The organism is Paraburkholderia sp. J41 (assembly GCF_905220235.1).
Lineage (GTDB): Bacteria > Pseudomonadota > Gammaproteobacteria > Burkholderiales > Burkholderiaceae > Paraburkholderia.
This window is the reverse complement of the sequence record NZ_CAJMZE010000044.1, coordinates 1-41,421: the sequence shown is the minus strand read 5'-3', so window position 1 is coordinate 41,421 and position 41,421 is coordinate 1. Positions and strand designations below refer to the sequence as shown.

44 protein-coding genes are annotated in these 41,421 nt (G+C 66.2%); 13 read left to right on the top strand and 31 right to left on the bottom strand.

Features of this window, described 5'->3' with window-relative positions; translation table 11 throughout:
* The 7 genes from U5805_RS28560 to U5805_RS28530 all read right to left on the bottom strand — a co-directional run.
* On the bottom strand, positions 1-114 hold a 114-nt coding region (locus U5805_RS28560), incomplete at its 3' end, for an FAD-binding protein (RefSeq protein WP_322106870.1).
* A gap of 54 nt (positions 115-168) precedes the next feature.
* On the bottom strand, positions 169-1,959 hold the full coding sequence (locus tag U5805_RS28555; RefSeq protein ID WP_322106866.1) for an acyl-CoA dehydrogenase: 1,791 nt from the start codon (positions 1,957-1,959) through the stop codon (positions 169-171).
* A 171-nt stretch (positions 1,960-2,130) separates the two neighbouring features.
* Entirely contained in the window at positions 2,131-3,135 is a 1,005-nt protein-coding gene (locus U5805_RS28550) for an AraC family transcriptional regulator (protein ID WP_322106865.1), read from the bottom strand.
* Between the two features lie 130 nt (positions 3,136-3,265).
* The gene (locus tag U5805_RS28545) at positions 3,266-5,278 is read right to left on the bottom strand and encodes an acetoacetate--CoA ligase (RefSeq protein WP_322106864.1); all 2,013 of its coding nucleotides are present in this window, start codon (positions 5,276-5,278) and stop codon (positions 3,266-3,268) included.
* Between the two features lie 277 nt (positions 5,279-5,555).
* A complete protein-coding gene (locus U5805_RS28540; protein WP_322106863.1) occupies positions 5,556-5,981 on the bottom strand; it encodes a PRC-barrel domain-containing protein in 426 nt (141 codons plus the stop codon).
* A 142-nt stretch (positions 5,982-6,123) separates the two neighbouring features.
* Complete coding sequence (locus U5805_RS28535; RefSeq protein ID WP_322106862.1) at positions 6,124-6,609, bottom strand: cupin domain-containing protein; 486 nt, start codon at positions 6,607-6,609, stop codon at positions 6,124-6,126.
* Positions 6,610-6,703: 94 nt separating this feature from the next.
* Positions 6,704-7,279, bottom strand: coding sequence for a hypothetical protein (locus tag U5805_RS28530; RefSeq protein ID WP_322106861.1), 576 nt, complete (start codon positions 7,277-7,279; stop codon positions 6,704-6,706).
* Between the two features lie 59 nt (positions 7,280-7,338).
* On the opposite strand from U5805_RS28530, the gene U5805_RS28525 reads away from it, so the two are divergent.
* Positions 7,339-7,497, top strand: coding sequence for a hypothetical protein (locus U5805_RS28525; RefSeq protein WP_322106860.1), 159 nt, complete (start codon positions 7,339-7,341; stop codon positions 7,495-7,497).
* A 43-nt stretch (positions 7,498-7,540) separates the two neighbouring features.
* Here U5805_RS28525 and U5805_RS28520 read toward each other — a convergent pair whose 3' ends face one another.
* Entirely contained in the window at positions 7,541-7,912 is a 372-nt protein-coding gene (locus U5805_RS28520) for a chemotaxis protein (RefSeq protein WP_322106859.1), read from the bottom strand.
* Positions 7,913-8,203: 291 nt separating this feature from the next.
* On the opposite strand from U5805_RS28520, the gene U5805_RS28515 reads away from it, so the two are divergent.
* Positions 8,204-8,650, top strand: coding sequence for a thioesterase family protein (locus U5805_RS28515; RefSeq protein WP_322106858.1), 447 nt, complete (start codon positions 8,204-8,206; stop codon positions 8,648-8,650).
* 21 nt (positions 8,651-8,671) lie between these two features.
* Here U5805_RS28515 and U5805_RS28510 read toward each other — a convergent pair whose 3' ends face one another.
* Both U5805_RS28510 and U5805_RS28505 read right to left on the bottom strand, forming a co-directional pair.
* Positions 8,672-8,989 (bottom strand): YnfA family protein, encoded by a 318-nt coding sequence (locus tag U5805_RS28510; RefSeq protein WP_322106857.1) that lies wholly within the window; start codon positions 8,987-8,989, stop codon positions 8,672-8,674.
* 565 nt (positions 8,990-9,554) lie between these two features.
* A complete protein-coding gene (locus U5805_RS28505; RefSeq protein ID WP_322106869.1) occupies positions 9,555-9,776 on the bottom strand; it encodes a hypothetical protein in 222 nt (73 codons plus the stop codon).
* 216 nt (positions 9,777-9,992) lie between these two features.
* On the opposite strand from U5805_RS28505, the gene U5805_RS28500 reads away from it, so the two are divergent.
* Positions 9,993-10,697 carry a phosphoribosyltransferase gene (locus U5805_RS28500; protein WP_322106856.1) on the top strand — a complete coding sequence of 235 codons (705 nt, stop codon included), beginning with the start codon at positions 9,993-9,995 and terminating at the stop codon, positions 10,695-10,697.
* Here the strand turns inward: U5805_RS28500 and U5805_RS28495 are convergent.
* Positions 10,694-10,990, bottom strand: a complete 297-nt coding sequence (locus U5805_RS28495; protein WP_322106855.1) for a YciI-like protein — start codon at positions 10,988-10,990, stop codon at positions 10,694-10,696. The two genes, U5805_RS28500 and U5805_RS28495, sit on opposite strands and share 4 nt — an antisense overlap.
* Before the next feature lie 261 nt (positions 10,991-11,251).
* On the opposite strand from U5805_RS28495, the gene U5805_RS28490 reads away from it, so the two are divergent.
* The 3 genes from U5805_RS28490 (at position 11,252) to U5805_RS28480 (ending at position 12,981) form a co-directional block, all read left to right on the top strand.
* Positions 11,252-11,569 carry a PsiF family protein gene (locus tag U5805_RS28490; RefSeq protein ID WP_322106868.1) on the top strand — a complete coding sequence of 106 codons (318 nt, stop codon included), beginning with the start codon at positions 11,252-11,254 and terminating at the stop codon, positions 11,567-11,569.
* 251 nt (positions 11,570-11,820) lie between these two features.
* Positions 11,821-12,276 (top strand): hypothetical protein, encoded by a 456-nt coding sequence (locus tag U5805_RS28485; RefSeq protein ID WP_322106854.1) that lies wholly within the window; start codon positions 11,821-11,823, stop codon positions 12,274-12,276.
* A 117-nt stretch (positions 12,277-12,393) separates the two neighbouring features.
* Positions 12,394-12,981 (top strand): YSC84-related protein, encoded by a 588-nt coding sequence (locus U5805_RS28480; protein ID WP_322106853.1) that lies wholly within the window; start codon positions 12,394-12,396, stop codon positions 12,979-12,981.
* A 25-nt stretch (positions 12,982-13,006) separates the two neighbouring features.
* Here U5805_RS28480 and U5805_RS28475 read toward each other — a convergent pair whose 3' ends face one another.
* The 11 genes from U5805_RS28475 to mltG form a co-directional block, all read right to left on the bottom strand.
* Positions 13,007-14,074, bottom strand: coding sequence for a glycosyltransferase family 4 protein (locus tag U5805_RS28475; RefSeq protein WP_322106852.1), 1,068 nt, complete (start codon positions 14,072-14,074; stop codon positions 13,007-13,009).
* Between the two features lie 258 nt (positions 14,075-14,332).
* Positions 14,333-15,565 (bottom strand): AAA family ATPase, encoded by a 1,233-nt coding sequence (locus U5805_RS28470; protein WP_322106851.1) that lies wholly within the window; start codon positions 15,563-15,565, stop codon positions 14,333-14,335.
* 233 nt (positions 15,566-15,798) lie between these two features.
* Positions 15,799-17,205 carry an alpha,alpha-trehalose-phosphate synthase (UDP-forming) gene (gene otsA / locus U5805_RS28465; RefSeq protein WP_322106850.1) on the bottom strand — a complete coding sequence of 469 codons (1,407 nt, stop codon included), beginning with the start codon at positions 17,203-17,205 and terminating at the stop codon, positions 15,799-15,801.
* 121 nt (positions 17,206-17,326) lie between these two features.
* Positions 17,327-18,649, bottom strand: coding sequence for a mechanosensitive ion channel family protein (locus U5805_RS28460; protein WP_322106849.1), 1,323 nt, complete (start codon positions 18,647-18,649; stop codon positions 17,327-17,329).
* Positions 18,650-19,011: 362 nt separating this feature from the next.
* Complete coding sequence (locus tag U5805_RS28455) at positions 19,012-19,368, bottom strand: Rap1a/Tai family immunity protein (RefSeq protein ID WP_158950038.1); 357 nt, start codon at positions 19,366-19,368, stop codon at positions 19,012-19,014.
* 110 nt (positions 19,369-19,478) lie between these two features.
* Positions 19,479-20,207, bottom strand: a complete 729-nt coding sequence (locus tag U5805_RS28450; RefSeq protein ID WP_322106848.1) for an ankyrin repeat domain-containing protein — start codon at positions 20,205-20,207, stop codon at positions 19,479-19,481.
* A 66-nt stretch (positions 20,208-20,273) separates the two neighbouring features.
* A complete protein-coding gene (locus U5805_RS28445; RefSeq protein ID WP_322106847.1) occupies positions 20,274-21,059 on the bottom strand; it encodes a TatD family hydrolase in 786 nt (261 codons plus the stop codon).
* Positions 21,060-21,093: 34 nt separating this feature from the next.
* Positions 21,094-21,597, bottom strand: coding sequence for an N-acetyltransferase family protein (locus U5805_RS28440; protein WP_322106846.1), 504 nt, complete (start codon positions 21,595-21,597; stop codon positions 21,094-21,096).
* 83 nt (positions 21,598-21,680) lie between these two features.
* Positions 21,681-22,760: a DNA polymerase III subunit delta' gene (locus U5805_RS28435; protein ID WP_322106845.1), complete on the bottom strand. Its 1,080-nt coding sequence runs from the start codon at positions 22,758-22,760 to the stop codon at positions 21,681-21,683.
* A gap of 42 nt (positions 22,761-22,802) precedes the next feature.
* Positions 22,803-23,423: a dTMP kinase gene (tmk, locus tag U5805_RS28430; RefSeq protein WP_322106844.1), complete on the bottom strand. Its 621-nt coding sequence runs from the start codon at positions 23,421-23,423 to the stop codon at positions 22,803-22,805.
* The gene (gene mltG / locus U5805_RS28425) at positions 23,424-24,434 is read right to left on the bottom strand and encodes an endolytic transglycosylase MltG (protein ID WP_322106843.1); all 1,011 of its coding nucleotides are present in this window, start codon (positions 24,432-24,434) and stop codon (positions 23,424-23,426) included.
* Between the two features lie 77 nt (positions 24,435-24,511).
* Here mltG and U5805_RS28420 point away from each other — a divergent pair, with 77 nt between their 5' ends.
* Complete coding sequence (locus tag U5805_RS28420) at positions 24,512-25,528, top strand: folate-binding protein (protein ID WP_322106842.1); 1,017 nt, start codon at positions 24,512-24,514, stop codon at positions 25,526-25,528.
* Positions 25,529-26,111: 583 nt separating this feature from the next.
* Positions 26,112-26,966 (top strand): NRDE family protein, encoded by an 855-nt coding sequence (locus tag U5805_RS28415; protein WP_322106841.1) that lies wholly within the window; start codon positions 26,112-26,114, stop codon positions 26,964-26,966.
* A 96-nt stretch (positions 26,967-27,062) separates the two neighbouring features.
* On the opposite strand, the gene U5805_RS28410 is transcribed toward U5805_RS28415, so the two are convergent.
* The 8 genes from U5805_RS28410 to U5805_RS28375 form a co-directional block, all read right to left on the bottom strand.
* Positions 27,063-27,941, bottom strand: a complete 879-nt coding sequence (locus U5805_RS28410) for an SDR family oxidoreductase (RefSeq protein WP_322106840.1) — start codon at positions 27,939-27,941, stop codon at positions 27,063-27,065.
* A gap of 16 nt (positions 27,942-27,957) precedes the next feature.
* A complete protein-coding gene (locus U5805_RS28405) occupies positions 27,958-28,956 on the bottom strand; it encodes an NADP-dependent oxidoreductase (protein ID WP_322106839.1) in 999 nt (332 codons plus the stop codon).
* 69 nt (positions 28,957-29,025) lie between these two features.
* On the bottom strand, positions 29,026-29,541 hold the full coding sequence (locus U5805_RS28400) for a PaaI family thioesterase (protein ID WP_322106838.1): 516 nt from the start codon (positions 29,539-29,541) through the stop codon (positions 29,026-29,028).
* A gap of 8 nt (positions 29,542-29,549) precedes the next feature.
* Entirely contained in the window at positions 29,550-29,852 is a 303-nt protein-coding gene (locus tag U5805_RS28395) for a Dabb family protein (RefSeq protein ID WP_322106837.1), read from the bottom strand.
* Between the two features lie 142 nt (positions 29,853-29,994).
* Positions 29,995-31,173: an acetyl-CoA C-acyltransferase gene (locus tag U5805_RS28390; RefSeq protein ID WP_322106836.1), complete on the bottom strand. Its 1,179-nt coding sequence runs from the start codon at positions 31,171-31,173 to the stop codon at positions 29,995-29,997.
* 112 nt (positions 31,174-31,285) lie between these two features.
* Positions 31,286-31,921: a bifunctional nicotinamidase/pyrazinamidase gene (gene pncA / locus U5805_RS28385; RefSeq protein WP_322106835.1), complete on the bottom strand. Its 636-nt coding sequence runs from the start codon at positions 31,919-31,921 to the stop codon at positions 31,286-31,288.
* 24 nt (positions 31,922-31,945) lie between these two features.
* Positions 31,946-34,048, bottom strand: coding sequence for a 3-hydroxyacyl-CoA dehydrogenase NAD-binding domain-containing protein (locus tag U5805_RS28380; protein WP_322106867.1), 2,103 nt, complete (start codon positions 34,046-34,048; stop codon positions 31,946-31,948).
* 273 nt (positions 34,049-34,321) lie between these two features.
* A complete protein-coding gene (locus U5805_RS28375; protein ID WP_322106834.1) occupies positions 34,322-36,037 on the bottom strand; it encodes a 3-(methylthio)propionyl-CoA ligase in 1,716 nt (571 codons plus the stop codon).
* A 134-nt stretch (positions 36,038-36,171) separates the two neighbouring features.
* Between U5805_RS28375 and U5805_RS28370 the strand changes: the two genes are divergently transcribed.
* From U5805_RS28370 to U5805_RS28350, 5 genes are all read left to right on the top strand, one after another.
* A complete protein-coding gene (locus U5805_RS28370) occupies positions 36,172-37,794 on the top strand; it encodes a protein adenylyltransferase SelO (RefSeq protein ID WP_322106833.1) in 1,623 nt (540 codons plus the stop codon).
* Between the two features lie 53 nt (positions 37,795-37,847).
* Positions 37,848-38,267 carry a peptide-methionine (R)-S-oxide reductase MsrB gene (msrB, locus tag U5805_RS28365; RefSeq protein ID WP_322106832.1) on the top strand — a complete coding sequence of 140 codons (420 nt, stop codon included), beginning with the start codon at positions 37,848-37,850 and terminating at the stop codon, positions 38,265-38,267.
* Positions 38,268-38,385: 118 nt separating this feature from the next.
* Entirely contained in the window at positions 38,386-38,919 is a 534-nt protein-coding gene (locus U5805_RS28360) for a septation protein A (protein ID WP_322106831.1), read from the top strand.
* On the top strand, positions 38,916-39,224 hold the full coding sequence (locus tag U5805_RS28355) for a BolA family protein (protein ID WP_322106830.1): 309 nt from the start codon (positions 38,916-38,918) through the stop codon (positions 39,222-39,224). Before U5805_RS28360 ends, U5805_RS28355 begins: the two co-directional genes overlap by 4 nt.
* Positions 39,225-39,335: 111 nt before the next feature.
* Positions 39,336-40,115, top strand: coding sequence for a peptidylprolyl isomerase (locus U5805_RS28350; protein ID WP_322106829.1), 780 nt, complete (start codon positions 39,336-39,338; stop codon positions 40,113-40,115).
* Between the two features lie 60 nt (positions 40,116-40,175).
* Here the strand turns inward: U5805_RS28350 and U5805_RS28345 are convergent, their stop codons facing one another.
* The gene (locus U5805_RS28345; RefSeq protein ID WP_322106828.1) at positions 40,176-41,306 is read right to left on the bottom strand and encodes a Fic family protein; all 1,131 of its coding nucleotides are present in this window, start codon (positions 41,304-41,306) and stop codon (positions 40,176-40,178) included.
* Between the last annotated feature and the right edge of the window lie 115 nt (positions 41,307-41,421).

Genomic DNA, 41,421 nt, shown 5'->3' with positions numbered 1-41,421 from the left:
CTTCAGGCGTATCGCCGCGGACAGCCCGGCCGGGCCGCCGCCGACGATCACCACGTCGTATTCCATCGACTCGCGGGGACCGTATTGCGCAATCAGTGCTTCATTCGGGGACATTTCGTATTCCTTGTTATTTCGGGCTGCGTCGCGAAGGCGCCGCGCACGGAGCGATCAAAACTGCACTTCGTTGAGCGCGAGCACGCTCGCATCGCCCTTCGCGCTCAGGATGGCGGTTTCGAGCCCGCTTGCCTGCGCGAGAATATGCTCGCCATAGAACTGCGCAATGGCGATTTTCGCGCCGTGAAATTCGAGGTCGCGCTCTGGTTCGCGCCGCGAAACCAGCAGCGCGCGCGCCATTTGCCAGCCGCACAGCACGATGCCCGCGAGCTTCAGATACGGCACGCTGCCCGCGAACACGGCGTTCGGGTCGCGCTTCACGTTGGCCAGCACGAAATCGACCGCGCGCGCGAGCGACTGCGCGCCCTTCTCCAGTTGCGTGCGCAGCGAAAGCGCCGCGGCGCCGCCGTCTTGACCCAGCGCCTCGCAGGTTTGCGCGATGTCGCCGAGCAGCGCTTTCGCGACCGCGCCGCCGTCGCGCACCGTCTTGCGGCCGATCAGGTCGTTCGCCTGGATCGCCGTGGTGCCTTCGTAAATGGCGAGAATGCGCGCGTCGCGATAATACTGCGCGGCGCCCGTTTCCTCGATGAAGCCCATGCCGCCGTGGACCTGCACGCCAAGGCTCGCGACCTCGTTGACCATTTCCGTGCTCCAGCCCTTCACGATCGGCACGAGGAATTCGTAGATGGCCTGATGACGCGCGCGCTCGCCCGCATCGGCATGACGATGCGCGTGATCGCTATGCGCCGCCGCCACGTAGGCGAGCGCGCGCGCGCCTTCGGTCAGCGCGCGCATCGTGCCGAGCATGCGGCGCACGTCGGGATGATGAATGATGGTCGCCGACTGCTTGAGCGAGCCGTCCACGGGCCGGCTTTGCACGCGTTCCTTCGCATACGCCACGGCCTTTTGATACGCGCGATCGGCCACGCCCACGCCCTGCATGCCCACGCCGAAGCGCGCGGCGTTCATCATGATGAACATGTATTCGAGGCCGCGATTTTCCTCGCCGATGAGATACCCCGTCGCGCCGCCGCGATCGCCGTATTGCAGCACGGCCGTCGGGCTCGCCTTGATGCCGAGCTTGTGCTCGATCGACACGCAATGCACGTCGTTGCGCGCACCGGGCGCGCCGTTCTCGTCGATCAGGAACTTCGGCACGATAAAGAGCGAGATGCCCTTCACGCCTTCGGGCGCGTTGGGCGTGCGCGCGAGCACGAGATGGACGATGTTCTCCGCCATGTCGTGTTCGCCCCACGTGATGAAGATTTTCGTGCCGAACACGCGGTACGAACCGTCGGCCTGCGGTTCGGCGCGCGCGCGCACGAGTGCGAGGTCGGAACCGGCTTGCGGCTCCGTGAGGTTCATCGTGCCGGTCCATTCGCCCGAAATCAGCTTCGGCACATAGCGCGATTTTTGCGCGTCGCTGCCCGCCGTGAGCAGCGCTTCGATCGCGCCGTCGGTGAGCAGCGGGCACAGCGCGAACGACAGATTCGCGGCGTTGAGCATTTCGATGCACGGCGTGGCGATCAATTTGGGAAGCGCCTGGCCGCCATACTCCACCGGGTGTTGCAGGCCTTGCCAGCCGCCCTCCACGAACTGCCGGAACGCCGCCGCGAAGCCCGCCGTGGCCGTCACTTCGCCGTCGCGCCACGCGCTGGGCGCGCGGTCGCCTTCCGCGTTCAGCGGCGCGACGACTTCGCCCGATAGTTTCGCGCATTCGTCGAGCACGGCCTGGGCGGTGTCGAACCCGGCGTCCTCGAAGCCCGGCAAGGCCGCGACGGCCTCGATGCCGGCCAGTTCCTTCAGCACGAACAGCATGTCCTTGACAGGGGCGATATAGCTCATGGTCGATGTTCCAGTCGAATGCGCGAGTGAAGACGCCGCCGCGCGATGCGCGAATGCGGCTTTGCAGCACGAATCCTAGCGTCAAACGCCCGCGCAACGAGTGTCGAAACCGGACCACATAGTGACAAATCTGGCCACGTCGCCGGCGTCATACCCACCCGTTGCGGGTGGTTAGCCGTCCCGGCGATAGGTGCCAGGCGTGCTGCCGGTCCAGTGGCGAAACGCGCGGTGGAACGCGCTGGGGTCGTCGAACCCCAGATCGCTGCCGATGGCGGCCACGGTGTCCCGCGTGTCCGTGAGGCGCTGGATCGCCACGTCGCGGCGCAGTTCGTCCTTAAGCGCCTGAAATGTGGTTTCCTCGGCGGCCAGGCGGCGGCAGAGCGTGCGCACCGAGCAATGCAGATGTTGCGCGGCGGCTTCGATGGTCGGCAGTCCGGGCAATTGCGCGGCGAGGTATTGGCGCACGTTGTGGCTTACGAGTTGCTCGCTGAACGTTTCGAAGATCCAGTCGCCCGGCGAGCGCGCGAGAAACGCGCGCAGGTTGCGCTTGCTCTGGCGGATCGGCATGTCGAGGTAGGCGGCGCTGAATCGCATCAGCGTGGCCTCGCAGCCGAAGCGCACCGGCCCGGAAAAAAAGTAGCGGTGATCGAGCGCATGCGGCGGCTGCTGGCACGCGAAATCGACCTGCAACAAGGGAATGCGCTGCCCGATGAGCCAGGACGAAACGCCGTGCGCGAGCTTGAGCATTAATTCCTGGCCGAGCGGCCCGAGCGCGCCGAACTCGGGATTCGCGCGCAACGCCACTTGCGCGACGAGACCGTGGCGCCGCGAATCGAGACGAAAATCGTCTAGAACGATATGGAAGAACTGATCGAAGCGGTGCAGCGCCGTTTCCAGATTGCGCGCGTCGAGCAGACTCAGGCAGAGAAATTTCAGCGTGCCGCTGCGAAACGGGCGGCTGAAAATGCCGGGCATTTCGTCGTCGAGTTCGATGGCGAGCGTTTGATACAGCGTCGAGAACTGTTCCTCGGTCACGCGGCCGCCCGGCTGCGCGAGCAGTTCGAGCGCGATGCCCGCTTCCTTGAGGTAGCGCCGGATCACGGCCGGCTGCGCGCCCGCGCCGGCAAGAAAGCCGTTGACGAGCGAAATGGGAACGGTGGCGCTGGGCGATGGCATGCGTGAACGATGGAGCGTGTTGAACGGCGCGGCAACCGATACGGGACGATGGGCCGCGCGCCATTCTAAAGCGTTCGCGGCGAAGCGGACCCGATGCGGCGTATCCGCGGCGGCGCCCGGCACGGCGTTTTCATGCAGTGCCCGAGCCCGCTGCGCCCTTTCCTTCGCGCCGCCGCGCGAACGCCGCGAACCACGCGAGACTTTCGGGGTTCGCCATCGTGTCGGGGTTTGCCACTTTGTCGATGGCTTGGCCGAGCAGCAGCCGCTTGATCGGAATCTCCATCTTCTTGCCCGAGAGCGTGCGCGGCACCGCCTCCACGCGATGCACTTCGTCGGGCACGTGGCGCGCGGAAAGCGCCTCGCGCACGCGCGTGTTGATGCGCGCCACCAGCGCTTCGTCGAGTTCGACGCCTTCGCGCAGCACCACGAAAAGCGGCATCGACGAAGCGCGGCCGAGATACTCCAGATCGACCACGAGACTGTCGAGCACCTCCGGCAGCGACTCCACCGCGCGATATAGCTCGCTCGTGCCCATGCGTATGCCGTGGCGGTTGATGGTGGCGTCCGACCGGCCATAGATGATCGCGCCGCCGCTGCGCGTGATGCGCAGCCAGTCGCCGTGACGCCAGACGCCGGGATACGTGTCGAAATAGCTTTCGCGATAACGCTGCTTCGCTTCGTCGCGCCAGAAGTACAGCGGCATCGACGGCATCGGCACGGTGCAAACGAGTTCGCCCACTTCGTCGACGAGCGAGCGCCCCGCTTCGTCGAACGCTTCCACGCGCGCGCCCAGGCACCGGCATTGCATTTCGCCGAGCCGCACCGGCAGGATCGGCACGCCGGCGAGAAAGCAGCCCGCGAAGTCGGTGCCTCCCGAGATCGCGTCGATCCACACGGAGCCGACCTGCTCCAGAATCCACGCATAGCATTCGGGCGGCAGCGGCGAGCCGGTCGCGCCCACGGCGCGCAGGCGCGCAAGATCGGCGGCGGCGCGCGGGCGCACGCCGGCCTTCATGCAGCCCTGGAAATACGCGGAGCCCGCGCCGAAAAAGGTCACGCCCGCTTGCGCGACGAAACGCCAGAGCGAATCCGCTTGCGGATACGAGGGGTTGCCGTCGTAAAGGCAAAGCGTGGCGCCCACCAGCAGGCCGCCCACCTGGCAGTTCCACATGATCCAGCTCGTGCTCGCGTACCAGAGAAAGCGGTCGCCCGCGTGCAGGTCGAGATGCAGCGCCATCATCTTCACGTGCTCGAGCACCACGCCGCCGTGCGAATGCACGATTGCCTTGGGCAAGCCCGTGGTGCCCGACGAATAGACGATCCAGAGCGGATGATCGAAGGGCACGGTTTCGATTTCGAGCGGCACGTCGCCCGCGATCGCGTCCTGCCAGCGCATGGCGCGACTCGCTTCGGCGAAGTCGGTTGCGCGCGCATCGACATCGAGCTGCGGCACCAGCAACAAACGTTCGACGCTCGGCAATTCCCGCAGCAGTTGCTCGATCAGTTCGCGGCGTTCGTGCGCCTTGCCGCCGTAGCGATAACCGTCCACGGCGATCAGCACCTTCGGCTCGATCTGGCGGAAACGGTCGAGAACGGCGAGTGGCCCCATGTCGGGCGAGCATACGGACCAGATCGCGCCCACGCATGCGGTGGCCAGAAATGCCACCACGGTGTCGGCGGTATTCGGCAGATACGCGGCCACGCGGTCGCCGCGTCGCACGCCGAGCCGGCGCAAGGTGGCCGCGCACGCCGCGACCTGGCGGCGCAGTTCGGCCCAGCTCGTTTCGCCGATGCCCGAGGCCGCCGCGCCGCTCTCGCTTTGCGCGACGATGGCCGGCCGCGCGTCGGTGGCGTGGCGGAACACCTGCTCCGCATAGTTGAGTTCGACGCCGGGAAACCATTGCGCGCCCGGCATCGCGCCGTCGGCGAGCGCCACGCCGCGCGGTTGCGGCGAACGAATCTGCGCCCAGTCCCAGAGCGCGCGCCAGAAGCCGTCGACGTCGTCGACGGACCAGCGCCAGAGCGCGTCGTAATGCTCGAAGGCCAGACCGCGCGAGTGCGCGAGCCAGTGCATGAATTGCGTGATGCGGGCCGACTCGATCTGCTGCGGCGTCGGCGTCCAGGCGATTGCGGTGTCGTTCATCTCGATGCGCGGTGTCCACGTTGAGCGGATTCGGCCGATGGCCGTTCTTGCCGCTCATGGTGCCAAACTCGCCGCGCGATGAACAATTGAGGGAAACCAGCGTGCCGATGCGATGCGCCGTCATCAGGCCAAGGCGCGCGCGCCGCGCCATCGGCTGCGATGACGCACGTTGAAACTGCCACCAGCGTCAATCGACGTCGATGGACGCTGACGAACGCGCGCGCAAGTGTTCGACAAAAATGCGCGCCCTGGCGGCTTCAGCCGCCGCCCGCGTGCGTCATTCGTGCGCGTAGCTGAATTCCGGCATCGCCTTCAACTGCGTCTTGTCGATTTGCAGCACGATCTGCTTCGCGCTGATCTGCAAATCGTTGAACGGCACGGCCACGAGGTGCTTGCCCATGCCGAGGAAGCCGCCCACGGAGAGAATCGCGAACGCGCCCTGGTTCGGCGATTCGAGCACGATGTCGTCGATCGCGCCGATCTTGCTGCCGCTGTTGTCGTAGACGTCGGAACCCACGAGCTTCGAGGCGCGGAAACCGGTGCCCGATTGCACCGTCGCCATACGCTGCACGGCGATGGATTGCGGCGCGCCCTGCGCCTGCGCGGCCGAAACGGCGCCGAAGCCGCATGCGAGCGCGAGGCTCGCGGCGGCAGCGCGTTTCGCGAACAAAGAACGGTGCGGCAGGCTGTGCAGTGTTTTCATGATTGTCTCCTTGCGTGGCGGTGTCGCGATTCCATGGCTCATGCAAACGCTGTGCCCGCGCGGGCGCGTTTCGCATTCGCGCATCAAGCGCACAACGCGCTCGCCTCAGCGCCCAACGCGCGTTCCGGGCACGCGTCGATCCTCAAGCCTGCGCCAGCCAATGCTCGATCAACGGTCCCTTCGCGCCGAAGATCGGGTCGCTGGCCGGAAAGGGCAGCGCCTGCATCGCGCGCAATTCGGCGGGCGTGAGCGCCTCGCGGCGAATATCCCACTGCTGCCCGCGCGGATAGCCGCCCGCCACGCGAAACCCGCCCGCGAGCGAAAGCAGGCAATGCCCCGTGCCGGCGGGCAGCAGCAGCGCGTCGCCGGCCTGCACGCGCACCACGCGCCCGCCCGGGCCGCCCAGTATCAATTCGGCCGTACCGGTCAGCACGCCCAGCACTTCGTGCGCCGTCGAATGGAAATGGTGATAGTCGAACACGCCGTCCAGCCACTGCGTGGGCCAATCGTTCGCCTCGAAACGGGCACTGAACGCCTGCGCGAGATCCTGATCGCCGGATGTGAGCGCACGCCGGTACACGATCACCGGCAAACGCGGATTGTTCGGCACCCAACTGTGCGGGGCCAAGTGAAACGTCTCTACGCTGCTTTCGCGCGGCGCGGCACGCGTGGCGCGCGAGTGAAGCGGAAGATGGAAAGTGCGGTTTTCATGCATCGTCATTTCATTGCCCCTTCGCATCGCTGGCGGCCGAACCGATCGACGGTTGGCTGACCGAATGCGTGTTCTGCTTCGCGTGATGGGTGGTGCGCGTCGTGCGTGTATCGCGCGTGTTGGCGGTATTGCCTGGAGGACGAGCGTCGGGACGAACATCGGGACGAACATCGCGCCCGGCGTTTCCGGTGCGGCCGCCGGCATGATCGACATGATCGACATGACCGGCCGCGCCCGGCGCGGGCGCGACGCCGTTGGAAGTCGCGGCACCCGATTGCGTCGCGGGTGCCGTCGTGGGCCGATCCGCGCCGGTGTTGTCCTGGGCGCGCGCCACGGGTGCGGCGAGCGCCGCAATCGCGCAAACGCACGTCGCGATCAACGGACAGGCACGGTGCTTCATCGCGTGATTCTCCTTATCGGCAATCTCACGAAGTCCTAAGCAACCCGCATACCGCGCGGCCGTTCGCCGTGCAGCCGGTTCGTCGGTTCGAGGCAGCGCGCGCGGCACGCCGATTGCTTTTGAAAGGGCACAAACAGAATAAGCGGAATAAAGCGGAACACTACGGAACACGACGGAAACAAGCATGGCGGGCGTTCCCCGCTTTCCTGCGAGGCGCCCGCCACGCGAACCCATTGGAGGACGCCATGCGTTTCGATTCCCTGCTCGTCTATCGCACTCATTTGCCCACCGAAGAACCCGGCGACACGCCGCAGCACCCCAAGATTCCGCCGGTGCCGGACACGGAACCGCCGCCCATTCCCGAAGGCGATCCGCCGCCCGACGCGCCGCCCGAGCGGCTTTGATGCCGGATCGCCTCGGGTCGGCTCGGGTCGGGCGTCGAGTCGATCAGCGCCTGAGCGACTCGTCCTCGGGCGCGGTGTCGTCGTCGTCGGGAAGGTCGAGGTCGTCGAAGTTATCGGCAACCACGATGTTGTCGATGCGGTCGGGCAGCACGTCGCTGTCCGGTTCGAGCGAACCGTCGCCGTCGGCCGAGGCGCGTTCGCCGGTGCCGCCGCGATCGGTGTCGCTCATCGCTTCGTCCACGCCCTCTTCCAGCGCGTGATTGTCGAGTTCGCTGTCGCGGTCGAAATCGTGGCGCTTCGCGCCGCGCGTGTCGCTGCCGGTGTCCGACGAGTCGCCGGGGCCCAGCGAATCGACGTCGTGGCCGGGCGCATTGGCCGGAGCGATGTCGTCGTTGTCGGGATCGAGTGTGCTCATGGCATTCTCCTGAAGTAAGTGCCTTGCCGGCGTTTTCTCCTCAGCAGATCGCGTGCCGCAAATGCGCTTTTGCTTGCGCGCTTCGTGTGCTTTGCGCGTTTGTGTGCTTCGTGTGCTTTGCACGTTGTGCGCTTCGTGCGCTTTGTGTGCTTCGTGCGCTTCGTGCTTCCTTGTGCGCGCCCAAGTATGCCCGGCTGCTCGCAGAACGCGCCGCACGGATGCGCGCGGCGCCGGCCTTTTCTTATCTGCCGTTACAATCGCCGGCACGCTCTTTTCCGCACGTTGCGCATCATGGCCCGCATTCAACTCCAGTTTCCCGACGATCAGTTCTATTACACGACGCATCTCACGGTGCGCGTCACCGATATCAATTTCGCGAATCACCTCGCCAACGATTCGATGATCTCGATGATCTCCGAGGCCCGCGCGCGATTCCTCTTCGACGCCGGCATCGAGAACATGAAGGCCGCGCACGTCAGCATCATCGTGACCGACCTCGCCACGACCTATCGCGCCGAAGCCTACGCGCGCGACGAGCTGGCGTTCGAGGTCGGCATCATGGATTTCAACAAGTACGGCGGCGACATCATCTTTCGCATCACGCGCCCGGCCGACCGCACGCTCATTGCGATGGCGAAATCGGGCTTCGTGTTTTTCGATTACGAGGCGAAAAAAGTCGTGCCGATGCCGCAGGCGTTCCGCGACAAGTTTCCGCGCGTGAATGCGGCGGCGCAGTGAGAAAGCAGGCGGAAGAAAGCGTCAGCGCGGCTGGAAGGCGATGAGCGCCATGCCCGCGAGCGTGAAGGCGATGCCGGCCCAGTCCCAGGCGCTCGGGCGAATCGCTTCGACCGCCCAGAGCCAGAGTATCGCCATGCATACGTAGACGCCGCCGTAAGCGGCATACGTGCGCCCCGCCGCCGTGGGATGCAGCGTGAGCAGCCACGCGAACAGCGCGAGCGAAGCCGCGGCCGGCACGAGCAGCCACGCGCTCGCGCCTTCGCGCAGCCAGCGCCACGGCAAATAGCAGCCGACGATTTCGGCGAGCGCGGTCACGACGAAAAGCAGGAACGTCTTCATGGGCGGGCGCATTCTGGCGAGGGCGCCCATGTTACCGCAGCGGCCGATTTATCGGCGAACGCCGTTCGTGCTCGATGGGGTGTTGAGGCGGCGTTTGATGCTGCGTTTGATGCTGCGTTCGATGCGGCGTTCGAAGCTGGCGTGTGAAGTTGCGTTCGATGCTGCGTTCGATGCTGCGTTCGATGCGGCGTTTGAAGCTGCGTGCGAAGTTGCGTTGAAGCTGCGTTCGGTGCCGCGTTTGAAGCCTCAAAGGCGCTCGCCGCGCGCGAGTCGCGTCCGATTTTGCCGATCTCGGTCAGCAGGTTCGCCACGCTGTCGATCACCGAAATGTGCGCCGGCCGCGCGCGACGCGCGGCGGCTTCTCAAAACGGCAAGCACGCTCGAATCAGGCGAACGCACACTACTGACCGACGATACGCCGATCTCGCCATCAAGTTCTCAGCGCGTTCCGGCAGCATCCGGGCGTGGTCGTGAAGCGGACCATCGCGAGCGCGACCGGGGCATGCGCCGCGTGCTCGCCGGGACCGCTCGACCGGGCTTGCGGCCAGGATTTCGGCACACGACTTCAGGCCACGACGAGATCGGTCGCCACGGCGTGCAGCAGATCGCGCAGCGTTTCGGCCTGTTCCATACGTGCGCCGTGACGCAAATGAATGCGCACGGCGCGGCCCGCGATGCCGTCCACCGGCCGCGCGAGCGACAGCTCGACGGCAAGTCCCAGGCCGTCGGGCGCATCGGGCACGACGGGTTCGACAACGCGCGGATTGAAACAGGCAGATTCGGACATGGCGGGCGGACCCTTGACGATGACGGGTGCAGTCATCGTAGCGAGCGTCGGCGTGCGCGCCAAACGAGAAATTCGCGTATGCAAATGACCGCGCGCGTGCAATGGAAACGCCGCGCCAGCCTGCACGATTGGCTTTCTGCACGAGCCAGCGCACGACACAAGGAAGTGGCACACTGAACTCTCGCTCCGCATGGAAATCGCGCGAGGGAATCGCTCATGGAACGCCCTTTTACGAACCGCCAGGAAGCGGGCCGCTTGCTGGCCGCGCGACTTTGCGGCTATGCCGGCCGCCGCGATGTTGTCGTGCTCGCGTTGCCGCGCGGCGGCGTGCCTGTCGCCTTCGAAGTCGCGCGCGCGTTACGCGTGGCGCTGGACGTGCTGCCCGTCTGCAAGCTCGGCGTGCCGTGGCAAGCCGAACTCGCCATGGGCGCGCTCTCGTCGAACGGCGCGCAATACGTCGATAGCGCGATCGTGCGCGAAACCGGCGTGAGCGAAGCTCAGTTGCAAGACGCGCTGGCGCTCGCGCGCATCGAACTCGGCCGCCGCGAGGCACGCTACCGTCCAATCCGCGACCACGACGGCCGCGACGAACGCGACGAATGCGACGGCCGCGCGCCGCTCGCGGTGGCGGGCCGCGTGGCCATCGTCGTCGACGACGGCATGGCCACCGGCGCGTCGCTGAAGGCCGCCGCGCTCGCGCTGGCGTCGCTCGGACCCGCGCGCATCGTCGCGGCGCTGCCGGTCGCGCCCGCGGGCGCACCGGCGCGCCTTGCCGGCGCCGTCGACGAATGCGTATGCGTGCGCACGCCGCACGCGTTTCACAGCGTCGGCGAGAACTATCTCGACTTCGAACAGGTCAGCGACGAAACCGTCCGCGCACTGCTCGACGCCGCGAACGATAGCGCGGCCGACGCGCGTTAGCGCACGGGATTCGACGCGCCCTCGCCCACCACCGTTTGCCACGGACGCACGCGCCAATGCTTCACGAGACCGGCGCGCACGTAAGGATCGGCCTGCGCGAACGCTTCGGCCGCGGCGGGATTGTCGCCCTGAAACAGCAGCAGCGCGTTGTCCACGGGATCGGCAATCGCGCCCGCGAGCAGCAATTCGCCGCGCCCGACCGCCGCCCATGCGAGCGCGAGATGCTCGGTGCGGTGCGCCGCGCGCCGTTCGAGGTAATCGTCGGCGAGTTCGTACATCAACAGGTAATGCATTTGCGTTCTCCTTTGAAGTTTGCGCGGCGCAATGGCGTGGGCACGCGGCCGTCGTTCGACATTGTGCCGCCGCGCGGGTCGATCGAACGTCGATCAAGCGTCGATCAAACGTCGAGCGAACGTCGAGCGAACCGTCAACCAAACCGGTTGCCGGATCGTTCTAGTGTCGGCTTTGCCATAATGATGACCGCGCGAGGCTCAACGGGCGTCACGGCCTGGCCGCACGTCGACTACAACGTCCAATCCCATGGGAGTACAACGATGAAGATGCAATCCCTTATTGCCGCAGTCGTGCTGGGCGGCGTGCTGGCCGCACCTGCTTTCGCGCAGACCGCCGCACCTGCCGCGCCGGCGGCCAACAGCCAGCAGAACAAGATGAAAACCTGCAACACGCAGGCCGGCGACAAAAAAGGCGACGACCGCAAGACGTTCATGAAGCAATGTCTTTCCGCCGCTGGCGCGCCCGCGCCGACCATGTCGCAACAGGAACGCATGAAGGCGTGCAACACGCAGGCCACCGGTAAAAAAGGCGACGATCGCAAGGCCTTCATGAAGCAGTGCCTCTCGACCAAGAGCTAAGCCGCTTCGTTTCAACAGAGTTTTTGCGTACGCCGCGGCCCATGCCGCGGCGTATTTTTTTGTGCATTGCGACGATCGCGCCCCGCGAAGCCAGGTTGTCCGAAATAGTTTGGCAACGTCCTTCCGGCCCCTTCGGCCGCGCTGTTTTTCTCCTATGATGGCTCAAGCGGCGGCCTTTTCTCGACGATACCCGCATAAGCCATCGGCCGCCGCGTTCACGTTGATGCCGACGGCATCGAACGGAGGCGCAGATGGCATGGAGACACAAGAACCGCTGGTTTCGTCGCTGGCTGCTGGTGATCGTATTCTGGCTCGTGCCGGTGATGATCGTCGCGGTGCGCGAGATTCAGGACGAAATGGCATATAACCGCACGGACCTGCAACGCGCCCTCACCTCCTGGACATTCACCGACGCCGAGCGCGACGCCGGCGCGCCGCTGCGCTGCCGCGGCACGCCGGCAGCGGCGCGCGTGGCCGGTTGCCCCGCCGGGGTGCTGGCCGCCAACGCACCGCGCCAGCAGGAAGCCGAACGCGAATACCGGTTGCGGCGCGCAACGCTCGCGAGCTATCTCTGGCACGCGTTCGTCGGCTATTGGGTGGTGCCCGCGGCGGTGCTGCTGGCGGTGGGCATGGTGATCGGCGGCGTGAGGCGCGCGCTGCGCCGGCCCGCGGCCAAGGGCGCGGCCACGCCCGCGCACGAGCATTAGGCCGCTTCGTGCGCACTCCCGCTTCGTGCGCACTCTCAGGATGTGGGATCGAACCTCTGTGCTATAACCGGTGAACGCCGCGAACGGCGGCGTCCGGAAACCAGAACGGAGAACAAGATGACTGCATCTCGCTTCCTTTTTAAGGCTTCTGCTGCCATCGCGCTTTCATGTGCGGCGCTTGCCGGCTGCACGACCACGGGCACGCAAGCGCCCACGGCGTCGGAAAACGCGTCGCGCGCGCAGTCGATCGACGCGGGCGTGGACGGCACGCTTTCGCGGCTCTATCAAACCGTGCCGGGATCGCAAGACCTCGTGAGCAAGGCGCGCGGCATTCTCGTCTTTCCGCGCGTGATCCAGGCCGGCATCGGCGTGGGCGGCGAACATGGCGACGGCGCGCTGCGCGTGGGCGGCAGCACCGCGGGCTACTACAGCACGACGTCGGGCACGATCGGCGCGACGCTCGGCGTGCAGTCGAAATCGGTGATTTATCTCTTCATGACGCAGGACGCGCTCGACAAATTCCGCGCGTCGAAAGGCTGGTCGGCGGGCGGCGACGCTTCCGTAGCGCTGGTGAAGATCGGCGCGAACGGCTCCATCGACACGACCACGGCCACGAAGCCCGTCGAAGTCTTCGTGCTGACCAACAGCGGCCTGATCGGCGATCTCTCGCTGGGCGGCACGAAGATCAACAAACTCGACCTTTGAGCGCGAGGCGGCACGTCCGCGCGCCTCAGCTCGTGGACGTGTCGATCACCGTGAAGCGCGAGCGCTTGTTCGCGCGAATCACGGCCTGATACGCCTGCACGTATTCCTGCGCCATGCGGTGCGAGGTGAAGCGCTCCTCGAAGCGGCGGCGCACGCCCGCGCGCGGCACGCGCGCGATGCGATTGATGGCGGCCACCGCGCCGATCTCGTCCTCGACGATAAAGCCCGAAATGCCGTCGTCCACCACTTCCGGCACCGCGCCGCGATTGAACGCGACCACCGGCGTGCCGCACGCCATCGCCTCGATCATCACGAGACCGAACGGCTCCGGCCAGTCGATCGGAAACAGCAGCGCATGCGCGCCGGAAAGGAACTCGGCCTTCTGGCTATCGTTGATTTCGCCCACGTATTCGACATGAGGCGAAGCGAGCAGCGGGCGAATTTCGCGCTCGAAATACTCGCGGTCGGCCTCGTCCACCTTCGCGGCAATGCGGATCGGCAGGCCGCAGCGCTCGGCAATGCGAATGGCCGTATCCACGCGTTTTTCCGGGGAAATGCGGCCAAGAAACGCCAGATAGCGCTGCTCGACGGGCTGCGGCGTGTAAAGGTTTTCAGGCAAGCCGTGATAAACGGTACGCAGCCAGTGCGCCTGCGGTAAGGGCTGGCGCTGTGCGTTCGAGATCGAGATGACGGGCGCGGTGTTGAACGTATCGAACACCGGCTGCTGTTCGGGCAGATCGAGACGGCCGTGCAGCGTGGTCACGAACGGCGTGTCCTGGCGCTTGAACACCGAGAACGAGTAGTAGTCCATATGGAAATGCAGCACGTCGAACTGATCGGCCTGACGCCGCACGAGTTCCATGAGCAGCATGTGCGGCGCAATGCGGTCGCGAATGCTCGGGTCGAGCCGCAGCGCGCGCGGCCACACCGGTTCCAGTTTCGCGCGCGTGACCGAGTCGCCGCTCGCGAACAGCGTGACCTCGTGCCCGAGATCGACCAGCGCCTCGGTGATATACGACACGGCGCGTTCCGTGCCGCCATAGAGCTTGGGCGGAACCGATTCGGTCAGCGGGGCGATCTGCGCAATTCTCATCGGGAGTCTCCAGAAAACGGGGCCGCTACGTCGAACACTGTGCATCCGGCGTGCCTCGCGTACCTTGCGTACCTCTCGTACCTTGCCATGGCTCTGTTCGCGGGCCGGCCAAAAGCGGATCGGCGATACAGCCCACCAGAGCGCGCGCGGCATTCCTTCCATTATTCGGCATGCTGATGGATCGCGCCGCCGGACTTTCAATTTCTATACGGTGTTACACGCCGAAACAACCGCGCCGCAAACCGCCGCGAGCGGCATTCAGCGCGCCGGCCATTTCCACGCGGGCACCTCGAGCGAGTCGGGATCGGCGAAACCCGTGGCGCCCAGCCGCCGCTCCAGCACGATCGACTGACTCGACGCTTCGCGCTCCAGCGCCGCCACGAGCCGCGCCGCATGCGACACCACGATCACCTGCGAATGCGCCGATGCGCGCGCGATCAGGCGCGCCAGCGACGGCAGCAAATCGGGATGCAAGCTCGTTTCCGGTTCGTCGAGCACCAGCAAGCCGGGCGGGCGCGGGCTCAGCAGCGCCGCCGCGAGCAGCAGATAGCGCAGCGTGCCGTCCGACAGCTCCGCGCCGCGCAACGGACGCAGCAGCCCCTCCTGGCGCAGCGCCACCTCGAAACGCCCTTCGTGATTGACGATTTCCACGCGCGCGCCCGGAAACGCGTCGCCGATCGCATGATCGAGCGCCTCGGCGTCGCCGATTTCGCGGATCGTCTGAAGCGCGGCGGCAAGATTCGCGCCGTCGTCGGCGAGCACCGGCGAGTGCGTGCCGATCTGCACCTGGCGCGCGCTCGCATGCTGGTCGGTGCGGAAATGATCGTAGAAGCGCCACGAGCGAATCTGCTCGCGCACCGCGATCATCTCGGGCGCGGCGCGCGGGTCGGCGTATTCGGTCATCATGCTGTCGAAGCTGGCCACGGGTTGCGCGAGCGTCGTCCAGTCGCCGCCGTCGCTTGCCCGGCCGCCCGCCTTGTCGTTTGCTCTGTCGCCCGCTCTGTCGCTCCCTTTGTCGCCGGTATGGCGAATGCGGATCGACGGCCCCTGCCGATCGACGAGCAGCGCCGACGGACGCAGAAACGGCCCGCTCCAGATGCACTCGCGCTTGATGACCGGATCGAGCGTGAACTGGGATGTAACCGAAGGCAGCGGCAGGCCCAGATCAATCGCGTAGCCGAACGCGTCCCCCGCGAAACCGAGCCGCAGGCTCACGGCGTCCTTGCGCACCGTGCCCTGCACCGGCTGCTCGCCCGCGAGCACGGCGCGCGAGAAGCGTTCCGGCCCGGCCCAGAGCGTGGATTGCAGGCCGCCTTCGCGCGCGAGCGACGGAATCACGCCGCCGCGCGCCGTCAGCGCAAGCAGGCGCAGCGCGCGATAGAGATTCGATTTGCCGCTGCCGTTCGGCCCGGTCACGACGTTGAGCGCGCCGAGCGGCACGATAAGCTCGCGCAGCGAGCGATAGTTGGCGATGGCGAGCGTGGTCAGCATACGGAACGATCGTGAGCGCGTTTCGGGGCGCGGGAACGCTCGATCATACGCAATTCGAGCGCCGTTCCTGCCCGATCGCCGTCGATTGCTCATGCGGATTGTTCATGCGCGCCGCACGAGCACCGGCGAAAAGGCACCGAGCGCGTCGCGAATCCGGGGCGAATCCGTCGCGAATCCGGCTGCGGCTTCGGGCGCGCTTTCCGGGGGCGGTTTTCCGCGCCGCGCCGCGCTTGTCAGGTCGGCTGCGGCACCGCTGCGAGATCGCTCAGGAACGTATCGCGCCACACGCCCAGGTCGTTGCGCCGCAACATCTCCATGTTGGTCTGATAACGCGCCTTGCGTTCGTCTAGCGGCATCGCCAGCGCGCGTTGCAGCGCCTCGGCCATGCCCGCGGCGTCGTGCGGATTCACCATCAGCGCGCCGGTCAGTTCCGCCGCCGCGCCCGCGAAGATCGACAACACGAGCACGCCCGGATCGTCGGGATTCTGTGCGGCTACGTATTCCTTGGCGACGAGATTCATGCCGTCGTGCAGCGGCGTGACGAAACCGATCTGCGATTCGCGGAACAGCGACATCAGTTTCCAGCGGTCGTACTGCTGGCTCAGATAGCGGATCGGCGTGTAATCGAGGCCCGAAAAACGGCCGTTGATGCGCCCCGCCTCGCGCTCCAGTTCCTCGCGAATCGCCTTGTAGCTCGCCACGTCCGAGCGCGTGGGCGGCGCGATCTGCACGAGCGTGACATTGCCGCGCCATTCGGGCGCCTGTTCGAGCAATTGCTCGAAAGCATGAAAACGCTCGACCAGACCCTTCGAATAATCGAGCCGGTCGACGCTCATGATGAGCTTGCGGCCTTCAAGGCTTTGCTTGAGATCGAGCACGTGCTGGCGGCTCTCATAGCGCGCGGCCTGTTCGGCGATCTCGTCGGGGAACACGCCGATGCGGTACACGCCCGTGCGCAGCTTGCGCCCGTACGCCTCCACCTGCCCGTGCTCCTTGTTCTCGCCGCTTTCCACCACGGTGCCGTGCGCCTCGCGCGCGATGTAGTCGTGAAACGCCTGCTGGTCGTTGCGCGTCTGGAAGCCGAGCAGGTCGTAGCAGCACAGCGAGCGCACGAGTTCGTCGTGCGGCGGAATCGTCTGCAACACCTGCGGCGACGGAAACGGAATGTGCAGGAAGAAGCCGATACGGTTCTTCACGCCTTCCGAACGCAGCGCCTCCGCGAACGGAATCAGGTGATAGTCGTGAATCCAGATGTTGTCGTCGGGCTGGATCAGCTTCTTGAGCTTGTGCGCGAGCCACGCGTTCACGCGCCGGTAGCCCGCGTATTCGTCGCGCTCGTAACGCGCGAGGTCGTTGCGATAGTGGAACACGGGCCACAGCGTGGCGTTCGAGAAACCGCGGTAATACTGGTCGTAGTCCTTGCGCGTGAGGCCAACCGTCGCGAACGTCACCGAGCCTTCCTCGACGAGTTGCGGCCCCGCGTTGGCGACCGTTTCGCTCACCACGTCGCCGCTCCAGCCGAACCATATGCCGCCCGCGTCCTTCAGCGCGCCGAACACGCCCACCGCGAGCCCGCCCGCCGAGCCCTTGGTTTCCGTCGGTGTCGCCACGCGATTCGAGACGACTATCAATCTGCCCATCTTGCTGTTCCTCCGCTTGTTGTCCGGCTGCCGGCCCCGCAGCGTCGCATGCGCTTTCGCCTTTCGTCCGCCTCCGTCCGCTTTCCCCGTCAGCCCGTCAGCCTCTCAGCCTCTCAGCCCCTCAGCCCGTCCGCTCGACCTCGCGCTCGGGTTGGGTTTGCGTCTCATCAGCCGCGCGCTGGCGTGCGGCCTGGCCGTTCAGCGTCGCACCGCGTCCGCCGCCATGCGCGACCGGATCGGCCTCGGTGTGCGCCGCCGTGCTCGACGCCGCTTGACGAACCGGCTGCGCCGCGCGAGAAGGCCGAGCCTCGTGCGCCTCGTGCGCCTCGTTCGGCGGACGGCGCTCGAAGGCCGTGAAGTCGCTCGCGCCGCCTTCGCTTTCGGCGGCCAGTTCGGCGCGCGTGCGCGGCAGAAATTGCGGATACCGCGCGTTGACGAAATCGAGCAGCCCTTCGCGCACGCGGCAACGCAAGTCCCAGTTGAGCCCGGAATCGCCCGAACTCACGAGCACGCGCACCTGCATCGCGCGCTCGCTCATGTCCGTGACCTGTAAAACCTGCACGCGCTTGTCCCATTCGGGCGCCGCTTCGACAATGCGCGCCAGCTCCTCGCGCAGCGGCGCAAGCGGCATGCGGTAATCGAGCCACAAAAACACCGTGCCGATGATCTGCGCGCTGCTGCGGGTCCAGTTCGTGAACGGATTCTCGATAAACCATTGCAGCGGCACGATCAGCCGGCGTTGGTCCCAGATGCGCACCGACACGTAGGTGCCCGTAATTTCCTCGATACGGCCCCACTCGCCCTGAATCACCACCACGTCGTCGAGACGGATCGGCTGCGAAATCGCAAGCTGCAAACCGGCAATCAGATTGCCAAGCACGGGGCGTGCCGCGATACCGGCGACCAGACCGGCCACGCCCGCCGAAGCCAGCAAACTCGCGCCGATCTGCCGCACGTTGGGAAACGTCATGAGCGCCGCGCCCACGCCCACGATGATGATGAGCACCATCACCGTTCGCGCGAGCACGCGCGCCTGCGTGTGGATGCGGCGCGCCTGGAGGTTGTCGGCGATATCGAGCGGATGCGCGGCCACGATGGCTTCGCCGATGGCCGCCGCGCAGCGCACCGAGAGCCAGGTGATCGCGCCGATCAACGCGAACGCGCACAGCTCGCGCAGGCTGGCGATGAAGCGCAGCGTGTCGGGCGCCTGCCACCAGACGAATTCGAGCGCGAGCACGGCAAGCACGGCGAGCGCGGGCTTGCGGACGTAGCGCACGAACACGCTGACACGCGGGTGCGGCCGCGCGATGCGCCACGCCACGCGGCTGCCGATCCAATGCACGGCGACGGCGAAGGCGAGCGCGCACGCGCTGACGAGCAATGTGCCGAGCCAGTTCTGCAACGGGGCGTCGGCGAGACGGGAAAAATCGTCGAAAGTCGGCATCTGCGGCCAGTTCCTCCTGAGTAGAACGACAACTCGTGGAAACGGCACGGGCGCGTGTCCCGCGGCGATGTGCGGCGCGCGCGCGGCATCTCGCGATGCGCTGGCGCGCCTTCAAGGCGACCGGCGTGCGGCGCGCGTGGGCGCTGTCAAACCGGCGTTTGCGGCGACCTGCGCATTTGCGTGCATCGAGTGCATCGAGCGCCGTCGCGCAGGTGATGAGCGGTTGGCGTGCCCTGCCGATTCGAACATCGACGCGAATACGGGTTCGATATCGACTCGGGCGAACCGCCGGCGGCCAGGCCGGCGGCAACGCGCCGCCGGTTTCGAAGCGGTTTTAAGGCAGTTTCGAAGCGGGCGCGGCGTTAGCTGCCGGTCTTGCAGGGAAACGCCTTGCCGAGCCCGAGCGAGATGGCCGTGCTGGCGTTGTAGCCAGCCACGTTCGGGTTGTCCGCGATGTATTTGCGCACGGCGTCGGTGAGCTGCGCCGAGCGCGCGTCGGCCGGCAGGCAGAAGTATTGGCCGACGCGCGGGCCGGTCGTGCCGCCGATCGCGTCGATCGTGTTGAAGATGCCGTCGGCGGCGCCTTCGATATAGGCCGCGCATGCGCTGCGCGAGGCGACGTCGGTCTTCGTGCAAAGCCGGTTGAGGTCGCTCGCCGTGAAAGCGAAGGCCGAAAGCGGCAGCGCCATCGCGCCCGCACAGATCAGAACCCGCAGCATGGTTCTCCTTGTCTTGTCATGAATGGCGGCCGCGTGGTCCGTTCCCGCTCGCGGCCGCTTAACAGCACCAAAGCCCGGCGCCCCTACTCGTCGCCGACGCTAAACGCGCATCATTTTGCACTGTTTTGCGCGGGCGCCATATTCGCCGTGGGCAAGCCCGCCTGCGTGAAGCGCGCGGTGAGGTCCTTGATCGCGTCCGGCGCCTTGTACTGGCGCGCGAAGTCGAGCGCCGACATGCCGATCTGGTTCTTCGCGCCGAGCGTGGCGCCGTGCTGAAGCAGGAAGTCGATGGTCGAGAGATGATCGCCGCGCGCGGCCATCATCAGCGGCGTGGTGCCGTTGGGCGACGGCGCGTTGACGTCGGCCGAATAGCCGATCAGCAGCTTGGCCACGTCGTCGTTGCCGTTCGCGGCCGCGTAGTGCAGCGGCGTCCAGCCCTTCTTGTTGACTTCGGCGCCCTTCGTGATGAGCAGCTTCACGAAGTCGAGGTCGCCGTTGAGCGAGGCCATCATGAGCGCGTTCTCGCCTGCGCGGTCTTCGGCGCCGATGTTGGTTTTCGGGTTGTCGAGCAGCACGGCGCCCACCTTGTCCGACTTCTCGCGCGCGGCGATGACGAGAAGCGGCATGCCCTGGTCGTCGGTGGCGTTCGGGTCCATGCCGTTCGCGAGCGCCTTTTCAACGCCCTTGTCGTCGTCGAATTTCACGCTCTTGACGAGCGAATCGATCGGCGCGGCCTGCGCGACGCCCGCGCCGGCCACGGTGGCGGCAACGCCGAGCACGAGCGCGGCAGCGGTACGACGAGCGGATTGAGCGGTGGAAAAAAGCGTTTTTGAGTTCATGTCAAACCTTAACGTTATCAGCTATCTCGTTGATATCAAACACATCGACAGCACGCAACTCCGGCTTCATGCCTGCGCCGGAATCTTGAAAAGCCGGAAAAAGTTCTGCGAAGTGGCAGCGCCAAGCTCGGCGTCCGGCAACCCGCGTTGCTGCGCGATGAATCTTCCGACATGGCTCACGTACGCAGGTTCATTGGGTTTGCCCCGAAAAGGCACCGGAGCGAGGTACGGAGAGTCGGTTTCGATCAGTAGACGTTCGATCGGCACGCGGCGCGCCACGTCCTGCACGTCCGTCGCGCTCTTGAACGTCACGATGCCCGAGAGCGAAATGTAAAAATTCTGCGCGAGCGCACGTTCGGCGACCGGCCAGGCTTCCGTGAAGCAATGCATCACGCCGCCCGGCTCGCCCGCGCGCTCCTCTTCCATGATGCGCAGCGTGTCGTCGGCCGAGGCGCGCGTGTGGATGATGAGCGGCTTGTTCGTGGCGCGCGCCGCGCGAATGTGCGTGCGAAACCGCTCGCGCTGCCATTCCATGTCGGCGATCATGCGTTCGCCGAGCCGGTAGTAATCGAGCCCCGTTTCGCCGATCGCGACCACCTTCGGGTGCGCGGCCAGTTCGACCAACTCGGCCACGCTCGGCTCGCGCGCGTCCTCGTGGTCGGGATGCACGCCCACGGACGCGTAGACGTTCTCGTGGCGGCTGGCGATATCGAGCACGGCGGGCAGCGTTTCCAGATCCACGGAAACGCACAGCGCGTGCGTGACAGCCTGCTCGCGCATGTTGTCGAGCACCTGCGGCAAGCGCTCGGCGAGGCCCTCGAAATTGATGTGGCAATGCGAATCGACGAACATGGGCGGTCCTGCGATCAATGAATGATGACGAACGTCAAGCTTGCGCAACGCGCTTGCCGAGAATCACGAGATCGCGCTCAACGCCGTCGAGCACGGCCACGCGCGGCAGCGTGCCCCACGCCTCGAAGCCGAAGCCGCGGAACAGCCGCACGCTCGGCTCGTTGTGGCCGAACACGAAGCCGAGCACCGTATGGATGTCGAGCCCCGGCGCGGCCTCCAGCGCGGCGGCCAGCAGCTTGCGCCCGAGGCCCTTGCCGCGCGCGGCTTCGTCGAGATAGATGCTGACCTCGGACGTATGGCCGTAGGCCGGACGGCCGTAGAAGTCGGAAAAGCTCAGCCAGGCGATCACGCGGCCGCCCTCTTCGACGATCCAGAGCGGGCGGCGCGCCGGGCCGTGCGCATGAAACCATGCCTCGCGGCTTTCGATGCTCACCGGCTCCAGGTCGGCCGTGACCTGGCGCGACGGCACGGTCGAGTTGTAAATGGCGACGATCGCGGGCAGATCGTCGAGCGTGGCATCGCGGTAGACAAGACTCATGGCGCAAGAACGGAGAAGCGCTGGCGCACGGTCAAGCCGCGCCACCAGCAGGGTCAAGCCCGACGATCGGCCAGGCCGACCCGTCAGGCGAATAAATCACGATAGCCGAGAAACAGTTCCTCGAACACGAGGCGTGCGTTCAACGGATGGTTTTCCACCGCGCGCTGGCGCGTGACGGTCTTCATGTAGCGCGCGAGCGCGGGCGAATCCACGCTGTTCGCGCACCGCGCCAGCGCCGAAGCCGCCTGCGGAAAATAACGCGGGCGGGCCGCCGTGCGTTGCGCGAGCAGATCGTAGGCCCAGCGCTGGAGCCAGCCCAGCACGAGCGGCACCGGCAGCTTTTGCAGCGTTTCGCCACACGCGAAGGCGTCGCAAGCGGGGCCCGCCGCGAGTTGCGCGAGCGTCCAGTCGCGCAGCGTGCGGTTTTCGTCGTGCGCGAGCGCCAGCGCGGCCAACGGGGCGCCGCCGGCTTCGGCCAGCAGCGTGGGCGCGTCGGCCACGCCTTGCCGCGCGAGCCACGCCGCGGCGGCTTCGGGTGCGGGCGTGCTCATCGGCCATTGGCGGCAGCGGCTGATGATGGTCGGCAGCAAGCGGTCGATGCGCGCCGAAACCAGCACGAACACCACGCTCGCGGGCGGTTCCTCCAGCGTTTTCAGCAGCGCGTTCGCCGCCGCCACGTTGAGCGCTTCGGCCGGATAAAGCACGACCACGCACGAGCCGCCGCGATGCGAGCCCACGCTCGTGAAATCGAGCAGCGCGCGCACCTGCTCGATGCGAATTTCCTTGCTCGGCGCGCGGCCCTTCTTGCCTTCCTCGCCCTCGCCCTTGTCGCCTTTATCGGCTTTATCGGCTTTATCGGCTTTATCGGCTTTATCGGCTTTGGCGTCGTCGTCGCCCGCCGGGCCGACTTCGCCCGCGAGCGCCTCGGGCACCACCACGCGGTAATCGGGATGATTGCCCTGCGCGAACCAATGGCACGCCGCGCACGCGCCGCACGGTTCGCCGTTGGCCTGCGGCGCCTCGCACAGCAGCCCCTTGGCGAGATGCTGCGCGAACTGGAGCTTGCCGATGCCGGCCTGGCCGTGCAGCAGCAGCGCGTGCGGCCACTGGCTGCGCAGTTGCTGAAGGCGTTGCCAGTCGTCGGTTTGCCAAGGATAAATCATCTTTTAATCAGTAACTTGGGCGAGATTGTTCAAGTAATGCGCTCAAAGCGTCTCAAGCACCTGATCGAGGCGATGGCGGATCGTCTCGATCGCTTGCGACGAATCGACGATCGCGAAACGGTACGGCGCCTCTTCCGCGCGGCGCAGATATTCGCCGCGCGTGCGCGTGAAGAACGCGTCGGTTTCGCTTTCGAAGCGGTCGGGTTCGCGCGCCGCGCCGCGCCGCTCGCTCGCCGTGTCGGGCGGCAGGTCGAACAGCACCGTGAGGTCCGGCTGGAAACCGCCCTGCACCCAGCGCTCCAGCGTTTCCAGCTTATCGCGCGGCAGGCCACGGCCGCCGCCCTGGTAGGCGAACGTCGCGTCGGTGAAACGGTCGGACAGCACCCAGTCGCCGCGCGCGAGCGCCGGTTCGATGACCTGCGCGAGATGCTCGCGGCGCGCGGCGAACATCAGGAGCGCCTCGGTTTCGAGATCCATCGGCTGATGCAGCACGATCTCGCGCACGGCCTCGCCGAGCGGCGTGCCGCCCGGCTCGCGCGTCATGACGACGGCACGGCCCGTGGGCGCGAGCTTTTGCGCCAGCCGGTCGCGAAACCAGGCGAGATGCGTGGTCTTGCCCGCGCCGTCGATGCCTTCGAACGTGATGAATCGGCCCCGCGCCATTTAGTTACCCCGGATGTACTTGTCGACGGCCTTGTTGTGGTCGACGAGATTGTCAGAAAACACGCTACTGCCGTCGCCGCGCGCCACGAAGTACAGCGCCGCGGTGGAGGCCGGATTGAGCGCCGCCTGCAACGCGGCCACGCCGGGCAGCGCGATGGGCGTAGGCGGCAAGCCGAGGCGCAGATACGTATTGTAAAGAGTGTCCGACTGAAGGTCGCGCTTGTGCAAATGGCCCACGTAGCTGCCGCCGAGACCGTAGATCACGGCCGGATCGGTTTGCAGCGGCATGCCCACCTTGAGCCGGTTCGAAAACACCGCCGCCACCAGCGCGCGGTCGGCGGCGCGGCCCGTTTCCTTTTCGACGAGCGAAGCCAGCGTGAGCGCTTCGTACGGCGACTTGAGCGGCAAGCCCGGCGCGCGCGCCGCCCATGCTTCGTTCAGATGCGTTTGCATCAGCTTGTAGGCGCGGCGGTAGACGTCCAGATCGCTGGAGCCTTTGTCGAAGAGATAGGTATCGGGGAAAAACAGGCCCTCGCCGTTGCCGAACGGCGCGGGCGGCGCGCCGATGGCGGCGAGCAGTTGCGCGTCGCTCATGCCGGCCGAGTCGTGGCGCAGCGCGGGATTCGCGTCGAGTTCGGCGCGCATGTGCTTGAAGGTCCAGCCTTCGATGATGGTCGCCACCGACTCGTTGACGTCGCCGAGCGCCATCTTTTGCAGCACCTCGTAAGGCGTGACGCCCGCCTTGAATTCGTAGTTGCCCGACTTGAGCTGGCTTTGCAGGCCGAGCGCGCGCGTGATGAGCACGAAAAGCTGCGGCTGCACGGGCACGCCGCCGCGCCGCAACTGCGTGGTGACGCTGCGCACGCTGCTGTGCGGCTTGATGGTGACGTCGAGCTGAGGTGCGGCGAGTGCCAGCGGCGTGGTCGCCCAGCGCCAGATGCCGCCGACGGCGGCCGCGCCGAGCACGGCGAGCGCGACGCCCGCGACAAGGCATTTCTTCAGGAGGGACATGGAAACGCGACTCTGAGTAACCCCATATAATAACTGCTTGCTTCCGCTAAAGTCAGGATTGACTGTTCCCCGAATCCATGAACGCACCGCACGATCCCGCTTCCCCGCTCGCCGCGCCCACATCCGCCGACTTCGAGGCCGTTCTGAACGGCGGCGCTTACGCGATCCTGCCGCAGTTCGGCGTGATCGACGCCAACGGCGACGACGCCGCGACTTTCCTGCACAGCCAGCTCACCAACGACGTCCAGCATCTCGACGCCGCGCTCGCGCGCCTGGCGGGCTATTGCTCGCCGAAAGGCCGCCTGCTCGCCTCGTTCCTCACCTGGAAAAGCGGCGAAACCGTCCGTCTGCTCATTTCGAAGGACGTGCAGGCCGCCGTGCAAAAGCGTTTGTCGATGTTCGTGCTGCGCGCGAAAGCGAAGCTCACCGACGACAGCGAGAACCTGCTCGTAGTGGGCCTCGCGGGCGACGTACGCGGCGCGCTGGCCGGCGTGTTCGACGCGCTGCCCGACGGCGTGCACGTGAAGGTCGACGATCCGTCGGGCTCGCTGATCCGCGTGCCCGACGCGGCCGGCCGCATGCGCTTTCTCTGGGTCGGCCCGAAGGAAGCGGTCGAGGCGCGGCTGGCGAAGCTCGACGGCGCGCTCGCGCGCGTGTCGCCGGCCGTGTGGGACTGGCTCGACATTCGCGCGGGCGAACCGCGCATCACCCAGGCCGTGAGCGAGCAGTTCGTCCCGCAGATGGTCAACTACGACGTGCTGGGCGGCGTGAACTTCCGCAAGGGCTGCTACCCCGGTCAGGAAGTGGTGGCGCGCAGCCAGTATCGCGGCACGATCAAACGCCGCACGGCGCTCGCCAGCGTCGCGGCCGGTCGCGAACTCGCGCGTGCGGGCGCGGAGCTGTTTCATTCCGACGACCCCGGCCAGCCCTGCGGCATGGTCGTGAATGCGGCGGCCGCGCCCGACGGCGGCGTCGATCTGCTCGCCGAAATCAAGCTCGCGGCGCTGGAAACGGGCAGCGTGCATCTTGGCAGCGCCGATGGCCCCGCGTTGCGCGTGCTGCCGCTGCCTTACGCATTGCCCGCCGAAGTGTGAGGACGAGCCGTCCGCGCGAAGGCGCTCGGGCGGCGCTATTCGCTCGGTCCGTTCGAGTGGCCCGATTCGCGCAACGGGGACGCGTCGCTCCGTGGGTCCGAATCGCTCCATTGACGCCGATTGTCCTGTTTGCCCCGATCGCACAGGTCGCACAGGTCGCACAGATCATCACTTTCGCCGGGATCGCGCAGTTGGCTCGATTAGCCCTCTTCGCTCGATTCGCTCGATTCGCTCGATTGGTCCTCTTCGCCCGATTAGCTCAATTGGCTCAATTAGCCCTCTTCGCTCAATTAGCCCTCTTCGCCCGATTAGCCCGATTAGCCCGATTAGCCCGATTGGCCCGATTGGCCCGATTGGCCCGATTGGCCCGATTGGCCCGATTGGCCCGATTGGCCCGATTGGCCCGATTGGCTCGATTGGCTCGATTGGCTCACTTAGCCCGATTAGCTCAATTAGCTCAATTAGCGCTATTCGCGCTATTCGCCCGATTGGCCGCTTTCGCCCGAGCCAGCCGAATCCGTCGAGCAAGCCGCCTGACCCAGGCCGCCCCCATCCTCGGCCCTCATCCCCAAGGCTCACTGCCATGTGTCTGATCGTGTTCGACTGGCGTCCGCGTGCGAGCGGCGGCGCGCTTTTCACGCTCGTCGCCAACCGCGACGAATTTTTGCGCCGCACCGCCGACCCGCTGCACTGGTGGAGCGGCGCCGACAACGTGACGTCGCCGGGGAGTTCCGCCTCGGGCGTGCTGGCCGGGCGCGATCTCGCGGGCGGCGGCACGTGGCTCGGCATGACGCGCGGCGGCCGCTTCGCCGCGCTCACCAACTATCGCGCGCCGCACGACATGCGCCCCGACGCGCCCACGCGCGGCGCGCTCGTTTCGCGCTGGCTCACGGGCGCGCAAGGTCTCCCCGATTCGCCGCTCGCGTATCTGGACGAGGTGGCGCGCTCGGGCGATCTCTACAACGGGTTCAATCTCGTGGTCGGCGACTGGACGCGGCGCGAGCTGGCCTGGTACTGCAATCGCGCCGACCGACCGCCCGCGCCGTTGCCCGAAGGCACGCACGGCATTTCGAACGCGGTGCTCGATACGCCGTGGCCCAAGCTCGTGCGCAAACGCGCGGAACTCGCGCAAATGGTCGAATGCGCCACGCCCGCGCCGCTTTCGCAACTCGTCGAGATGATGCGCGATCCGCAAATCGCGCCCGACCGCGACCTGCCCGCCACGGGCCTTCCGCTCGAACGCGAGCGCGCGCTCTCGGCGGCATTCATCGAAACGCCCGAATACGGCACGCGCGGCACGACGGCGCTGCGCGTTAGCGTGCGGGGTGCAACGCTGGAATGCGAGGCACTGGAACGCAGCGACGACGACGGCTCGCATCGCATCGTGCGCCCCGGCCACTTCGAGCGGCGCGAAGTATTTACCGTCGAAGCGCGTTGAGTACGTTGAATGCGTTGAGTACGTTGAGTGCGCTGCGTGCGCCGGGTGCGTTGAACGCGCGCCGAGTCGCGCCACACTCCGGCGGCTGCGCCCGCGTCACGCCTCTTTCTTCACTTCCGGCTTGAGCGAAAGCGGATCGGTCGGATTGCGCTGCGTTTCGATATCTTCGTGACGCAGTCTCACCGAGGCGAGAATCGCCGGATGCGTGAGGATATAGAAACGCCCTTCGCGCACGGCGTCGAAGGTGGCCTTCGCCACGTCGTCGGCCGTGAGCTTGCCCGAGCGCACCGCGCGTTGCAGTTGCAGGTCGGCGGCCTGTTGCGAGCGCGTGGGCGGCACGGCGTTCAGCAGATTGCGGGGCCGGCTGCGCTCCGCCCGGCCGATGCCGGTGGGCACGAAGGCCGGGCACAACAGCGAGCAGCTCACGCTCTCGCTCACGTTCTTGAGGTCGTGATAAAGCGTTTCGGTGAGCGCGACCACGGCGTGCTTCGACGCGTTGTAGACGCCCATCGCGGGCGGCGAAAGCAGGCCCGCCACCGAAGCCGTGTTGACGATATGCGCGCGCTCGCCCTGCGCGAGCATCATCGGCGTGAAACTGCGCACGCCGTTGGCGACGCCCATCACGTTCACGCCGAACACCCATTCCCAGTCCTGCACGCTGCTTTCCCATACGAAGCCGCCCGTGCCGACGCCCGCGTTGTTGAACAGCAGATGCACCTTGCCGTAAGCGTCGCGCGCGGTTTGCGCCAGCACGTCGACCTGGGCGGGATCGCGCACGTCGGTGCGAACGCCGATCGCCTGCGCGCCGCTTTCGCGCAATGCGGCAACGGCGGCGTCGAGCTGCGCTTCGTCCACGTCGGCGAGCACGAGCTTCATGCCGAGCGCGGCGGCGCGCTGCGCGAACGCGCGGCCAAAACCGCTCGCCGCGCCCGTGATGACGGCCACGCGGCCATCGAATTCGAATGGTTCGGTCATGGCCGTTTCGCCTCGATCAGATCAGCTTGACGAGCTGCTTGCCGAAATTCCGGCCCTTGAGCATGCCCAAAAACGCCTTGGGCGCGTTTTCGAGCCCTTCGGCAACCGTCTCGCGATACACGAGCTGCTGCTTGCCGACGAGCGCGCCGAGTTCGCCCAGCGCCTGCGGCCAGACGTCCAGATGCTCGGTGACGATGAAACCTTGCACGAGCAGGCGCTGCGTGAGAATCAGTTGCGGATGCGTGAGCGGCACCGGCGCGCCGTCGTAGCCCGCGATCATCCCGCACACGGCGATCCGGCCGAACGGATTCATGCGCGCGAGCGTCGCGTCGAGCACGGCGCCGCCCACGTTCTCGAAGTAGCCGTCCACGCCGTCGGGCGTCGCGGCCTTGAGATCGCGATAAAGATTGCCCGCCTTGTAATCGACGCAGGCGTCGAAGCGGAGCGTTTCGGTCACGTAGCGGCATTTTTCGGCGCCGCCCGCGATGCCCACCGCGCGGCAACCGGCGCGCCTCGCCAACTGCCCGACCACGCTGCCCACGGCGCCGCTCGCCGCGCTTACCACCACGGTTTGCCCCGCCTGCGGCTTGATGATGCCGTTCAGCCCGTACCAGCCGGTCACGCCCGGCATGCCGACCGGCCCGAGATACGCGGAAAGCGGCACATGCGTCGTGTCCACCACGCGCAAGTCCGCGCCGTTCGAAGTGCCGAATTCCTGCCAGCCCGCCATGCCCACCACCTTGTCGCCGGTCTTGAACTTCGCGTTGCGCGACTCCACGACCTCGCCCACGGTGCCGCCAATCATCACCGCGTCCAGCGCTTGCGGCGGCGCGTACGATTTGGCGTCGTTCATGCGGCCGCGCATGTACGGATCGAGCGAAAGAAAATGATTGCGCACGCGCACTTCGCCCTCCGCGAGCGGCGCCAGCGGCGTTTCGACGAGACGGAAGTTATCGGCGCTCGCCGCGCCTTGCGGGCGCGAAACGAGCAGGATCTGGCGATTGGTTTGAGTCATGGCGTGCCTGGGTCGCATGATGCGTAAGGGATGCGCGGCGCACCGCGCGATAAATGGGCGGTTGAAGGATCAGCCGTCGCTCGGTCCCGGCCGTGCGTTGGGATCGCTGCGCAAACGCTGGCGGGTCACGTCGCGGCCCACGGCGAGCCGGCGCATGTACTTGAAGGTGCCGAGCGCCTTCGCAACGAAATGGCCTTCGCTGTCGCGAATCTCGCCTTCGCAATAGGCCATGGTGGTCGAGCGATGCAGCACGCGGCCGGTGGCGCGCAATTCGCCGCGCCCCGGCTGCATGAAGTTCACTTTCATTTCGACGGTGACGACGCCCACGCCGTCGGCGGCAACGCTGCGCGCGGCCATGGCGAGCGCGACATCGCACAGCGTCATGGTCACGCCGCCGTGCGCGACGTCCCATGTATTCAGATGCCGTTCGGCGAGCGGCAGCACGACTTCGCTCGCGCCGTCGCGCGCGCTCACGAGCTGCGCGCCCAGGTGATCGACGAACGGACTTTCGATGATGGCTTGCGGCGTCGGCGAGGTCGGCGGCGTTGGCGGCGTCTGCGCGGGGTCGTGGGTCGGCTTGTTCATGGCGCGCGTCACACCGCGTAATCCACGCACTGACGCGTTTCGACGACGCGCTTCGCGAACTGCTTCACGACCAGATGGCCCGGATGCACCTGGTACGCGTCGAGCGCGGCCTTATCGGCGAAATCGGAAACGAGCACGAGGTCGCAGTTGGAATCGAGACCTTCGCCCGCCACGCCCACTTCGAGATGCAGCGTGCCCGGCACGAGATCGCGGCAACCTTCGAGCAAGGTCTTGAACCGCGCGACGTTTTCCTCGCGCGACGCGCCCTCGGCCGAATCCTTGAGCTTCCACATCACAATATGACGAATCACGACATCCCCTTTTCAGTCTGCATGAGGACGGCGCGGCGAATCGTGCGATCGCCCCGCGCCGCAAGCCGTCATGATAACCGCAGCGTCACGGGCATGAAGCCGCGCCCGCGCCCGCACTCCTGCCCACGCCCGGCCGACCGTTTCAGGCAATTTCGAACAGACCCGCCGCGCCCTGCCCGCCGCCGATGCACATCGTCACGACGACGAACTTCGCGCCGCGCCGCTTGCCTTCGATGAGCGCATGGCCGGTGAGGCGCGCGCCCGAAACGCCATACGGATGCCCCACTGCGATCGCGCCGCCGTTCACGTTGAGGCGCTCGGCGGGAATGCCGAGCTTGTCGCGGCAGTAGAGCACCTGCACGGCGAACGCCTCGTTGAGTTCCCACAGGCCGATGTCCTCGACCTTGAGGCCGGCTTGCCTGAGCAGCTTCGGCACGGCGAACACCGGGCCGATGCCCATTTCGTCGGGCTCGCAACCGGCCACCGCGAAGCCGCGGAAAATGCCGAGCGGTTGCAGCCCTTCGCGCTCGGCGACTTTCGCGTTCATCACGACGCACGCGCTCGCGCCGTCCGAGAACTGGCTCGCATTGCCCGCCGTAATCACGCCGCCGGGCAACGCCGTGCGAATCTTCGACACGCCTTCGAGCGTGGTGTCGGCGCGAATGCCTTCGTCGGCGGCTATCGTCACTTCCTTCGTGACGAGCTGGCCCGTGGCTTTGTCGGCCACGCCGGCGAGCACCGTCATCGGCACGATTTCCTCGTTGAAGAGACCGGCCGCCTGCGCCGCCGCGGCGCGCTGCTGCGACTGCACGCCATATTCGTCCTGACGCGCCTTCGAGATTTCGTAGCGCTTCGCGACGTTCTCGGCGGTTTGCAGCATGCTCCAGTAAATCTCGGGCTTGTGCCGGCCAAGCCAGCCTTCGATCATCATGTGGCGGTTCATCTCGTTCTGCACGCACGAGATCGATTCCACGCCGCCCGCCACGAACACGTCGCCTTCCCCGGCGATCACGCGTTGTGCCGCGAGCGCAATCGTCTGGAGTCCAGAAGAACAGAAGCGGTTCACCGTCATGCCGGGCACGCTCACCGGCAAACCCGCGCGCAAGGCGATCTGGCGCGCGATGTTGCCGCCCGTCGCGCCTTCGGGATTCGCGCAGCCCATGATGACGTCCTCCACGCGCGCCGGGTCGAGATTCGCGCGCTCGACGGCGGCGTGCGTGACGTGGCCGCCGAGCGTGGCGCCGTGCGTCATGTTGAATGCGCCCTTCCACGATTTGGCAAGGCCCGTGCGGGCGGTGGATACGATTACGGCGTCGGTCATGCTGTCTCCTCGGGGCCTGCGCGGTATGCGCGCGCGGTCATGAATGTTGGTGGTTGCCGGACGCTCGTCGAGCGCGCGGCGAGCGACTATCGACTACCGACTACCGAACCGATCAGGCACGGCCGTCGAGCACGTCGGCGGATTGCGCGCGCTTTACGCCCGCAGCCTGCAATTGTTCCCAGGCGGCCGCGAGCGAACCGTTCAGATCGATGGCGCGCGAGGCGTCCTCGATCAGCACGGTTTCGAATCCGGCGGCGCGCGCGTCGAGCGCCGACCACGCGACGCAATAATCGGTGGCGAGACCGCAGCAATAGACGCGTTTCGCGCCCACGTCGCGCAGATAGCCGGCGAGGCCGGTCGGCGTCGTGCGGTCGGCTTCGAGAAATGCCGAATAGCTGTCGACGTCGACGTGATGGCCCTTGCGGATCACGGCGCGCGCATGCGGCACGTCGAGACCGCGATGCAGCGCCGCGCCTTCGGTGCCTTGCACGCAGTGCGCGGGCCAGAGCACTTGCTCGCCGTAAGGCAGCGCAATCGTCTCGAACGGCGCGCGCCCCGCATGCTGCGCGGCGAACGAAACATGCTGCGGCGGGTGCCAGTCCTGCGTGAACACCACGTGGCTGAACTCGCGCGCGAGCCGGTTCGCGACCGGCACGACTTCGTCGCCTTGCGCGACGGCAAGCGCGCCGCCCGGCATGAAGTCGTATTGCAGGTCGATGAGCAGGAGCACGTCGCTTGCGCTTCTCATGATGCGTAGTCCGATGAAAAATGCTTAGTTGAACGAACCGCCCTGCGAGGCCAGCGCGACGATCGAAGGCGCGATTTGCCACGCGTCGCCGTTGGGTTGCCGCGCGTAGCGGCGCATCGCGCGTTCGACGTTGTAGAGGCCCACGGTATCGGCGTAAAGCATGGGGCCGCCGCGCCACAGCGGGAAACCGTAGCCGGTGAGATACACCATGTCGATGTCCGAGGCCTTCGAGGCAATGCCTTCTTCCAGAATCTTCGCGCCTTCGTTGGCGAGCGCGAACACGAGGCGCTCGACAATTTCCTCATCGCCGATCTTGCGGCGCGTGACGCCGATTTCCTGCGAATACGCCACGATCATCTCGTCGACGAGCTTCGAAGGCAGCGCCTTGCGCTCGCCTGCCTGGTAGTCGTACCAGCCGCCGCCGGTCTTCTGACCGAAGCGGCCTTGCTCGCACAAACGATCGGCGATTTTCGAATACTTGAGGTCCGGCTGCTCCTGATAACGGCGTTTGCGAATTGCCCAACCGATGTCGTTGCCCGCGAGATCGCTCATGCGAAACGGCCCCATCGCAAAGCCGAATTTCTCGATCGCGCGATCGACCTGCGCGGGCAGCGCGCCTTCTTCGAGCAGATAGAGCGCCTGGCGAATGTACTGCTCGACCATGCGATTGCCGATGAAACCGTCGCACACGCCGGAAACCACGGCGGTCTTGCGAATTTTCTTCGCGACCTGCATGACGGTTGCGAGCACGTCTTTCGCCGTTTGCTTGCCGCGCACGACTTCGAGCAGCTTCATGACGTTAGCAGGACTAAAGAAATGCAGGCCCACCACGTCTTGCGGACGTTGGGTGAAGGCCGCTATCTTGTCGACGTCGAGCGTCGACGTGTTCGACGCGAGGATAGCGCCGGGCTTCGCCACTTCGTCGAGACGCCTGAACACCTGCTCTTTCACGCCGAGTTCCTCGAACACGGCTTCGATGACGAGATCGGCCTGCCCGAGATCGTCATAGGACAGCGTCGGGCGAATCAGCGCCATGCGCGCCGCGAGTTTTTCGTCGGTGAGCTTGCCTTTTTTGACTTGCGCCTCGTAGTTTTTGCGGATCGTCGCGAGGCCGCGATCGAGCGCTTCCTGTTTCGTTTCCAGCAGCGTGACGGGCACGCCCGCGTTGAGAAAGTTCATGGTGATGCCGCCGCCCATCGTGCCCGCGCCGATCACGGCCACGGTCTCGATCTCGCGCGTGGGCGTGCCCGGCGGCACGTCGGGAATCTTGCTCGCGGCGCGCTCGCCGAAAAATGCGTGACGCAGCGCGCGGCTTTCCGGCGTTTGCACGAGTTCCACGAAACAGTCGCGCTCGAAGGCCAGACCTTTGTCGAAGCCTTCCTTCACGCCCGCCGCGATCGCATCGACGCACTTCACCGGCGCGGGATAATGCTTTGCCATTGCGGCAACGGTGTTGCGCGAAAACTGAAGAAAGCCCTCGGCGTTCGGATGCTCGATCTTGCGATTGCGCACGAGCGGAGGCGGGCCGGCCTGGTCGGCAACCTTGCGCGCGAAAGCGATGGATTCCTCGAGCAGATCGCCCTGCGCCATCGCATCGAAAAGCCCGGAATTCGCGAGCTTTTCGCTCATGACGGGCGTGCCCGTCACGATCATGTTGAGCGCCGCTTCAAGGCCAATCGCGCGCGGCAAACGCTGCGTGCCGCCCGCGCCCGGCAGAAGGCCGAGCTTCACTTCGGGCAGCGCGATTTGCGCGCCGGGCGCGGCGACGCGATAGTGCGCGCCAAGCGCGAGTTCGAGGCCGCCGCCCATCGCCACGCTGTGAATCGCGGCCACGACCGGCTTCGCGCTGTGCTCCACTTCGCGAATGACGGTGTGGAGCGTAGGCTCCTGGGTCGCCTTCGGCGTGTTGAATTCGGTGATGTCGGCGCCGCCCGAGAACGCCTTGCCCGCGCCCGTGATGACGATGGCGCGCACGTTCGCGTCGGCGTTGGCGCGCGCGAGGCTTTCGACGATGCCGGCGCGCGTGGCGTGCCCCAGACCGTTCACGGGCGGATTGTTGAGCGTGATAACGGCGACGCCGTCGCGAGTCGTGTAATTCACTGCCGAATCTGCTGCCGTGTCTGCCATTTTGGGCATGCCTCCATGCTTGCGGGCCGCGGTGTGCGTTGCCGGCTTCATTGTCCGACATTCCCCGTCAGACGGCAGGATACATAAAAAAGAACGTTCGTTCAATTTCAATGCTGCACTGCGCGCTCGGGGTTTGTACCGAGCGCACGGAATCGCAGGCAAAAAAAACGCAGCCGCAGGCTGCGTCGAGCGATTCGGTGCGATTCGGTGCGCGAGGTTCGCGCCACCGGGGAGAGCTATTCGCGCCTGGTTCGTGCCTGGTCGGTTTGCCGCCTACTCGCGCTGCGCGAGCGGTTTTTCGGCATGTTCCTGCGTGTTTGACTGCGCCTCGTCGAACGGACAGCCCTCCGCCGCGAGCGTGCCCGGCAGCACGTGCGCGCGGAATTGCTCGCGCAGCTTGAGCTTTTGCAGCTTGCCCGTGGCCGTGTGCGGCAATTCATCGACGAACGCCACATCGTCGGGCAGCCACCACTTCGCCACCTTGCCCTCGAAGAACGCGAGCAACGCCTCGCGCGTGACCTCGGCGCCCGGCTTTTTTACCGCGACGATGAGCGGCCGCTCGGTCCAGCGCGGGTGCGCGCACGCAATGCACGCGGCTTCCGCCACGGCCGGATGCGCCACGGCAATATTCTCCAGCTCGATCGAGCTGATCCACTCGCCGCCCGACTTGATCACGTCCTTGCTGCGGTCGGTGATGTTCAGAAAGCCGTCGGGGTCGATGGTGGCCACGTCGCCGGTCGGGAACCAGCCGTCCAGCAGCGGCGCCGCGCCCTCCTGCCGATAATAGCGCTCGATGACCCACGGTCCGCGCACGTAAAGATCGCCGAACGCCACGCCGTCCCACGGCAATTCGCGCCCGTCGTCGCCGACGATCTTCATGTCCACGCCGAAAATCACGCGGCCCTGCTTTTCGAGCAGCGCGCGCCGCGCTTCGGGCGGCCGCTGCGATTGTTCCCAGTTCAGCTTCGAAAGCGTGCCGAGCGGCGACATCTCCGTCATGCCCCACGCGTGAATCACCTGCACGCCGTAGTCGTCCTCGAACGCGCGCAGCATCGCCGGCGGGCACGCCGAACCGCCGATCACGGTGCGTTCGAGCGTCGAAAACCGCACGCCCGCCTCGCGCATGTACGCGAGCAGGCCGAGCCAGACGGTGGGCACGCCGGCCGAGGCCGTCACGCGTTCGGCTTCCATGAGTTCGTAGAGCGACTTGCCGTCGAGATCCTTGCCGGGCAGCACGAGCTTCGTGCCCGTGAGCGGCGCGGCGTGCGGAATGCCCCACGCGTTCACATGGAACATCGGCACGACGGGCAGGATGGCGTCGCGCGCGCAGAGCGCCATCGCGTCGGGCAGCGCGGCCGCGTAGGCGTGCAGCACCTGCGACCGGTGCGTGTAAAGCGCGCCCTTCGGATTGCCGGTGGTGCCCGATGTGTAGCAGAGATTCGACGCCTGCTTCTCGTCGAGTTCGGGCCACGCGCAGCGCCCGTCCTGGGCGGCGAGCAGCGTTTCGTAGCAGAGCGCTTCGGTGCGCATTTGCGGGCGATGCGCTTCGTCGCAGAGCGCGATCCAGCCGAGCACGTGCGGACACTGCGGCGCGAGCGCGTCGACGAGCGGCGCGAAAGTCGTGTCGAACAGCACGTAGCGGTCGTCGGCATGATTGACGATCCACGCGATCTGCTCGGGAAAGAGCCGCGGATTGATGGTGTGGCACACGGCGCCGAAACCGGTCACGCCGAAATACGCCTCGACGTGGCGATAACCGTTCCACGCGAGCGTGCCGACACGTTCCCCGGTAGTGACACCCAGCGCCATGAGCGCCTGCGCGAGCTGCTTCGAGCGCGTTTCACAGTCGCGCCACGTGTAGCGATGAATATCGCCTTCCACGCGGCGCGAAACGATCTCGGTGTGAGCGTGGTGGCGCGCGGCATGCGCAATCAACGACGAGATCGTCAGCGGCACATCCATCATTTGACCCAGCAGCGGCGCACTCATCGGCGGCGTTCTCCTTTGTGACGGAAGGCGCCGAAAGCGTTCGATGCCTTCACAAGCCCTTGCGCCGGCCAAGCCCTCTCCAGCACGCCGGCGGGCGCGGATTTACAATATCGACTAATCAAAAGGCCCTCAATATGTCGTTTTCACCAGGCTCCACCGATTCGTCCGGCGGCTCGGCCGCCGCTTCCCCCAACGAAGCACGGCTGCCCGCGGGCGGTCCGATCGCCGATTTCGAGCGCGCGCTGATCGCGCCGCGCGAGCATGCGTTCGCGGCGCTCGGCACGCGTTTCTACACGCGCCTGCCCGGCACGCCGTTGCCCGCGCCCTATCTCGTGGGCGTTTCGCAGCCAGTGGCCGCGCAGCTCGGCCTGGACGCGCATGCCGCCGCCGACCCCGCTTTCGCCGCGTTCTTCAGCGGTAATTTCACGCGCGAGCGCTCGCCTTCGACGATGTCGTACGCATCGGTCTATTCGGGGCACCAGTTCGGCGTATGGGCAGGCCAGCTCGGCGACGGCCGCGCGCTCGTGCTCGGCGAGATCGAACATGAAGGCGTGCGCAACGAAGTCCAGCTCAAGGGCGCGGGCCGCACGCCGTATTCGCGCATGGGCGACGGCCGCGCGGTGCTGCGCTCGTCGATCCGCGAATTCCTCTGCTCCGAAGCGATGCATCACCTGGGCATTCCGACCACGCGCGCGCTCGCCGTGACCGGCTCCGGCCAGCCCGTGCGCCGCGAAGAACTCGAAACGGCGGCCGTGGTCACGCGCGTGGCGCCGAGCTTCGTGCGTTTCGGCCATTTCGAGCATTACTATGCGCAGGACAACGTGGAAGCGCTGCGCGCGCTCGCCGATCACGTCATCGCGCGTTTTTATCCGCATCTGCGCGACGCCGACGATCCCTATCTCGCGCTGCTCGACGAAGCCGTGCGCACCACGGCGGCGCTGATGGTGGACTGGCAGGCCGTGGGGTTCTGCCACGGCGTGATGAACACCGACAACATGTCGATCCTCGGTCTCACGATCGACTACGGCCCGTTCGGTTTCATCGACGGCTTCGACGCCAATCACATCTGCAATCACTCGGATTCGCAGGGCCGCTACGCGTACCGCAGGCAGCCGCAGATCGGCTACTGGAACCTCTTCTGCCTTGCCCAGGCGCTGGTGCCGCTGTTCGGCGCGCACCACGGCATCGCCGACGAAAAGAAGCTTGGCGAACGCGCGGTCGCCGACGCGCAGGCATCGCTCGAACGCTTCAAGGAGCACTTCGCGCCCGCGCTCGAAGCGCGCCTGCGCGCGAAGCTCGGTCTCGAACAGGCGCACGAAGGCGACGACGCGCTCGCGAACAAGCTGTTCGAAATCATGCACGCCAATCGCGCCGATTTCACGCTCACGTTCCGCAATCTCGCGCGCCTGTCGAAGCGCGCGCCGCACGACGCGAGCGCCGACGCGCCGGTGCGCGATCTCTTTCTCGATCGCGCCGCCTTCGATGCATGGGCCGTCGACTATCGCGCGCGCCTCGCGCACGAAAACCGCGACGACGCCGCGCGCGCCGAGGCCATGAATCGCGTGAATCCGAGATTCGTGCTGCGCAATCATCTTGCGCAAACGGCCATCGAGCGCGCCGCACAAAAGGATTTCAGCGAGGTCGAACGGCTGGCGAAGGTGCTCGCGCACCCGTTCGACGAGCAGCCCGAGCACGCCTCGTACGCGGCGCTGCCGCCCGAGTGGGCCGGCGCGCTCGAAGTCAGTTGTTCTTCGTGAGCGCGGCCCCATATAGCAAGTCTTCCGCAGTTTTCCCAGCCAAGGAACCCGACATGAGCCAGGACGACCACAACTCCGCCGCCTACCCCGGCCACCAGTCCGACGCCGAATGGCGCGACAAGCTCGACGAGACGCAATACCAGGTCACGCGCCACGCGGCCACCGAGCGCGCCTTCACGGGCAAATACTGGGATCACTTCGATCGCGGCGTTTACGACTGCGTGTGCTGCGGCACGCCGCTGTTCGAGTCGGACACGAAGTTCGACGCCGGTTGCGGCTGGCCGAGCTATTTCCGCCCCATCAACGGCGAAGTGATCGAGGAGAAAACCGACCGCTCGCACGGCATGCTGCGCATCGAAGTGCGCTGCAAGCACTGCGGCGCGCACCTGGGCCACGTGTTCGAGGACGGTCCGGCCCCGACCGGACTTCGGTATTGCATCAATTCGGCTGCGTTACAATTCGAGCCCAGGTAAGCCGGGCAATGGGCGGCTCGCCAACGCGAAGCCGCCGCCGCGCCCGACCCGGCGCGACGCCGCAAGCCGCGCGTCGCGCCCTTTTTTTGCGGCGCTTTCGTCAACTTCCAGGCCGATAATGAAATTTCTGTTTGATCTGTTTCCGATCATCCTCTTCTTCGTCGCGTTCAAGGTGTGGGGCATCTTCACCGCGACGGCCGTGGCGATCGTCGCCACGCTGGTGCAGATCGCCTGGGTGGCCTTCCGTCACCGCAAGGTCGACCCGATGCTGTGGCTCTCGCTCGGCATCGTCGTGGTGTTCGGCGGCGCCACGCTGATGCTGCACGACGAAACCTTCATCAAGTGGAAGCCCACGGTGCTCTACTGGGCGTTCTCGATCGTGCTGCTGGTCTCTCAGGTGGCGTTCGGCAAGAACCTCATCGCCGCGATGATGGGCAAGCAGATCACGCTGCCCGCGCGCATCTGGACGCAGCTCAATTTCGTGTGGTCGATCTTCTTTGCGTTGCTCGGCATCCTCAATCTGTTCGTGGCGTTCCACTTCTCGACCGACGCATGGGTCGACTTCAAGCTGTTCGGCGCGACGGGCATTCTCGTGGTGTTCATCGTCGGCCAGAGCCTGTGGCTTTCGCGTTACATGAAGGAAGAAGAATGAGCGACGTCTTTCTCAACGCAAGCCCCACCGAACGCGTCGCGCTCATCGAAACGCGCCTCGCCGCCGCGCTCGCGCCCGTGCAGTCGCTCACCGTCAGCGACGACAGCGCGCAGCACGCCGGTCATGCCGGCGCCGCGGCCGGCGGTCATTTCAGTGTCACGATCGTGGCAGCCGCATTCGCGGGGAAAGCCCGCGTGGCAAGGCATCGCATGGTGTATGATGCGCTGGCCGAAGCCATGCAGCGCGGCATTCACGCGCTCGCGATCACGGCGCTCACGCCCGAAGAAGCCGCAGCGCGGCGCTGATCTTGCCGCTTTTCCCGTCACTTTCGCGCCGGTTTCGTGGCTTCTTTTCGCCCGGCTCCTTTGGCTCCTTTCGTTCCCGCTAGTTTCGCTTGTTCAGTTAGGACTTTTTCGATGACCTTGAAGAAAACCCGTCTCTGGGTGTTGCTGGCTGCTTGCGCGGCGGCTCCCGCGTTTGCGCAGAACATTGCCGTCGTGAACGGCACGCCGATTCCCAAAGCGCGCGCCGACGCACTCGTCGAGCAGCTCGTGCATCAAGGCCAGCAGGATTCGCCGCAGTTGCAGATGGCAGTGCGCGAAGAACTCGTGAATCGCGAAATCCTCATGCAGGAAGCGGCGCGCGAAGGCATTCCGAATCGCCCCGACGTGAAGGCGCAAGTCGCCGTGGCGCAGCAGACCGTCGTGCTGCGCGCGCTGATCGAAAACTTCGTGAAGAAGAACCAGCCGAGCGATGCCGAAGTCAAGGCGCGCTACGACGCGCTGACGAAGGACGCGGGCGGCAACGAATATCACCTGCATCACATCCTCGTCGACAACGAGCAGCAGGCCAAAGACCTGATCGCGAAGATCAAGGCGGGCGCGAGCTTCGAAGACCTCGCGAAGCAGTTCTCGAAGGACCCCGGCTCGGCCAAGAACGGCGGCGACCTCGACTGGTCGGACCCGAAGGCTTATGTGCCGGAATTCGCCAACGCGGCCACGCATCTGCAAAAAGGCCAGATGACCGACACGCCGGTGCATACGCAGTTCGGCTGGCACATCATCCGCGTGGACGACATTCGCCCGGTCACGCCGCCGCCGCTCGAACAGGTGCGCCCGCAGATCGTTCAGCAGATTCAGCAGGAAAAGCTGCAAGCGTTCGAGGAAAACCTGCGCAAGCAAGCGAAGATCCAGTAACGCGGTTTTTCGCCGTGCGATTGAAAAAGCCCCGCTTTTGCGGGGCTTTTCATTTGCGCTTCACCGTTGCGGCGGCGCTTCGTTCAACTCGTAGTTCGTGCTGCGCCCGCCGCCCGGCGCCCGCCGCAACACGCCGCGCGCTACCAGGTCGTTGATGTCGCGCAGCGCCGTGTCCGACGAACATTTGGCGACGGCGGCCCATTTGCCGCTGTTGAGCTTGCCGTCGAAACCGTCGAGCAGCTTGTTGAGCAGTTTCGCCTGGCGCTCGTTGAACGGCGTGCTGGCCCAGCGCTGCCAGAAGCGCGCCTTGGCAAGCACGGCGTCGAGCGTGAGTTGCGCTTCGTCCACCGCGCGGCGCAGCGTGGCGAGAAACCACACGAGCCACGGCGTGACGTCCATCGACGTTTTTTGCGTGCGTTCGAGGATCTCGTAGTACGCCTTGCGCTCGCGCTGAATTTGCGCCGAAAGGCTGTAGAAGCGCTGCGAACTGCGGTCCGCCCGCGCGAGCAGCAAATCGCCGATGGCGCGCGCCACGCGGCCGTTGCCGTCGTCGAACGGGTGGATCGTCACGAACCACAGGTGCGCGAGGCCGGCGCGGATCAACGGCGGCTCGCTCGACGGCGCGTTGACCCAGTCGAGAAAACGCCGCATTTCGGCTTCCAGACGGTGCGCCGGCGGCGCTTCGTAATGCACGCGCTGGCGCCCGATCGGCCCGGATACGACCTGCATCGGGCCGCTCGCGTCGTTGCGCCATGCCCCCACTTCGATGCGCGCGAGCCCCGAATAGCCAGTCGGAAACAAGGCCGCGTGCCAGCCGAACAGGCGCTCGCGCGTAAGCGGCGCGGCGCTGTTCGACGTGGCGTCGATCACCATGGCCACGACGCCTTCCACGTGGCGATCCACCGGCGCGAGCGCACCGATGTCGACGCCCAGACGCCGCGCGATCGACGAGCGCACCGAGGCGACGTTCAGATGCTCGCCCTCGATCTCGCTGGTCTTGAGGACATCTTCCGTGAGCGCCGCGAGACTTGCCTCGTCGCGCAACGCCATGCCCGCATCGGCAAGACGCCCCATCAGCACGCCTTGGGCGCGGCTCGCCTCGGCCAGCGGTTCGGCCAGTTGCGCGAGGTCGTAGCGCCACGCCGGCCAGTCGCCCGCTTCCCAGAGATAAGTGTATTCGCCGCGATTCATGCGGCGATTATGACGCGGATTCGCCGCAGGCGCAATGTATTCGCCGCATTAAATGCGGTGAATACGCGCGCGATTCGCCGCGCGCAATAAAAAACCCCGGTCAACCGACCGGGGT

What these genes read in the sequence shown, in the direction of transcription:
- U5805_RS28460 (WP_322106849.1), bottom strand. Translation starts at nt 18,649, where the DNA reads ATGCCGACTTTCGACGATTTTTCCCGTCTCGCCGACGCCCCGTTGCAG.
- U5805_RS28515 (WP_322106858.1), top strand. Translation starts at nt 8,204, where the DNA reads ATGGCCCGCATTCAACTCCAGTTTCCCGACGATCAGTTCTATTACACG.
- U5805_RS28420 (WP_322106842.1), top strand. Translation starts at nt 24,512, where the DNA reads ATGAACGCACCGCACGATCCCGCTTCCCCGCTCGCCGCGCCCACATCC.
- U5805_RS28540 (WP_322106863.1), bottom strand. Translation starts at nt 5,981, where the DNA reads ATGAAAACACTGCACAGCCTGCCGCACCGTTCTTTGTTCGCGAAACGC.
- U5805_RS28490 (WP_322106868.1), top strand. Translation starts at nt 11,252, where the DNA reads ATGAAGATGCAATCCCTTATTGCCGCAGTCGTGCTGGGCGGCGTGCTG.
- U5805_RS28390 (WP_322106836.1), bottom strand. Translation starts at nt 31,173, where the DNA reads ATGACCGACGCCGTAATCGTATCCACCGCCCGCACGGGCCTTGCCAAA.
- U5805_RS28350 (WP_322106829.1), top strand. Translation starts at nt 39,336, where the DNA reads ATGACCTTGAAGAAAACCCGTCTCTGGGTGTTGCTGGCTGCTTGCGCG.
- U5805_RS28505 (WP_322106869.1), bottom strand. Translation starts at nt 9,776, where the DNA reads ATGTCCGAATCTGCCTGTTTCAATCCGCGCGTTGTCGAACCCGTCGTG.
- U5805_RS28400 (WP_322106838.1), bottom strand. Translation starts at nt 29,541, where the DNA reads ATGAACAAGCCGACCCACGACCCCGCGCAGACGCCGCCAACGCCGCCG.
- U5805_RS28555 (WP_322106866.1), bottom strand. Translation starts at nt 1,959, where the DNA reads ATGAGCTATATCGCCCCTGTCAAGGACATGCTGTTCGTGCTGAAGGAA.
- U5805_RS28415 (WP_322106841.1), top strand. Translation starts at nt 26,112, where the DNA reads ATGTGTCTGATCGTGTTCGACTGGCGTCCGCGTGCGAGCGGCGGCGCG.
- U5805_RS28440 (WP_322106846.1), bottom strand. Translation starts at nt 21,597, where the DNA reads ATGAGTCTTGTCTACCGCGATGCCACGCTCGACGATCTGCCCGCGATC.
- U5805_RS28360 (WP_322106831.1), top strand. Translation starts at nt 38,386, where the DNA reads ATGAAATTTCTGTTTGATCTGTTTCCGATCATCCTCTTCTTCGTCGCG.
- U5805_RS28520 (WP_322106859.1), bottom strand. Translation starts at nt 7,912, where the DNA reads ATGAGCACACTCGATCCCGACAACGACGACATCGCTCCGGCCAATGCG.
- U5805_RS28530 (WP_322106861.1), bottom strand. Translation starts at nt 7,279, where the DNA reads ATGCTTGTTTCCGTCGTGTTCCGTAGTGTTCCGCTTTATTCCGCTTAT.
- msrB (WP_322106832.1), top strand. Translation starts at nt 37,848, where the DNA reads ATGAGCCAGGACGACCACAACTCCGCCGCCTACCCCGGCCACCAGTCC.
- tmk (WP_322106844.1), bottom strand. Translation starts at nt 23,423, where the DNA reads ATGGCGCGGGGCCGATTCATCACGTTCGAAGGCATCGACGGCGCGGGC.
- U5805_RS28405 (WP_322106839.1), bottom strand. Translation starts at nt 28,956, where the DNA reads ATGACTCAAACCAATCGCCAGATCCTGCTCGTTTCGCGCCCGCAAGGC.
- U5805_RS28355 (WP_322106830.1), top strand. Translation starts at nt 38,916, where the DNA reads ATGAGCGACGTCTTTCTCAACGCAAGCCCCACCGAACGCGTCGCGCTC.
- U5805_RS28545 (WP_322106864.1), bottom strand. Translation starts at nt 5,278, where the DNA reads ATGAACGACACCGCAATCGCCTGGACGCCGACGCCGCAGCAGATCGAG.
- U5805_RS28445 (WP_322106847.1), bottom strand. Translation starts at nt 21,059, where the DNA reads ATGTTCGTCGATTCGCATTGCCACATCAATTTCGAGGGCCTCGCCGAG.
- U5805_RS28470 (WP_322106851.1), bottom strand. Translation starts at nt 15,565, where the DNA reads ATGCTGACCACGCTCGCCATCGCCAACTATCGCTCGCTGCGCGAGCTT.
- otsA (WP_322106850.1), bottom strand. Translation starts at nt 17,205, where the DNA reads ATGGGCAGATTGATAGTCGTCTCGAATCGCGTGGCGACACCGACGGAA.
- U5805_RS28370 (WP_322106833.1), top strand. Translation starts at nt 36,172, where the DNA reads ATGTCGTTTTCACCAGGCTCCACCGATTCGTCCGGCGGCTCGGCCGCC.
- mltG (WP_322106843.1), bottom strand. Translation starts at nt 24,434, where the DNA reads ATGTCCCTCCTGAAGAAATGCCTTGTCGCGGGCGTCGCGCTCGCCGTG.
- U5805_RS28510 (WP_322106857.1), bottom strand. Translation starts at nt 8,989, where the DNA reads ATGAAGACGTTCCTGCTTTTCGTCGTGACCGCGCTCGCCGAAATCGTC.
- U5805_RS28375 (WP_322106834.1), bottom strand. Translation starts at nt 36,037, where the DNA reads ATGAGTGCGCCGCTGCTGGGTCAAATGATGGATGTGCCGCTGACGATC.
- U5805_RS28345 (WP_322106828.1), bottom strand. Translation starts at nt 41,306, where the DNA reads ATGAATCGCGGCGAATACACTTATCTCTGGGAAGCGGGCGACTGGCCG.
- U5805_RS28410 (WP_322106840.1), bottom strand. Translation starts at nt 27,941, where the DNA reads ATGACCGAACCATTCGAATTCGATGGCCGCGTGGCCGTCATCACGGGC.
- U5805_RS28550 (WP_322106865.1), bottom strand. Translation starts at nt 3,135, where the DNA reads ATGCCATCGCCCAGCGCCACCGTTCCCATTTCGCTCGTCAACGGCTTT.
- U5805_RS28475 (WP_322106852.1), bottom strand. Translation starts at nt 14,074, where the DNA reads ATGAGAATTGCGCAGATCGCCCCGCTGACCGAATCGGTTCCGCCCAAG.
- U5805_RS28435 (WP_322106845.1), bottom strand. Translation starts at nt 22,760, where the DNA reads ATGATTTATCCTTGGCAAACCGACGACTGGCAACGCCTTCAGCAACTG.
- U5805_RS28500 (WP_322106856.1), top strand. Translation starts at nt 9,993, where the DNA reads ATGGAACGCCCTTTTACGAACCGCCAGGAAGCGGGCCGCTTGCTGGCC.
- U5805_RS28485 (WP_322106854.1), top strand. Translation starts at nt 11,821, where the DNA reads ATGGCATGGAGACACAAGAACCGCTGGTTTCGTCGCTGGCTGCTGGTG.
- U5805_RS28480 (WP_322106853.1), top strand. Translation starts at nt 12,394, where the DNA reads ATGACTGCATCTCGCTTCCTTTTTAAGGCTTCTGCTGCCATCGCGCTT.
- U5805_RS28450 (WP_322106848.1), bottom strand. Translation starts at nt 20,207, where the DNA reads ATGAACTCAAAAACGCTTTTTTCCACCGCTCAATCCGCTCGTCGTACC.
- U5805_RS28455 (WP_158950038.1), bottom strand. Translation starts at nt 19,368, where the DNA reads ATGCTGCGGGTTCTGATCTGTGCGGGCGCGATGGCGCTGCCGCTTTCG.
- U5805_RS28495 (WP_322106855.1), bottom strand. Translation starts at nt 10,990, where the DNA reads ATGCATTACCTGTTGATGTACGAACTCGCCGACGATTACCTCGAACGG.
- U5805_RS28380 (WP_322106867.1), bottom strand. Translation starts at nt 34,048, where the DNA reads ATGGCAGACACGGCAGCAGATTCGGCAGTGAATTACACGACTCGCGAC.
- pncA (WP_322106835.1), bottom strand. Translation starts at nt 31,921, where the DNA reads ATGAGAAGCGCAAGCGACGTGCTCCTGCTCATCGACCTGCAATACGAC.
- U5805_RS28525 (WP_322106860.1), top strand. Translation starts at nt 7,339, where the DNA reads ATGCGTTTCGATTCCCTGCTCGTCTATCGCACTCATTTGCCCACCGAA.